The sequence below is a fragment of the Paenibacillus sp. P5_B5 genome (genome assembly GCF_056400365.1).
Genome location: NZ_JBFULK010000002.1, coordinates 1 through 57,671 on the forward strand (window position 1 = coordinate 1; position 57,671 = coordinate 57,671).

Here is a 57,671-nt window from a genome sequence, read left to right on the forward strand (position 1 = left end):
CTTGCTATAATTAGAGCTGATTGCTCAAAATTTCTTGCTAGCTTGTCTCAATCACTTACGCCGAAGCGCTCGTTCTCTCAACGTTTTGAGGTTAATAACCTCTTGTATTTCTTCACTCGTTGTTCAGTTTTCAAAGGACAATTTGTTTTGTTTTCGTTGCCGTTTCGTTCAGCGGCGACTTGATTAATATATCACATTTGACTAGTTGATTGCAAGTTTTATTTTTTACCAATTAATGACTGGTTCGTTATAAAGCTTGTTTTTCTCTGTGTCGAATGTTGCCGATTCAACGGCGGACACTTAATATAGCATGTATGGCTACACACTGTCAAACATTATTTGATTCGAAATATAATAAAGGAATACTAACAACATTTATACAGCTAAACCGATCTATCCTACTCATTATTTAGAGGGTTAGTTTGGAGTGAATGTTCCTGTTGCCGTGCCTTATAAGAGTTCTCTCCTAATAAAAACGCCCTTACCTGAGCCTATCGGCTCTGGTAAGGGCGCTACTTCTTTAGACGTATATTTAATCGACGAATTCTTCGTCTTCTAAATCTTCATCGGTTTCTTCACTTTTATTAACACGAGCTAAAGTTGATACTTCATCATCTTCTCTTGTGTTAATCAGTTTAACACCTTGTGTATTACGACCCATGATCGAAATACCAGCCATGCTTGTACGGATCAAGGTACCTGAAGTCGTGATGATCATTAAATCTTCGTCTTCACGAACAACTTTGAGTCCGACTACAAAACCATTCTTAGCTGTTACGTTAAGCGTCTTAATCCCTTTACCACCACGTGTCTGAATTCGGTATTCAGATACAGGCGTCCGTTTACCGAAGCCTTTGGAGGTAACAATTAAGACTGTCTCATCTTCATTGACAACGTCCATCGCAATTACGATATCCTCTTTGCCAAGCTGAATCCCCTTCACGCCAGTAGCGGTACGACCCATTGAGCGAACATCTGCTTCAGGGAAACGAATGGACAGGCCTTCCTTCGTTGCCATAATGAGTTCTTGTTTGCCGTCTGTCAGCTTCACATCAATTAACTCATCATCTTCACGAAGACCTAGAGCAATAAGCCCTACTTTACGAATGTTCTTGAAGTCACTCAGTGGCGTTTTCTTCACTACACCCTGACGTGTACCAAAGAACAAGTATTCCTCACTATCAAAGCCCTCAACCGGAACAATGGCGCTAATTTTCTCACCTTGTTCAATTTGGATCAGGTTGATAATTGGTGTTCCACGTGCAGTTCGGCCCAGTTCAGGAATTTCATAAGCTTTTAGCCTATAAACTTTACCCTTATCCGTGAAGAACAGTAAGTGATGATGTGAATTCGTTACGAATAGATGCTCAACAAAATCATCTACCTTCGTATCCATCCCTACCACACCACGACCACCACGTTTTTGTGAACGATAGGTCGTAACTGGAAGACGCTTGATATAACCCGTATGTGAAATTGTAATAACGACTTCTTCACGTGGAATTAAATCTTCATCTTCGATTGCTTCATGACCAATCGTTATTTCGCTGCGACGTGGATCATTGTACTTCTCTTTAATTTCTTCCAGTTCTTCGCTAATAATAGCAAGAACCTTCTGTTCATCAGCGAGAATAGATTTCAATTCTGCGATTAAGAGCATAAGCTCTGCATACTCAGCATCAATCTTTTCGCGTTCGAGGCCAGTTAAGTTACGGAGTCTCATATCAACAATAGCTTGCGCCTGTTCTGTTGATAGACCAAACCGTTCCATTAATCCTTCACGAGCTTCTTCTGTTGTACGAGAACGACGAACAATAGCGATAACTTCATCGATGTGATCAAGCGCAATACGTAAACCTTCTAGAATATGAGCACGCGTCTCAGCTTTCCTCAGTTCAAACTGTGTACGGCGTCGAATTACTTCTTCTTGGTGAAGTAAATAGTAATGCAATATATCACGAAGATTGAGTACCTTAGGCTCTCCGTTCACAAGTGCGATCATGATAATACCGAAATTAGACTGTAAAGCCGTATGCTTGTACAGGTTATTCAATACGACACTTGGATTTACATCGCGACGTAATTCAATCACGATTCGCATACCCACTCTGTCAGATTCATCACGTAAATCGGTAATACCTTCGATTCTTTTTTCACGAACAAGCTCTGCAATCTTCTCAACTAACCGAGCTTTGTTAACTTGATAAGGGATTTCCGTGACAATAATCCTAGCCTTACCGCCAACTTCTTCGATCTCAGCTCTTGCGCGCATTGTAACCGATCCACGACCAGTTGCATATGCTTGCTTAATGCCCTCACGACCTAGAATTAACCCACCCGTTGGGAAGTCAGGACCTTTGATCGCGCTCATTAACTCAAGCGAAGTCACATCAGGTTTACGAATAAGCAGCTGTATCCCATCGATTACTTCACCTAAGTTATGAGGTGGAATGTTGGTAGCCATACCAACCGCGATACCCGACACACCATTAACTAGTAAGTTAGGGAATCTGGATGGTAGAACCGCAGGCTCCTTCTCTTCACCGTCATAGTTGGGTATAAAATCAACGGTATCTTTATTCAAATCACGCAATAATTCCATTGCGATTTTGGATAGACGGGATTCTGTATAACGCATCGCTGCTGCAAAGTCTCCATCAATCGAACCGAAGTTACCGTGACCATCGACAAGCATATATCGAAGTGAGAAATCCTGTGCCATACGAACCATCGTTCCATATACGGACGAATCACCATGCGGATGGTACTTACCTAGAACTTCCCCTACAATTCTCGCTGATTTCTTATACGGTTTATCAGGAGACATACCAAGATCAGCCATTGCGTATAGAATACGACGGTGAACAGGCTTCAAACCATCCCGAACATCAGGTAATGCACGACTAACGATAATACTCATCGCATAGTCCATAAACGATGTGCGCATTTCATACCCGATATCTATTTCCTTGATTTGTGAATTCCTCTCCTCGGTCATCCTTTACCTCCTGCATAAAGAAACTAATTCCCCATCCTGTATAAGGGCGGATACGTTTCTCTAGGTTATATTTAGAATTTCATGAGTGTTGCAATATAAATTCTATATAACTAAATATTTCGTAGGAACCATTCTAGTTCTATCGATTTTTATCACAGAACCTAGACATCTAAATTTTTCACATATTTAGCGTGCTTCTGAATAAATTCGCGACGTGGTTCAACATTATCACCCATAAGTGTATCGAACATTTGGTCTGCAAACATGGCATCATCAATGGTTACTTGAAGCAATGTACGAGCCTCTGGGTCCATAGTTGTCTCCCAAAGCTGAGTCTTGTCCATCTCACCAAGTCCTTTGTAACGCTGCATGTTAACTTTCACATTTTCACCGAATTCAGCCAAAATCTCATCCTTCTGGCGATCATTATAAGCATAACGGATTACTTTATTACGCTCTAGCTTGAAAAGAGGTGGCTGTGCAATGTACACGTAGCCTGCTTCAATCAGCTTGCGCATGTAACGATAGAAGAACGTGAGCATCAAAGTACGAATATGCGCACCGTCGACATCGGCATCAGTCATGATAACAATTTTGTGGTAACGTGCTTTAGTTATATCAAAATCCTCGGATATCCCTGTTCCTAACGCTGTAATCATGGCACGAATCTCCGCATTGGATAGAATGCGATCTAGTCTAGCCTTCTCAACGTTAAGAATTTTACCCCGTAGTGGCAAAATAGCTTGGAAATGACGATCCCGTCCATTCTTAGCTGATCCACCGGCAGAGTCCCCTTCGACAATAAAGAGCTCAGAAATCGAAGCGTCCTTAGATGAGCAGTCTGCTAGCTTACCTGGTAGCGAGCTGACCTCGAGTGCACCTTTGCGGCGTGTAAGCTCACGTGCTTTACGTGCAGCTTCACGTGCTCTTGCTGCTTGTACACCCTTTTCAATAATTTTCTTAGCTGTTGCCGGATTTTCCTCAAGAAACATCTGTAATTTCTCTGCGAATAAGGATTCTACAATTCCACGCACTTCCGAGTTACCAAGCTTCGTCTTCGTTTGTCCCTCGAATTGTGGATCTGGAATTTTGACCGAAATAATGGCGGTCATCCCTTCACGGACATCATCTCCAGAAAGGTTAGAATCTGCATCTCTTAATGCATTAAACTTACGCGCATAGTCATTCAATATTCGGGTTAATGCGCTCTTAAACCCAGATTCATGCGTTCCACCTTCATGTGTATGAATGTTGTTCGCAAATGAATATATATTTTCGGTATAGGAATCGTTATATTGAATCGCAACTTCAACAGAAATGCCATCTTTCATACCCTCTGTGAAAATTGGAACTTCATTCACTGGAATACGATTACGGTTTAAATACTCCACGAACGAGATAATTCCACCCTCAAACATGAAGCTCTCTGATTGATCTGTACGTTCATCGGTTAAATTAATTTCAAGACCTTTATTCAAGAAGGCAAGTTCGCGAATACGCCCTTGCAAAGTCTCGTATTGATATTCCGTTGTTTCAGTGAAAATCTCGTGATCCGGCTTAAAACGAACCATTGTTCCTGTTTCGTTCTCTTCCGCTTCACCGATTTCTCTCAAGTCATACTGAGGTGCACCGCGATGGTATTCTTGTTGATACACTTTGCCATCACGCTTAACCGTTATAATCAATTGTTCAGACAGCGCATTAACAACAGACACACCGACACCATGTAAACCTCCTGATACCTTGTATCCATCGCCGCCAAATTTACCACCAGCATGCAGCACAGTAAGTACAACCTCAACCGTAGTCTTCTGCAACTTCTCGTTCAAGCCTACTGGAATCCCGCGGCCATTATCAATTACGGTAATCGAATTGTCTTTGTGTACAATGACATCGATTCTAGTACAGAAACCCGCGAGCGCCTCGTCAATCGAGTTGTCAACGACTTCCCACACTAAGTGATGAAGCCCCCTGGCGCTAGTCGAACCAATGTACATTCCCGGGCGTTTTCGAACCGCCTCTAGCCCTTCGAGAACCTGAATCTGACTTTCGTCATAACTGTTATGAGTTTCGGACACTTTGCGTTCACCTGCTTTTTCTATAGTCAATAAATAGCTAATCTATATATTGGGATCAACCCAGTAGAAATGTGAGTACAATTCCTACCAGGTTAGATGCAATTCTTGAGGTTGGTCAGATTTTCTGATCAACTAACAAATATCGAGCACGTTTCTTAAGTGTCGAGGTTGAGATTGGAGAATAATAAATTTTATTTAAGGTTACGATCAATGATTTACTTTCCTCTTCGCCAATGACTTCAATGCGATGTTCTTTGTTCGCATATGCAATGAACGCCTTTGATACTTTCGAGGTTTTCTCGATGGATAAATCAAATATAGCGATTAACTCAGAAGAACGAATCATTTTCTCGCCCCCCAAATGGATAAACAATTTATCAACTCCTTAACAATTTGGCCAAGAAAAACCGTTTAGCCGTCCTTTCGAGGGCGGATGCGTTTCTTAAGGTGATACTCAGAATTTATGAACTGAACGTTATAAATTCTATATCAACAAGAAAAAACGGATGTACCGTCTTTGTAGGATGAAGGCGTTTCTTAAAGTAATTACGAGAAAGTATAGACGTAATCTAGGTACTCACTTAAATTTACTGAAATTAATAATTTTACTTGGTTATACTACCGCTATTCACATGAAAAATCGAAGCGTTGTTTAGTTGATCCAGGTGCACGCTCTCAAGCCCTGTTGTCGTAATAAAAGTCTGAATTTTACTTTGAAAGGTTTGGATCAGCTTTGTTTGTCTATATTCATCCAGTTCAGACAACACATCATCAAGTAAAAGTATCGGATATTCTCCGACTTCCTCGTACATGAGTTCGAGTTCAGCTAGCTTTAACGACAGTGCAGTAGTTCGCTGCTGCCCTTGAGAACCGTACGTTTGTACTTCTTTGCCATTTATAAAAAAAAGTAAATCATCCCGATGCGGACCCAAAAGCGTAGCACCTCTACGCATTTCCTGATCCCTTATCTTAGATAACTTTACCATAAATTGCTCAAATACAACAGCTTCGTCTATTTCTTCAGAGTCCGTAAAAGATGGGCAATACGTTACTTTCAGCTGTTCACTGCCATTTGTGATGTCAGAATGTATCTGGGCTGCCCATTTTTGTAACTTTACTATAAAGTTTTGACGTTTTTTCATAATTTTAACACCGTAGGTGACTAACTGTTCATCCCAGACAGCTAACATATCGAGATCTAGCGGCGCTTTAAAGGCATTCTTGAGTATATTATTGCGCTGTTGCAAGGTTTTCTGATACTGAGATAGGTCATATAAATAGCTAGGATAGACTTGCCCAATCTCCATATCCATAAAGCGACGCCTTATGCCTGGACTACCTTTGACGATTTCTAAATCCTCTGGGGCAAACATAACAATATTCAATGCGCCAATAAATTGACTCAGTTTACGCTGCTCAAGCCCATTGATTTTGACCCTCTTGCCTTTGGTTGATAGCGATAACTCCAGCTTACAAGCACCATATTTCTTATCGATCTCGGCTGCAATATAAGCGGATTCGGCATTCCAACCAATTAATTCTTTATCTTGAAACGTACGATGTGATTTCGTCAGAGCAAGTACATAAATAGCTTCTAGTAAATTTGTTTTTCCCTGTGCATTGGATCCTAGAAATATATTTACGTTGCTATCCGTATTTAGTTCTAGCGTATCATAGTTACGATAATTGCGGACAGACAGTTTTTTGAGAAACAAAAGTCGACCTCCTGGTTTATGCCCGTTGTATAGAATTTATATCGCTAAACTCATAAATTCTAAGAACAACCTTAAGAAACACACCTGTCTCATAGACAGTGAAACCATTTCTTCTTGCTACTCTTCTTTGGCTATAACCTTAAATTCACCGCAACCCTCAACTACAATTAGGTCATCTACACGCAGCTTACGTCCACGTCGATTCTCATTTTCATTATTCACAAGCACTTCTGCTTCTTGCAAAAAGCTCTTAGCTTGACCGCCTGATTGAATGCAGTCTGATAGCTTAAGGAACTGTCCTAAGGTGATATATTCGGTTGAAATGGCAATGTTTTTCATTAGGTTCCAAGTCTCCTTATTGTGGTGTTCGATACGGCAATATCAATTGCAGAATCGCAGCGCCATCTTCGGGTTTGATAATAATTGGCTGCATAGCGCCAGTAAAGCCAATATAAATATAATCCGAATCGATGACTTTCAAGGCATCAAGCATATATTTAGAGTTAAACGAGATTCGTAATAAATCACCATTGATTGAATGAATCTCAATTTGCTCGGTTACTTTACCTAGCTCTGTCGAAGGCGATGATACTTCAATCGTCTTGTTCTCGTTAATAATCAAATTGACGATATTCGTTTTATCTTCACGTGATAATAAATAGGCACGGTCGATCGCATCCGCAAGCTCTTTCGTTTTGACGACAAGCTCTGTCTTGAAGGTTTGAGGAATTAGTTTCGTCGTATCTGGATATGTTCCATCCAAAATTCGTGAATAGAATAAAATCGAGTGAATCTTGAACAAGGCTTGATTATCCGAAATAACAATGTCAATCAAACTGTTCTGATCAGGCAAAATTTTGCTTAATTCATTCAGTGTTTTACCGCTGATTACGATTTGTGGAAGACGCTCAGTCATGCTCATATCAATACTTATTTCGCGGGAAGCTAATCGATGTCGATCACAACCAACGAATTTAAGTTTACTGTCTGCTAAGTTCCATAAAACACCCGTAAGAATAGGGGTTGATTCATTGGTTGAAACAGCGAATGAGGTTTGTTTAATCATCGTCTTAAGAATATCACTTGGTACCTGGAACATACGGCTTTCCTCGACTTGAGGAAGCATTGGAAATTCTTCAGGATCAAGTCCCATGATCTGTACTTCTGATGATCCAGATCGAACAGTTGTTTGGAATTGATTCTTAACTTCAATCTCAATTTGTTGAGAAGGGAGCTTACGAATTAACTCTGCAAAAAACTTTGCTGGTAATACAACACTTCCGGGAAGTTGTAATTCAACGATCGTCAGATCATTTGCTTGCGTAGGAATAAAGCTTTGAATAGAGATATCCGTATCGCTAGCAGTTAAAGTAACTCCACTGAAGTTTGCGTCTATTTTGATTCCTGTAAGAATAGGAATGGTTGTACGGCTAGAGATCGCTTTGCCAACATGTCCGATGGATTCGTTTAATTGATCTTTCAAAATCGTAAATTTCATAATTTCACTCCCGTGGTTCTGCATTCTTAAACTTAGGCATATAGCTCTATAATACATTGTTTTATTAAGTAATAGTAGTAGTAGGTGCACTGAATATGTGGATATGTGGATGAAGCTGGCGTTAAATAAGCCTATCCACATGTGAATAGATTGTGCATAGGCCTGTGTATTTTATGACGATGGATTTTTCGCTTTTTCGATTAAAGAGTGGATAACTTTATTGAGTTCCGGGTCGACTTTGAGGCACTCGGAAATTTTGTCATGAGCATGGATGACGGTCGTATGATCACGACCTCCAAAAGCTTCCCCAATCTTTGGTAAAGAGAAGTCGGTTAGTTCCCTTGCCAGATACATGGCTACTTGTCTAGGGAATGCGACAGCTTTAGTTCGTTTCCTCGCTTTAAAATCTTCTAATTTCAGACCGTAGAACTCTCCAACACGCTGTTGAATGTCCTGGATCGTAATGACTCTTGGACGAGAGGATGGAATGATATCCTTCAATGCTTCCGCAGCTAAATGTACGCTAATGTCTTGATTCGTCAGTGAAGAATAGGCAACAACACGGATTAGAGCTCCTTCAAGCTCACGAATGTTGGTGTCTATTTGGTTTGCGATATATCCCATAGCTTCATTCGGAATTTCAAGATTCTCAGCTTTAGCTTTCTTTCTCAGAATCGCAATTCTAGTCTCCAGATCAGGAGGCTGAATATCGGTTATTAAACCCCATTCAAATCTTGAACGAAGCCTGTCCTCTAAGGTCGGAATCTCTTTGGGCGGGCGGTCACTGGATATAATAATTTGCTTGCCTTCCTCATGTAGGGCATTGAACGTATGGAAGAATTCCTCTTGAATCCGTTCTTTTCCAGCAAGAAACTGAATATCATCAATAAGCAAGATATCGATACTGCGATATTTATTACGGAAGCCTTCACCTTTGTTGTCCCGAATCGCATTAATGAACTCATTTGTGAATTTTTCGGACGAGATATAGAGTACTTTAGCCGTTGGATCATGTTCTAACACAAAGTGTCCAATCGCATGCATTAAGTGAGTCTTACCAAGACCTACACCCCCATATAAAAACAAAGGGTTGTACGCTTTTGCTGGTGCTTCTGCTACTGCTAAAGAAGCAGCATGAGCGAATCGATTGCCTGCTCCTATAACGAATGTATCAAACGTATAGCGTGCGTTCATCATGTGGGGATAAGGTTCTTCTGCCGGGCTACGCGGCCCAGGTGTCTCTGAGGAAACAGGATTTAGAGATTTAGTTGTCTTGGACAATTCTTCTTGCTCGATCAAGAATTTCAATTCATATTCTTTGCCTGTGTATTCGACAATAGCTGCAGATATCAGTTTATTGTAGCGACTCTCAAGCCAATCTTTAGCAAAATTACTTGGTGTTAATATGATGGCTGAATTCGCGGTAAAATTTGCTTTTGTTGCTTTTAACCATGTTTCAAAGCTTGGCCGGCTTACTTTGGTTTGAATAATGGCCAATATGTGCTGCCATATATCATTTTCATGGCCTTCCACCTAATTCACCCCTTATGTCAAAAAAAAAAGCATTTTGTCAAATTGAAAGAAAACAAACGATTATTAAGAAGGTAATTTTATCTTATCTCAATTAAGTTATCCACATTATAAAGGTTGTTAATAATGAGTAATTCAACCAAAAGATGACTTGTCAACAATGTTATCCACAGATTGTTAGTAATTCGGAGAGAGATAGGAGTTAATACACAGTTGAAACATTATAATCTTAGCAGAATAAGTCGCTTTAATCAACGGAACATTTGTTTTATCCACAATTTCCATACCTTGTGTACAAGAATTGTCGACACCACAAGATATTGTGGATAAACTGTTAATTAGGTGGATAAATCGATTTTGGGGATAATTTTGTTATGCACAAGTTATTAGGTGGATAACATTTAAAGGACAAGCTTATCTTATCCACATGTATGTAACTATATGAGGGAGTCTTTCAAAGACTTCAATTTACAAAGGTTGACTTTTGCCTGTAAAAATGGTTTAATATTGAGAGAATTTTATGGATTGAAATGATCCTCACAGGGAGGTGCAACATAGATGCGTCCTACTTTCCAACCTAATACAAGAAAACGTAAAAAGAATCATGGCTTCCGTAAGAGAATGGCTACTGCTAATGGCCGTAAGGTGCTTAGCGCTCGTCGTCTAAAAGGAAGAAAAGTATTGAGTGCTTAAATTGTTGGACCACTGTTCGGTGGTCTTTTTTGTTGGTTAAGACAAAAAAACGTCTGTTTTCTATATAAGAGTTGCGATTAGTTTGTGAAACTGCTTCTTAGAATTGAAGTTAATTGTAGCGTATTGAATTACGTATGTGAAAACAGTCGTTTATATGATGAGGTTTATGTTAAGGATAGCTAATGGCGTATGCTTTCAATAGATAACTTTAGTGTTTCTTCCTATTAGATAGCTATGTAATTAGGGTTTCGTTTGGAGTGGGGTTTATGGAGAGAGAGTATCGTCTCGCCAAGCGAGAAGATTTCGGAAAAGTATACCGTACTGGTAAGTCAGTAGCTAATCACCAGTTCGTACTATATTATTACAAACGATCCAGCCAAGAAAATTTTCGATTAGGAATATCTGCTTCTAAGAAAATTGGTAATGCTGTCGTTCGTAATCGAATGCGTCGAATGATCAAAGAAATTGTACGTCTTAATAAAAGTAAATTAGTCGGAGGGTACGATTATATTTTAATTGTACGCAAACCTGCCGTCACTTTGTCGTATCAAGAGCTAGAGAAAAGCATTAAGCATGTGTTTCGCAAGGCTCCTTTTAATAAAAGTTCCAATATGATATAGTTTAACTGTTAGATTTGTCAAGCAGTGAACCGGTTACTAAAAGAAATATACAAGCTTTATTATTAAAGTTTAAGAAGTAGGAGGAGAATCCTTGACTCGACGTTTATTGCTTATGTTACCTGCTTCGTTGATGTTGCTTGTCCTATCGGGTTGCAGTTCATCTACGTTGACTCCATTAAATTATGAGGACGCTAGTTTTTTTACAAAGTGGTTTATTATCCCACTAGCTAACTTGCTTGATTGGTTTGCGGATCTCATGTTTAACCAATATGGACTAGCTATTCTCTTAATTACGGTGTTTATTCGATTACTCATTTTACCTTTGTCGATTAAACAATATCGCTCTTCTAAGAGAATGCAAGAACTTCAACCAGAGATGAAGAAGCTTCGTGAAGACTTTAAAGCGGATCCGAAGAAGATGCAAGAAGAGACAATGAAGCTTTATCAGAAGAATGGTGTTAACCCACTTGCTGGTTGTTTACCTGCACTTGTACAAATGCCAATCCTTATCTCGCTCTACCAAGCGATTATGCGGAATCCGAATATTGTTGGTCAAGGGCAACACTTCTTGTGGTTCGTACTTGATAAACCAGAGAAAATTTGGCTACCTATTATTGCTGCAATTACAACTTACATTCAGCAATTGTTCATGCAATCTCAGATGACTGCTCAAATGCGTATGATCATGTTTATTTTCCCAGTCATGATTTACGTAATGGCGCTTCAATTCCCTGCAGCATTGGCGTTGTACTGGATTTATGGTAATATTTTCACATCTATTCAATATTATTTTATGTACGGTGGTATTGGTAAGAAAACAGCCGTTCTAGAGCAATCTTCAAAAGGATCCAAAAAGTCGAATAAAAAAGCGTCCAAAAACAAAGGGTGACGTACTGATGAAGAATTTGATTGTGTCTGCAAAAACAATTGAAGAAGCTATCAAATCGGGACTTGCGCAATTGAATGTGACGGAAGACCGAGTAAAGGTGAACGTCTTGGAGCAACCGACCAAGGGCTTCTTAGGTTTGATCGGTTCTAAGAATGCGAAAGTGGAGCTCGAGCTTATTCCAGATCCAGTGGAGGAAGCAATTTTATTTTTACAGGATTTAATGAAAGCTATGCAGATTTCTGTGACGATCAAGAGATCTAAAGATAAGGATTACACACTACTAGAGCTTTCAGGGCCTGAACTCGGCATATTGATTGGCAAAAGAGGACAAACTTTAGATGCATTGCAATACTTAGTTGGTATTGTAGCTAATCGTTATTCGTCTTCATTCATTCGTATTATGCTTGATGCTGAGAATTTCCGCGAACGTCGTAGACAGACTCTTGAAGAGTTAGCTAATAAGCTAGCAAGCCGTGTTATTCGAACACGGAAGGATGTCGTACTCGAACCGATGAATTCTCAGGAGCGTAAGGTGATTCATAGCGCGCTACAGAATCATGCGAATGTCAAAACGTTCTCGAAAGGCGAAGAACCTAATCGTCGAATTGTCATTACACTGAGAGCTTAAGTGGACTTTCTGAGTTAACCATAAGAAGCGGGTCGTCTGATCTACCAAATAACCGTTTCTTCTAGAATGAAGACTAAGAACAGCAATGACACTTTTGTATGAAGCGTCATTGCTTTTTTCTTAGGTGTATCTATCTTATAGTTGATTGTGAGATGGATGTAGTTATATCGTATTTATTAGTATTGGCCAATAAGAGGTGGATTTACATGTTAAACGATACAATAGCGGCAATTTCAACGCCACTTGGTGAAGGTGGAATTGCAATTATTCGAGTTAGCGGCAGCGATGCTGTTGCAATAGTGGATGGTATATTTAAATCGAAAATAAAACTAACGGATGCGGCTACGCATACCGTTCATTATGGTTATATTATAGATAACATCACGGGTGATAAGCTGGAAGAAGTTCTTGTTACGGTGATGCTTGCACCGCGCTCCTTTACAATGGAGAATGTGGTCGAAGTTAGTTGTCATGGGGGGATCGTATCTGTACGAAAGGTACTTGATCTCTTATTATCGCAAGGTGCACGATTAGCTGAACCAGGAGAGTTTACCAAACGTGCTTTTCTTAACGGACGAATCGATCTTACACAAGCAGAAGCGGTAATTGATTTGATTCGAGCAAAATCAGACCGTGCTTTTAGCGTTGCCCTGAAACAGGTGGAGGGAAACCTATCGAAACGAATTAAAGAGCTTCGATATGAGCTTGTTGAGCTAATGGCACATATTGAAGTGAATATTGATTATCCAGAGCATGATGTAGAAGAAATGACGAATGCTTTTATTCAAACCAAATGCGATCATGTGAATGCGCAAATTGATACTTTATTACATACAGCTGAGCAGGGTAAAATATTAAGAGAAGGTATTGTGACAGCGATCGTGGGTAAACCGAATGTCGGCAAATCCTCTTTATTAAATGCACTAGCTCAAGATAACCGAGCGATTGTAACGGATATACCGGGGACAACACGAGATGTAATAGAGGAGTATGTGAACATTGGTGGTATTCCTCTGAAGTTACTTGATACTGCAGGAATTCGGGAGACAGAAGATATTGTTGAACAGATGGGTGTGGAACGTTCACGTTCTGCATTACTCGATGCTGATTTGATTCTCTTTATGGTGAGTCAAGCAGATCGTTTACAAGATGAAGATCTAGCCATGATTGAGCTTGTCAAAAACAAACAAGCAATTGTTATTCTGAATAAAATGGACCTTCCAGTTGCGTTGGATCGTTCTGTGATTGAATCTTATTTTGCCCCTGAGCGAATTGTTGAGTTATCTTTGATAGAAGATAAAGGTCTTGCTGATCTTGAGCGAGCAATTTCTCTGATGTTCTTTGAGGGTAGTATTGAAGGCAGCGATTTAACTTATGTGAGTAATGTGCGGCATATTCATTTGCTGAAGCAGGCTAAGCGATCCTTAGATGATGCACTGGTAGCGAATGAACAGTATGTACCGATTGATATGATTCAGATAGACATTCGAACAGCATGGGAACAGCTAGGAGAAGTGATTGGTGACTCGGTAGCAGAATCACTGATTGATCAGATTTTCTCGCAGTTCTGTTTGGGTAAATAAAAGCTAGATATTCTGTAGAATAGATGAACAAATTGAACTGAGATAGAGGGGGCTAGTAAGAGAATGAATTATGTAGCTGGTGAATATGATGTGATTGTAATTGGAGCTGGGCATGCTGGCTGCGAATCGGCACTAGCTGCTGCTCGTATGGGCTGCAACACATTGCTGCTTACGATTAATTTAGATATGGTTGCCTTTATGCCATGTAATCCATCCATTGGAGGGCCAGCTAAAGGACATGTTGTACGTGAAATTGATGCACTAGGTGGAGAGATGGGACGTAACATCGATAAAACCTATATCCAGATGAGAATGCTCAATACAGGTAAAGGCCCTGCAGTTCACGCACTACGTGCACAAGCAGATAAGTTCATGTATCAACATGCTATGAAAGAAACTATTGAGAGAACACCTAATCTAACGCTTCGTCAAGGTATGGTGGATGAGCTTGTTGTTGAAGAGGGCGTCTGCACAGGTGTCATCACGATGACAGGTGCTCAGTTTAATGCCAAAGCAGTTGTACTTACTACAGGCACGTACTTGCGTGGTAAGGTGATCATGGGCGAATTATTGTATGAGAGTGGTCCTAACAACCAACAGCCTTCCATTAAATTATCTGAGAGTTTAAAAAAGCTTGGATTTGATCTCGTTCGTTTTAAAACGGGGACTCCACCACGTGTGCATAAGGATACGATTGATTTTGATAAAACGACAATTCAACCAGGTGATGATGAACCTAAGTTCTTCTCTTATGAAACGACTACGGGTACGAAGGATCAGTTGCCATGCTGGTTAACCTATACGTCTGAAGATACACATCAAGTAATTACAGAGAACCTACACCGCGCGCCTATGTTTACTGGTGTAATTGAAGGTACAGGACCGAGATATTGCCCTTCAATTGAAGATAAAATTATCCGTTTCGCAGATAAGCCTAAGCATCAGATATTCCTTGAGCCTGAGGGACGTAACACATCTGAATATTATGTTCAGGGACTATCAACTTCGATGCCTGAGGAGGTTCAGCTTCGAATTCTACGAACGATTCCTGGCTTAGAGAAAGTCGATATGATGAGAACAGGGTATGCAATCGAATATGATGCAGTTGTTCCTACACAGCTGAAACCTACTTTAGAAACCAAGCTGATTTCTGGTTTGTTCACAGCTGGTCAGATTAATGGAACTTCAGGCTATGAAGAAGCTGCTGGTCAAGGTGTTATGGCTGGGATCAATGCTGCATGTAAGGTGCTGGGCAAAGAATCTGTTATATTAGATCGCTCTGAAGGCTATATTGGGGTGTTAATCGATGATCTAGTAACGAAAGGTACGAATGAGCCTTACCGCTTATTAACGTCTCGTGCAGAATACCGCTTATTACTACGTCACGACAATGCTGACATGCGCTTAACGCCAATTGGACACAAGATCGGATTAATTACTGAAGAGCGTTATCAAGCATTTTTGAACAAAAAAGAACTTGTTGAGCAAGAAATCATTCGTTTACAAACGACGAAAGCTCGCCCTGATGAGAAGCTTGTAAGCTTACTCGAGGAGCTAAATTCTGCTCCTTTAAATAATGCAATTGATTTAATTGCTTTGCTTCGTAGACCCGAAATTCTCTACAGTCATATTGAGCAAATCTCACCTTCACCGGTTGAGCTAAGTAGCGATATGAAGGAGCAGGTTGAAATTCAAACGAAATATGCGGGTTATATTGATAAGCAATTAATTCAGGTTAACAAGCTTCGGAAGATGGAGCTGAAGAAGATCCCTGAGGATATTAGATATGAAGATATTTATAGTATTGCAACGGAAGCTAAACAAAAACTTGCCAAAATCCGACCTGTTTCGATCGGTCAAGCAACTCGTATTGCTGGTGTAACACCTGCCGATATTGCGATTTTGCTTGTTTATCTAGAGCATTACAATCGTGTAACTGCAGCAAGAGCACAAGATGAGGGAAGAGAACAGCATGGATGAATTAATACAACTATTTACGGATGAGCTTAAGAAGCATGGCATTACATTATCTGATCGCCAATTAGAGCAATTTGAAATTTATTATAAAGAGCTAGTGGAGTGGAATGAGAAGATCAATCTAACTGCGATCACGGAACGAGCAGAGGTTTATTGGAAGCATTTTTACGACTCTATATCGCTTGCTTTTCATATTGATATGAATCAGATTCGAACAATGGCTGACATTGGTTCTGGAGCGGGATTCCCAGGTATTCCACTTAAGATTATATTCCCAGACTTGCAACTGACCATTGTCGATTCATTGAATAAGCGTATTATTTTCCTTAAACACTTAACGGACGCGCTAGGACTAGAAAATGTACAGTGTGTTCATGGTAGGGCAGAGGATATAGCTCGTCTTCCGGAGCACCGCGATCAATATGATCTAGCTACTGCACGTGCTGTGGCTAGGCTAAGCGCGCTTAATGAATTCTGTTTACCATTTACTAAGCCAGGTGGTATGTTCGTTGCTATGAAGGGTTCAGAGGTCGCTGATGAGATCGATGAATCTAATTATAGCTTGAAGGAGCTTAGAGCGAAGCGAATTGGAACTGACCGGATGGAGCTGCCTGTAGTTGAGGGAGTAAGACATTTTGTGCGTATTGCTAAACTTGCGCCTACTCCGTATAAGTATCCACGTAAAGCAGGGACACCTTTAAAGCAGCCGCTAATTAAGTAAGAATTATGATGTAAGTGGAACAGTAGATAATACTGATTATGATTCTGACCACCATCTGGATTTAAAAAAAGTTCATCTTGTAGAGTTGTGGTTAGAGTTAGTGATTAGATATCACTTGATTTACTTATTATGTTATTAATGTAAAATTAAGTAAAAAAATAGCTGAATTTAATTATACTTATACCTATTTACATCAAATCATTATCTGAGTCAATTTCATAACTGATCTAAATGGATAAATTGAAACTATATATAGACAAATTAAACCGTTTTGATCTATATATACTCCCGATTGAAGCAGCTAAAGGTATTATGAAATTGATTCTTCTGTAGCTATTTTTAAAATTACCTTTTCTAAATCACATTTCAACATTGTATTATAATGTTCCACGTGAAACAATCATTATCATTATACTCATGCCCCTCAATGATGAGCGGGCAGGAGTTTTGCTCATTTATGGCGAATATATAGCTATCTAGCATCTAAGATATTATTATAGATTTACTAACCAAGTATGGTATCCTATTATTAAGGTTTTCTTATGAGCTATCTAAGACTTTCTTCAGTGATATAGAATTAATATTTTTCAGATCATAAATTCTAATTATCGCTTTAAGAAACCCATTCGTCTTTTGAAGACGGTGAAACAGTTTCTTCTAGTATTAATTTATTATTTTATACATATACCGAACTCATAGGTTGTTATCTCTAGGTTCATGCGCAAAATTTTCGTGGGGAAGTAGGGTGGTTTTATAAAATGAAAGAACAATTCTCTAAGCTTTTTGGTTTAACGGAGAAAGAACCAACAGATGAAGTTAAGAATATATCAGTTAATGATATTATTCCTAGTCCATATCAACCTAGAACGATTTTTAGTGATGATCGATTAGAAGAACTATGTCGTACGATTCGTACGCATGGTGTAATACAACCCATTGTTGTTCGGATAAGAAATAATCAATATGAGCTTATTGCTGGTGAAAGACGTCTAAGAGCAGTAAAGAAACTAGGATTAGAAACTATACCTGCGATCATACGTGAATTTAATGATTCACAGTCTGCTTCGATCGCATTAATTGAAAACTTACAACGTGAGAATCTAACCGCAATAGAAGAGGCAGTAGCCTATCAACAGCTTATTGAGATTCAAAACTTAACGCAGGAAAGTCTTGCACAGCGATTAGGTAAGAGTCAATCAACAATCGCTAATAAAATTCGTTTACTACAATTATCTGAACCTATTAAGACTGCATTACTAGAACGCAAGATTACTGAGCGACATGCAAGGGCTTTATTGGTACTCGATACGGAAGAACTCCAGTTGAAGGTGTTAGATGAAATCATTACGAAGGAATTAAATGTGAAACAAACTGAGATTCGCATTCAGTTCCTTAAAGAGCTATCCAATAAGAAGAAAAAATCAAAGCGTGTATCCTATACGAAGGATGTCCGCCTAGCTCTTAATACGATTCGACAATCCGTTCAAATGGTTTCTAGTTCTGGGTTGAATATTAATACATCTGAAGAAGATTTTGATGATCATTATCAGATTGTGATTAAAATTCCTAAGAGATAAGTACAATTGATTCAGTTCAAAAAAAATATTAAATATTTGACTTCAATTCGTCATGAATTGAGGTCTTTTTTATATCTTTATAGGAAATTAAGATTGAAATATGTTAGAATAGAATTATCGTCTTAAAAAAGCATTAACTGGTTTTAGAATTTCTATTTCACTAGATTTTCTTCATTTTTTTTGTATGTAAATCAAGTATAGCTAAGAATTCCTCTCTTTCAGTTAAATATTTCCTATCCATTATGCATAGATATCAATCTAGCATAGCAAGAGTATTGTTATGAATAAGCAAGATTTTTCTCGATCAATCAGTATTTATTGAATTGTTTAAAATAAGCTGGTTTGTATTGAGGCAGTAAGATTGAGTGAATTATATCTGAATTGGTAAATTGGATATTTAAAAATTGTAGAGTAAATAGATTGAGGTGAGTGAATTTTGGCTAAAATTTTAGCAATTACGAATCAAAAGGGTGGTGTAGGTAAAACTACAACATCTGTTAACTTAGGTGCTTCATTGGCTTCTTTGGGTAAAAGAGTATTGCTAGTTGATATCGATCCACAAGGCAATACAACAAGTGGAGTGGGCATCAATAAAGCTGATGTAGAATATTGTATTTATGATGTTATTATTAATGATATTCATCCAAATGATGCTACAGTTGAGACAAATGTGCCGAATTTGAAAATTATTCCTGCTACAATTCAGTTAGCTGGTGCTGAAATAGAACTTGTTCCCACTATTTCTCGGGAAGTTAGATTGAAGAAATCTCTTAATCTATTACGTCATTTATATGATTATATTCTAATAGATTGCCCACCATCATTAGGGATTCTTACTGTGAATTCATTAACTGCTGCAGATGCGGTTATCATCCCAATTCAATGTGAGTACTATGCGTTAGAAGGATTATCCCAGTTGTTAAATACAGTGAGACTTGTACAAAAACATTTGAATACTAGCCTTCAAATTGAAGGTGTATTGTTAACGATGTTTGATGCTCGTACTAATTTAGGTATACAGGTTATTGAAGAAGTTAAGAAGTATTTTCAACAAAAGGTATATGAAACGGTAATTCCAAGAAATGTTCGCTTGAGCGAAGCACCGAGTCATGGTCAGTCAATTATCACATACGATCCTAGATCTAAGGGTGCTGAGGTATACCTTGAACTTGCAAAGGAAGTGATTTCACATGAGCAAGCGGTTAGGTAAAGGGCTTGATGCGCTAATTGATACACTGCATATTAACGATGATGATAAGGTAGTACAAATACCGCTGAGTCAATTGAGAGCAAATCCATATCAACCGAGAAAGAACTTTGATGATGATAATATTCAAGAACTAGCAGCATCTATTAAAGAACATGGTGTTATTCAGCCGATTATTGTTCGTAATGTTGTTAAAGGGTTTGAAATTATCGCAGGTGAGAGAAGATATAGAGCAAGTCAAATAGCTGGGATCGCAACAATACCTGCTGTAATTAAGAAGCTGTCAGATCAACAGGTAATGGAAATCGCCTTGATCGAGAATGTGCAGCGGGAAGATCTAAATGCAATGGAGATTGCTGTAGCTTACCAGAATTTAATTGAAGCATTTTCGTTAACCCAAGAAGAGCTATCAATAAAGGTTGGTAAAAGCCGTTCTCATATTGCTAACTTCTTACGTTTATTGCAATTGCCCGATGTTGTCAAAGAATATGTTTCACGTGGAACATTATCGATGGGACATGCTCGTGCACTTGCGGGTGTTAAGGACACCAAACAGTTAAAAGAATTAGCAGAAAAATGTGTTTCTGAGCAATGGAGTGTTCGTCAAATTGAAGAACAATTGAAATTGCTTGAAGAAGCTAAGAATGAGAATATACCGACACCAACTAAACCTAAAGAAAAGAAGAAAGATCCCTATATACGTCAAGCGGAAGATAACTTACGCGAAAAATTCCAAACGACAGTTAACATCCATAACATGGACAATAAAGGGAAAATAGAATTGAAGTTCTATTCAAGTGATGATTTAGAGCGTTTACTAGAATTGCTTTAGACAAAAATAATCTAAAGTGAATCAATTTCATAACTCATCTAAATGGTTATATTGAAACTATATTATAGACAAATTAAAGCGTTTTGATCTATATATAGTCCCGATTGAAGCAGCTAAAGGTAATATGAAATTGATTCAAGTTATTAAAGTGTTAACCTCAATATTATGTGGCATACCCATTGTTTTCTTTCGAGAAACGCAGAAGACTTCTGAGTCATAAGCGTTCCTTTAGTTGAAAGATAAAACTTAGGTATGCCATCTTTTTCTCAATATAGTTATACATTAGAATTATAGTGATCGAGAGGAGGCGTATGATGGAGATCAGGTACTTCGATAATGCAGCTTCATCATGGCCCAAGCCACCGACTGTAATTGATGCGATGTCACGAAGCTTAGCCGACAGCGCGGCAGGTCCAGGCAGAGGAAGCCATACGATGGCGGTTAGAGCAAGTCGCGTACTATTTGAGGCGCGGGTAAATGCGGCAAAGCTGTTCGGCATTCGGAATCCGAATGACATTGCTTTTGCCTTGAACACAACCGCGGCGTTGAATTTAGCCATCAAAGGCTTTGTTAGAGCCGGAGATCATGTGGTTTGTACGATGATTGAGCATAACTCGGTGCGAAGACCGCTCGAATATCTGAAACGTACACGTAACGTTTCAGTGACTTATGTTCCCGCTGATGTACGCGGGAACGTTAAGGTAGCGGATGTGGCTTCAGCCATCCGCCCAGAGACTACGCTGTGTGTGGTGGCACACAGCTCGAATCTTCTCGGCACGATTATTCCCGTGCCGGAGATAGGCGCCCTATGCCGCAGCAAGGGCGTGCGGTTGCTTGTGGATGCTGCGCAGAGCGCCGGCATTCTGCCTATACGGGTCGATGAGATGAACATCGACATGCTCGCTTTTCCCGGCCACAAGGGCTTGCTGGGGCCGCAGGGGACAGGGGGGCTGTACATACACCCTGAGATAGAACTTGATCCGCTATTACATGGCGGAACTGGAAGTCAATCAGAGGAAGTGGATCAACCGAGTGTAAGACCGGACCGATATGAAGCAGGAACGCAGAATACGGTAGGGATCGCGGGACTTAATGCGGGTATAAAATATGTGTTAGAACAAACAATTGAGAAGATCCATGCGAAAGAGTGGACGCTAACACAGCGCCTAATGGAAGGTCTATTACAAATTGATGGAATTCAGCTTTTTGGCCCTGAATTGGGACAAAATAAGACAGGCATTGTTGCGTTTAATGTAAAGGGTGCAGCGTCTTCAGAGATTGCATTTATATTAGATCAATCATTCGGCATCGCAGTAAGAGCTGGATATCATTGTACACCGCTCGCTCATCAATCAGTAGGTACACTTGAACAAGGTGCTGTACGAGCATCAGTAGGTTATTTTACAACAGATTCAGAAGTGGATTATTTTATTGAAGCAGTTAAAGAAATTGCGCAAGCTTATTGAACTTTAATGAAATGAATTGTAATTAGTTCTTAAACAATAGATAAGAAGAAAAGGCTACAATTTAGCATATAGCTCGTTAATTTAAATCAATTAAGTTGTCGGATTGAAAGGATGTAGGACTTAAAATGGGACAATTGGAAGAATGGGTGTTACCAGGATTGGCTGTGGTTGTAGGAGTTGTTATTATCCTTCTTATTTTAGTTATTGTGTTATTTGCTAAGTTATCGAAGATGAAGAAATCTTATAAATCCCTTATGAATGGGACTTCTGGTGTTAATATAGAACAATTGCTGATTGGGATACAAGATCAACTGAATTCACAAGGCGATTTAGGTAATAAGCTAGATCTGCAAGTAAAGCAAATCCAGGAAGCAATAAAAACAATGAAAACGAAGGTAAGCATTCACCGATATAGTGCATTTGGGGATGTGGGAAATAATGATTTAAGCTTCACTATAGCGATATTAGATGACTTGGGTGATGGAATTGTTCTGACAAGTATTTATAGCAGAGACCAAAATTATATGTATGCCAAGCCAATCCAAAAGGGTGCATCTACGTATAATTTATCACCTGAAGAGAAAGAAGCTATTCTACTTACCAAATAAACTGAATTGCCTTGAGCCATATAGATCAGAGCTCTGAGATCAAAAAAGACAACTCAAAGAGCGTACTAGTTGATATAAATTAATGCTCATGACCTGCAGCTGTATTAGAACGAACGATATATAAGCTTTGTAGTGAATGATAAATGGAATCTGCGATCACTTCAGCCATGTTCATAACAATACTAAGCCGAGTATTCTGTAAGACGAAGTACTCCATAAAGCCTGATACATTAACAATACCAGTGATATGAATATTCCCAACAGGTTGCAATTCTTTATTAACTCCACTACCTGGTTTAAGAGGACCATCACCTATCTGAATGTGACCGATAGAACTCATTTGGCCAAGTGAAGCATCTACTGCAATTATATAGGGATTATGAAACTGATTGTGAATTTCAGTGATTTTATCGTTTAAGTTCATGGCATGAACAGGATCGTTGAGTGTTCCATAAACGCTAAATTCTGTAGTGTTGTATTTGGATAAACGACTACCGACTAGTGGGCCTAATGAATCACCAGTAGAACGATCGGTGCCGACACAACAAATGACAACGGGGCGTGTACCTACCTGATTTAAAAGGTTAAGTAAATAGCTTGAAAGCTTGCTTGCGGTATTAATATCTGTGTATAGGAGCTTAATAGGCGAAGAAGCAAACATGGGGATCCCTCCGAATGTTAGATTGATAAACTATACTAGACTAACAATTTTTACTAGTATACGGAATAAAGTGAGAGAATATACGTAGTGGAGGATTATGTTTGTGGAAATGATGCTAATTGCATTTGATTCGACTCAACAAGCGTTGAGAGCCGAAATGTTACTGGAATATGCGGAAATTGAAATTGACATTTGTCCGACACCTAAATCAATAACAGCAGGGTGTGCCTTATCAATTGAGTTCTCAGGCACAGACATCGAGATAGTTAAGCAAATTATTATAAATGAAAATGTTGAAATTAGAGGGATTTATGTTAAGAAGAATGAAGGTTATAAAGAGTATAGTTAATACATGATAAAGTTTAGTGTATGAATACTATATGATACTAAATGATGTTAGTTTAATGATGTGGTTTTGTCGTTAACTAGTAGGGGGTTTCAACTCAGAATGAACTTACTCGAAAAATATTGGATGAATTTTTTAGAATATATAGGTGATTTGCAGATTATCCCTCATTTGATACGTATAATACTCATATATGTGATAGCCAGAATAACTGTTAAAATTGCAGATAAAGCAATTGATAAAATAATGGCCGTTAGACATCATGCGCCCTTAAAGTTTGATTCGAGACGGGGAAACACAATTAGTAAATTAATACATAATTGTATTTCTTATGCAGTTAATTTCATTGCTTTATTGTTGATTCTAGGTCAGTTTGGTATTAATTTAGGGCCACTAATCGCGGGTGCGGGAGTCGTTGGTCTGGCAATCGGTTTTGGAGCTCAGAACTTAGTGCGTGATGTAATAACAGGATTTTTTATCATTTTTGAAGATCAATTTGCAGTAGGTGACGTTATTCAGGTAGGGGTGTTTAAAGGCACAGTTGAACAAATTGGTATACGGGTTACACGAATTAAAAGTTGGACAGGGGAAGTACAAATCATTCCCAATGGTAGTATAACTCAGGTAACTAATTTCTCTATACATAACTCCATTGCTGTAATAGATGTAGCGATTGCATATGAGGCTGATACTGATTTAGCACTTCAAGTTCTTAAGAAGATAGCTGCTCGGATGTACACTGGAAGTGATCTGATCGTAGCAGAACCGAAAGTACTCGGTATTCAGATGCTAGGTAATTCAGAGGTGGTTATGCGTATTACAGCAGAGTGCATACCTAATACGCATACGGACGTGTCTAGAGCGATGTATGCAGATATCAAAAAAGAATTTGATCTAAACGGAATCGAAATCCCGTATCCAAAAACAGTAACTTATATGAAAACGGAAAAGGAGGCAAATTAAATGGAGCGTAAGCAATATGGCCTTGGTGATATTGTACAAATGAAGAAGCCTCATCCCTGCGGAACGAATGAGATGGAGATCATTCGTATGGGGATGGATATTCGGATTAAATGTGTAGGCTGTAAGCATTCTGTGCTTGTCCCAAGAGCTAAGTTTGAGAGTAAACTAAAGAAGGTACTTCAACCAGCTATAAGAAGTGAACAGGAATATAATGAGGACTAGATAATACGGATAAGTGAATCTAATTTTTTGTAAAATCTGATTCAAACAGGTTGATGGGGCAATAGTTCGGTACTTAATACGTCATTCACAAATTGTGTATAATTGTAAAAATTGTTTTGAAAAAATTGCATTACTCATGTAAACTTAACCATAGTTAAATAAAATGGAAGATTTGAGGAGATGTCTAATGGATCCGAATAATAATAATTATCAAGGCAATTATCAAGGTAATTATCAAGGAATGCCACCTATGCAACCACCTGCGCAGGCTAGAACCAATGGTAAATCAATAGCTGCACTCGTTCTAGGGATTCTGAGCTTAATTGTTCCATATGCAGGATTTGTAATTGGTATTATAGCCATTGTGTTTGCTAAGCTCGCTAGTGACGAAATTAAAAGAACAGGTGAAGCTGGTAAAGGTATGGCGACCGCTGGAATGGTCACAGGCATTATTGCGACAGCTTTATATGGCATTTTCATTATTATATTAGTGATTGGGATTATTGCTCTAATGAACGATCCATTCTTAGCGTTAGGCCTGGTATAAGTCTTATTGAATTATTGATTATAGGTTGTCATGATAATTTATTTATGATAAAATAATCCTTGTTCCGCGGAGAGGTACCCAAGAGGCCCAAGGGGGCTGACTCGAAATCAGCTAGGCGGTGTATGCCGTGCGTGGGTTCGAATCCCACCTTCTCCGCCACTAACAAGAAAATGTGAACGACCCTATTCTAGGGTCGTTTTTTTGTGTTAACACGATATAGCCATGCCAGGTACAACTAACCGGTGGAAAGATCCTAATTCTCAAAAAATACGTCTAGTTACTAAAAATGGAAAGCGATCCCTCGTTTGAGGGGTCGCTTTTTTGAGTGAACTTACCTTCAATCAGTCTTATGGGATGGTCTTGTTGCATGATTCATGATTACTGATTATATAATCGTTTCCATTTACGATTGTGGTTCTTGTTTTCTGGAAATTGATCACCTTGCTTGAGGTTAATGATTAAAGGATCGTTAATACCCATATGGAAGGCACGTTCGCCAATTTCAATGTATCTTCCGTCGTTTGGTGCTGTGTCGCCAGGTTCAAATTGTGTTTTTTCACCCATTGTAGAGTCGCTCCTTCGCATGAAGTGGTCTGTGGTATAAGTATTGCCGCTATGTAAGTTAATCATGTGATTAGCATTGTTCCAGCTTTGTCCAAAATGACTTCTTGAAAACAGATATTCAAATCGGTTTTGATAGTTATCATATAAGCAGCAATGCAAATGATTTGGCAAAGCCTATTCAATATGGAAGTTCTCCAATGTTAATCAATGGGAAAACATACGTTCCTGCACAGTTATTTAATCTCCTGTTCAGTAATCCGGAAACTATTACTATTGATAACGGTGTAATGAGCATTGTAACGAAATAATTTTTTTAATATCCACGTCAATACAGTACACTATACAATACCAAGAAGAACCTCTTGTAAACAGACGTGATATTTGGTATAGTATTTGGGTGCGAGTTTACTTAAGAACACTCGCTCCTTGCTCCTATATAGGAGCCGTTTAGTCCAAAAGGAGGTGAAATACATGCGCAAATACGAAGTGATGTACATCATTCGTACAGATATTGAGCAAGAAGTTGTTCAATCTACTGTAGAGAAGTTCCAAGGCATCATCACGAACAATGGTGGCGAAATTACAAAGCATGATGTAATGGGTAAGCGCCGTCTAGCGTATGAGATTAACAAGTTCCGTGACGGACATTATGTCCTTGTCAACTTCACTGCAACTCCAGAAGTTGTTGTTGAATTGGATCGTGTAATGAAGATTTCTGACGAAATCATTCGTTATCTCATCACTAAAGATGTAGCTTAATCGTGAAACATGTAAGTAAGAAATCGTCAGGAGGGGTGCAAGATGCTTAATCGTGTCGTTCTAATCGGCAGGCTAACAAGAGATCCTGAACTTCGGTATACACCAGCAGGTGTTGCTGTTACTCAGTTTACTCTAGCTGTAGATCGTCCATTCACAAACCAACAAACGCGCGAACGCGAAGCGGATTTCATTCCGGTCGTAACGTGGCGGCAGCTTGCAGAGACTTGTGCCAATTACTTGCGCAAAGGTCGTCTGACAGCAGTAGAAGGCCGTATTCAAGTACGTAGTTACGATAATAATGAAGGTCGCAAAGTATATGTGACAGAAGTTATTGCGGACAACGTTCGATTCCTAGAATCATCGAATTCGGGCAACCGTGAAGAATCTTATTCTGGCGGTGGCAATAGTGGTGGCGGATATAGTGGCGGTTCCACGGGTAATTCCGGCGGACAAGCAAGCGGAGGCAATCGCTCAGGCGGTAGCCGCGATACACAGCAGCAAGACCCATTCTTCGATGACGGAAAACCTATTGATATTTCCGATGATGATTTGCCATTCTAGAGTAGAAAGGACTGAAACCACATGGCTTTTGAAAAAAGAGGTAATAATGGTGGCGAAGATCGCGGCGAGCGCAAATTTGCTCCACGTCGTGGCGGTAAAGGCAAGCGCCGTAAAGTTTGTTACTTTACTGTTAACAAGATCAAGCACATCGATTACAAAGATATCGAAACGCTTAAAAAGTTCATTTCCGAGCGCGGCAAAATTTTGCCACGTCGTGTAACTGGAACTTCCGCTAAATACCAACGTGCGTTGACTACCGCTATCAAGCGTTCACGTCAAGTAGCATTGCTTCCGTACACTACGGAGTAGGATATAGCATATATAAGAAGACAGCAGAGCCTTGTGCCTTGTTGTCTTTTTTGTATATAAGAAACTTTAATAAAGCATTATATAAAAAATCTACCCAGCGATAGAGAAGAATATGGTTAAGTTATAATTATTATCGCTATAGGTTTGGGATATTGTAGTAGATCCTATTGGGTGTTTCATTAATGTGGATAAGTCTATTCTATTTCAGCTGATTAAGTTATCAACATGTTGATAAGATTTTTTAGTGGTAACTTATCGCTATGTGTATAACTAAATATCGGCATTTTACTTGTATTTGAACGTATTCTATGGACAAGTGCTACAGCACCAAACAATTAGCAGTAAGCAAACTTATGCAATAAAAGCTTGTGCTATAGCAACTTATGGGAGGATAATCTTACCGGCGGTAGCTTGAACCGGATACGATAGGGCTACGGGACTTTTGTAAGAAACTTCTACTTTTGACCTGTGTAATAGAACCCGTAATGTCTATAGCGTGACTAGCTGGCTTGTTGTTATTCCAATTGATAGCCCATAGTAAGGCAATGAGTATTAGGAGGATGGGTATTCCAGAAATAATAAGTCTTCTTGTGCGTAAATTGCTTTTATCCTAAATTTCAGTTATAAAGAATTTAGATGACACGGACTAATTCAGGGGAGATGAATGCAAATGTTGCTTGATGTGTATGGTGAGCGAATTCGCAAGGTCAATCAATTAATGGAACAAAATGCATGTGATGCATTGATCGTAACGGCAACGCCTAATGTATTTTATTTTACAGGAAAATGGATCGATCCTCATGAGCGCTTAATGGCTGTTCTAATTAGACTTGGAAAAGAGCCGGTTGTGTTTGCTCCTTCTTTGCATGTAGGTGATTTCGATTCGAGTAAGACCGAATGTGTATTCTTGAATGATGGTGAGGATAACATCGGTATTCTCGCACAATATTTAGAAGATACAGGTACGGTATCTATAGATAATACATGGCAAAGCGCTAATTTATTAGCACTAATGAGTAAGAAACCAGGCCTTCAGTTCGTTGCAAGTGATCAAGTGCTTGTTCCGCTTCGGATGATTAAGGACAGTCAAGAAATAGATATTATTCGTAAGTCAGGCTATGCGGCTAATCGGGTGATGGAAGCGATAATTCCATTTGTACGTCCTGGGGTTACCGAGCTGGAAATTGTAGAAGAATTAAAGTCTCTGTGGAAAAAAGAAGACGTATTCCAGCTTTCATTTGACCCGGGAATAGGCAGAGGTCCGAATGGAGCAAGCCCTCATCATTCACCAAATAACTCTCAGGTAGTTCATGGCGATATGGTCATTATTGATATGGGCGGCATAGTTAACCACTACTGCTCCGATATGACAAGGACTATTGCAGTAGGTGAAGCGTCAGCTAAGCAGAGAGAAGTGTATGAACTGGTGAAGGCAGCGAATGAAGCTGCACAGAAGGCAATTAAGCCAGGGGTAAGACTAGCAGATATTGATTTGGCAGCACGTAATGTCATCGAAGCTGGTGGATATGGTCCTTTGTTCACGCATCGCACCGGACATGGCCTTGGGATTGAGATTCATGAAGCACCATACGTTCATAAAGCTAATGATCAGTTGATCGTGCCAGGTATGGTGTTTAGTGTGGAGCCGGGTATTTATATACCAGGGGAGTTCGGCGTTAGAATTGAGGATATTGTTATTGCGACTGAAGATGGATGCGAATCCGTTAACTTAGTAACCAAGGACTTAATTATTGTTTAATTAAAGGTTTAATAAATGGACAAAGGCGGCTATTAAGCCGCCTTTATTATGCTAAACAATTTATATCGGTTAGATCCTCAATGCGCACCGATTATAGCTCATATATTGAAATGGTCTCTAAATGGTTACGTATTGTTTTAGCTAAATTCGAGAAGCTCGATCACGTTGCCAAAAGGATCTCTAATTGCACTATAGCTACCTGGTGGACAAGGCTGTGGCGTATCATGAATGACTTCAATGCCTTTGGACTTATATTCCACAATGGTCTGAATGAGATCATCTGTTTGAAGGCCTATAACAACCTGAGCCTCTTCTGGGTATTGTACGGTTGTATTACGATCCACTTTATTTAGAATAAGGGGAGTTCCAGCATGCTCCAACTGCACAATAGAATCGGAATATGTTTCTGAAACTTCAAATCCTAGCTTCCCACAATAAAATTCCTTCGCTACTTCCATATCCGTTATATTAATCGATATTACGCAAATTTGTGGCAACAAAATACACCTCCATTTTATGTACAGCAGAGTACCCCAACGCAACGCCTCAAGCGAAACCTCTATAATCGTTAATCGTTATGTGAATGGGTTCTCCTTTCACAATAAACTATGTATTGTGATAATTTGATTGTAGCATAGATAAAAAGCCAAAAATTCTCCTACTTTGCTTTCTTTTTTTCAAAGAGTAGAAGAGGTAAATTAACGACAATAGGTGGATCGTAGGGGAGCGGGTCTCGTAAGGTAATGGTCAGATTTAGGTCAGTGGTTTCATCGACCTCGATAGCTGATTCATGCATACCACGCAAGGATTTATCCAGTATAAAATAATCTCGCGGATTCATGCTCCAGGCAATACCAGCGGCTAGAAGATAGTATGTACCGCAAGGTATTTGTGAGAATTCACAGCTTCGATTATTCAGTGTTAATGCTGTGCCTACAATAGGCTTCTGATCAGGAATAGGCCGTGGGAATAAACCGATGAATATAATCCCGCGAAATGACTCAGGCGCTTCTACTTGGCAACTGATCTTGGGAGGGCGACTTTCTTTGGATGAAGCGAAAGATAATCTCTTATGCTCCCATTCCTTCATATGGCTGACTAATTGATTTGAAGTGGTTCGAAATTGTTTAGGAGATAAGCCAACAAATTGTTTGAATCGTGTATTAAACGAGCCAAGACTAGTAAAACCAATGGATAATAATATTTTTACAAGTAATGAAGGCTTTTGGAGTAAGTTTATTTTGCCTGATTCTATGCGTAATGCTGATAAATATTGCCTGGGTGATATTCCTGTAACTCGTTTGAATACTCTTATAAAATGGTATGGGCTATAGTTAACGAGCGCAGCAAGCTGATCAGATGTAATGTCCTCATCTAAATGGTCTCTCATATATTGGATGGCCTCTTCAGTTGCTTTAACGTGATTAGGATTCATAGTTTTCACCTAGAAATGTTTGACATTATCATCCGAAAAGGACGGGCCGAGCTTATTCTTCATATTAAGTTTAAAATAGAATGGATATTATTACAAATATTGGGCGAGCGATTCAGGTTGCATAACACTTAACTTGCAATTTTGTGATATAATCGAAGGCAAATCCTTTTAAGGATGGCCAAGCCGGCTATTCTTGCTGAGTGGGGGGAACAAGTTGTCACATAACGAGAAAGACTTGGATTTAGCCAAGCGGGTGAAGGTCATTGAATGGCTGAAAACAGAAGTCATTGACCAAGCAGCTCACTTGCTAAAAGGCATATGGGAAGGTAGCCAAGCAAAGACAATTGATGCACTAGCCAGCCTGATTTCGAGTGCCTATATACTCGGGAGGCGACTTGGTGTGTCCTATCGAAGTTTAGATGAAGCAGTTTTGGAAAAAATGAAACAACATAGAGTGGATGGTCACCAGCTGGAAGAATGGTACGGGGACATTTCTGCACTTGAAGACCATATTTCTAAGAGGTGAACCCCTTGCGTAATCGAAGCATATTATCATTAATATGGACTGTAGCCTATATTCTTTTACTATTGTCTACAACCACGGCCTTGGTGCCAATCACGATTTGTTTACTTATGGTTCCGCTGATGGCACTTGCAGTTGCTGAGACGCCTATAAGGCTAGCTCTCCATGTGATACCTGCAATTGCTATTGCTTACTTGCTATCAGGAGGCCTCGGACCAGTTATTTTAATCTTTGCCTTATTTTTCTTACCAACTGGAATTGTTATGGGTATGTTACACCGGAGGCACAAGCCTGCTCGAACGGTAATCACGATCGGTTCCGTAACACTACTTGGAGAAATGTTGTTATGCCTTGTAATTGTTACGCTCAGTGGATATGATCTGGTCGGAACTTTCCATAATATGGCTAAGAGCTACTTGGATACGATTCAACCTCTTATAGAAGGCGTTGTGTCACCCGAGTCCGAAAAATTGTTCCTCGATATGATGATCGGGATGATTCCAACCTTGCTAATTATATCGGCCGTTTTCTGGGCCTTTGTGACGCATGGAATCGGTCGTGTCCTGATGAGTCTAACTGGAACAGAAGTTTCTAGACTGAGTCCTCTACGTGAGTGGATGCTACCGAAGAGCTTCGTATGGATCTATCTTGTGGTTCTAGTCTTTAATATGTTTGCTAATCCACAGAGTAAATCGGTCCTAGTAACATTAGGGATGAATTTGTATCCGTTGCTACTGTTTGCATTTGGCATACAAGCATTATCTTTCTTTTTCTATATTACCTACATCAACAACAAAGGTCGCTTATTTCCTATCTTAAGCATTGTGCTGCTTGTGTTCTTACCTCCAGCAATCTTTGTATATAGCTTTATTGGTTTGTTTGATGTTGCTTTTAAATTGCGAGATCGTTTCCGCAAACAAAATTAAGATGGGGAGCTAGAAAAATGCCGAAGTTCCTTGCTAAACGGTGGTACGGACAGCACATGACATGGGCTTATGCAGTTCTATTGCTAGCGACAATCGCCCTATTCGCGTATAACTGGTTACTCGGTCTGCTGTTTGTTATACTCGATGTTTTGCTTGTTCTGATGGTGATACGTGCGGAAAGAACTTTTCACAAAGATTTGAACCGCTATATTGCAACTATCTCACAGCGTGTGCGCAAAGCCGGTAGTGCTGCTCTTCAACAAATACCTATTGGTATCGTCATTTATAATGAAGACCGCAAAATAGAGTGGCATAATCCATTCTTAGCCCAAATGTTATGTCGAGATTCAGTAATTGGTGAAGTGCTGCTTGATTTGTTTCCAGAAATGAAGGGCCATAAGGAAAAGGAAGAATTCCATATGGAGATGACCCTATGTGAACGGGTCTATGATGTATGGATTAAGCCTGATGAACGGGTAATGTATTTCCAAGATATCACCGATCATACTCAGCTTCAGTATAAGTACGAGGAAGAGAAACCGACGATTGGACTCCTCATGATGGATAACTGGGATGAGTTAACACAGGGAATGGACGATCAGTCCCGAAGCTTACTTCTAGCTAAAGTAATGGGTGTCATTACGGACTGGGCACTGAAGAATGATATTTATTTGCGCAGAATGTCGTCTGATCGGTATCTGATGATACTTAATCGGCAGACACTCCGTAATTTAGAAGCAACTCGATTTGATGTTCTCGATGATGTACGTGATTTAACGGAAGAACACAAAATACCAATGACAATTAGTATGGGGCTTGCAACAGATGCCGATCGACTGATTGAACTTGGTCGGATGGCGCAGGCGAGTCTCGATATGGCACTTGGTCGCGGTGGTGATCAGGTTGCTGTTAAAATCGGACAGAAGCTATCCTTCTACGGTGGACGTTCGAATGCAGTAGAGAAGCGAACACGGGTTAGAGCCAGAGTTATTTCACATGCCCTGCGTGATTTAATTAAGGAAAGTGATAAGGTTATTATAATGGGCCACCGGGTCCCGGATATGGATGCCATAGGCGCGGCCATCGGTGTGCTGAAGGCTGTTCAGACCGTTGGCAAAGAAGGATATATTGTGCTTGAGGGTATCAATCCATCGATCGAGAAGCTGATGGAGATGATTCATGAAGACGCGAAATTAGCGCCGCGATTTATTACACCCGATCAAGCAATGCAGATGATTACACTGCGTACGCTTGCTGTTGTCGTTGACACACATAAAGCGTCCATGCTTGCTGAGCCTAAACTGCTCTCCTTGACTCCACGGATTGTTGTTGTCGATCATCATCGCCGCAGTGAGGATTTCTTAGCAGAAGCGACGCTGGTTTACATGGAGCCTTATGCTTCATCGACCTGTGAGCTTGTTACCGAGCTATTGCAGTATATTCATGATAAGCTAAAAATGGAGTCACTCGAATCAACGGTGCTGCTCGCTGGAATTGTTGTCGATACGAAAAGTTTTACTCAGCATACGGGTGCCAGGACATTTGAGGCTGCTTCGTTCCTTCGTCGTAATGGTGCTGACTCTGGAATTATTCAAATGATGATGAAAGAGGATTTGGAATCCTACATCGATAAGGCTCAAATCATTAAGCATACCGAAGTGATCTATGATCATATAGCGCTTGCGGTTGCTGAACCGAATCGAACCTATTCTCAGCTCATGATTGCACAGGTTGCAGATACGCTGCTTGAAATGACACATATCAGAGCTTCATTCGTAGCGGCTAAGCGGCCAGATGGCTTAATCGGTATATCCGCGAGGTCGATGGGGGATATGAACGTACAGGTCGTGATGGAGCGGCTTGGCGGCGGGGGGCATTTAACCAATGCAGCTACTCAGATCGAAGGCTCACTCAGCGAAGCAGTGAACAAATTAAGAATTGTACTAGATGAAATTGATCAGGAAGAGGGGTTATTCGAATGAAGGTTGTATTCTTACAAGATGTTAAAGGCCAAGGTAAAAAAGGTGACATTAAGGACATATCTGAAGGATATGCCACTAATTTTCTATTCCCACGTAAGCTAGCAACACCAGCTACACAAGGTTCGATTAATACAATTGAGCAGCACAAGCAATCTGAATTAAAACGTAAAGCGCAAGAGCTAGCAGACGCTCAAGCACTAGGTGAGAAGATTACTGCGCTTACGGTTCAGGTACTTGCAAAGTCAGGTGAAGGCGGCAAGCTATTCGGAGCTATTTCGACTAAGCAAATTGCTGAAGAGCTTGAGAAACAACACAAGCTAAAGCTTGATAAGCGTAAAATGTTACTAGACAATCCGATTCGTACGCTTGGCGTAACGAAAATTCCTGTTAAATTACATCATGATGTAACTGCAACATTGAGTGTACATGTAATTGAAGAGAAGAAATAACAATAGCATTATGCAAGGGATTCATGTAATTAAATGAGAGTTAACTATATGAGTTGAGCTTATAGGGGGTGAGGTTATGAACGAGGAAATGCTATCGGACCGGGTGCTGCCACAGAATGTCGAGGCAGAGCAAGCGGTACTAGGTGCGGTCCTTCGAGATAGCGAAGCGATGATTACGGCAATGGAGCGGCTGACGCATGAAGATTTCTATCGGCCGATTCACCAACGGATCTTTGAAGCGATGATTGATCTGGCGAATGAAGAAGAGCCGATCGATCTGATTACATTAACGTCTAAGCTGAAGGATAAAGGTCAATTGGAGGAGCTTGGAGGGGTAACATACCTATCTGAGCTTGCCAGTGCTGTTCCTACAGCTGCCAATATCGATTATTACGCGGCTATCGTCGAAGAGAAGTCGATTCTACGTCGACTCATCCGCGCCGCTACAGGCATTGTTTCTAGCGGCTTCGCAAGCGCAGATGATGTCAGTATGCTGCTTAGCGATGCTGAGCAGCGCATATTCGAAATTTCGCAGCGTCGCAGCGCGAATGGGTTTATATCCATCCGCGATGTGCTGATGGATGTATTCGAGAAAATCGAGTTTCTCTATTCGCATAAGGGTGGCACTTCGGGAATCCCGTCTGGATTTCCCGATCTGGACAAGATGACGGCCGGCTTTCAGCGTTCGGACCTCATCATCGTTGCGGCCCGCCCTTCGGTCGGTAAGACCGCGTTCGCGCTAAACATTGCGCAGAACGTCGGCGTGCGGGCCAAAGAAACGGTAGCCATCTTCTCACTGGAGATGGGTGCATCACAGCTAGTTCAGCGTATGATCTGCGCGGAAGCGAATGTAGACGCCAGCAGGCTGCGTACCGGTCACCTCGAGAGCGAGGACTGGGAGAAGCTGACGATGGCGATCGGTTCGTTATCCGAATCGCAGATTTATATCGATGATTCGGCTGCGATTACCGTTGCGGATATCCGCGCTAAGTGTCGGCGTTTGAAGCAGGAGCATGGTCTTGGAATGATCCTGATCGATTACTTGCAGCTCATCGCAGGCCGAGGCAAAGGCGATAGCCGTCAGCAAGAGGTATCCGAAATCTCTCGTACACTTAAGCAGATTGCCCGGGAACTGAACGTTCCGGTCATCGCACTATCACAGTTAAGTCGTGGCGTTGAGCAGCGGCAGGACAAGCGTCCGATGCTATCTGACTTACGGGAATCCGGTTCAATTGAGCAAGATGCCGATATCGTTGCGTTCTTGTATCGTGACGACTACTACGACAAAGAGTCAGAGAAGAAGAATATCATCGAGATTATTATTGCTAAGCAGCGTAATGGTCCTGTTGGCACCGTCGAGCTAGCCTTTATGAAGAATTACAATAAATTCGTACCACTCAGTCGTACGCAGGAAATGGGCGCACCGCCTATGGCTGCCGCAGGAATGCCTTATTAAATAACGATTGAAGCAGCTAAAGGTATTATGAAATTGATTCGAGTAGCAAGAAATAGAGGGTTATCAGAAACCTATTTAAAAGGTTACCGCTAAGTGAGCTGTAATCGAGTAAATAAGTGTCTGTGAACCCTCTTTTTATTTAAATTAGGAGCCACTAATACAAAACGCAATAAGAGTGCAAAATAGGAAGAAAAGTCATGGCAAGTCTAAATCACGCCAAGTTATATATGCGAAAGGACGACTATCAAATATTTTACAATTTCCGAACAATTATTTGAATAGGACAAGTATCGTTCGTTTCTATTGACTTTAAAACTTCAGATTGCTAAACTAATAATGCACAAAAAGCCAAAAGGCAAATAAGAGGTGGATTCACCTAACGGAGGTTACGCGATGTCAACAGTTGTTGTAGTTGGAACACAATGGGGCGACGAAGGTAAAGGGAAAATCACGGATTACTTAGCGGAAACTGCAGAAGTAGTTTCACGTTACCAAGGTGGTAACAATGCAGGTCATACGATTTTAATTGATAATAAAAAATACAAGCTACAAATGATTCCTTCAGGTGTGTTCTATGAAGAGAAGGTTTGTGTCATTGGGAACGGTATGGTAATTAATCCTCAAGCGTTAATTGAGGAGATTGAATATGTTCGCAGCAACGGTTTCTCTGCCAAAAATTTGCGAATCAGTGATCGCGCACATGTCATTATGCCTTATCATTTATTACTAGATGGACTGGAAGAAGACAGCAAAGGCGCGAACAAAATTGGTACAACACGCAAGGGAATTGGTCCTTGCTACATGGATAAAGCAGCACGTAACGGTATTCGGATTGCTGATCTAATGGACGCTGAAGAGTTCGAACAGAAAATGCGTCTACTAGTAGCAGATAAGAACCGTGTAATTGAACAAATGTACGGTGGTCAAGGCTTAGATGCAAACTCCATTTTGAAAGAGTACTTGGAATATGCAGAAATTCTTCGCCCGTATGTGACGGATACATCCGTTGTTCTGAATGATGCGATTGACCAAGGTAAGCGTGTTTTATTTGAAGGTGCACAAGGGGTTATGCTTGATATTGATCAAGGAACTTACCCGTATGTGACTTCATCGAATCCGACTGCTGGTGGTGTATGTAACGGCGCTGGAGTTGGTCCAACGAAGATTCATCAAATCATTGGCGTAGCCAAAGCTTACACAACACGTGTTGGTGATGGTCCATTCCCAACGGAGCAAAATAATGAAGTTGGCGATTTGATTCGTGAAAAAGGCTTCGAATATGGCACAGTAACAGGACGTGCGCGTCGTGTTGGTTGGTTTGATTCGGTTGTTGTTCGTCACGCTCGTCGTGTCAGTGGTCTAACTGGCTTATCACTTAACTCCATTGACGTACTAACAGGACTTGAAACAGTGAAAATCTGTACAGGTTACATGTATCGCGGAGAGTTAATTGAGCATTACCCAGCATCACTCAAAATGCTAGGCGAGTGCACAGCGGTATACGAAGAGCTGCCAGGCTGGAGTGAAGACGTTACAGGTGCTCGTTCACTGAGCGATCTACCAGATAATGCTCGCCATTACGTAGAGCGTGTGTCTCAGTTAACAGGCATTCCGATTGCGATCTTCTCTGTTGGACGTAACCGTGAACAGACGAATCTTGTTCGTCCGATTTACGCTTAATAAATCAGAAGATCACTATTTAACCCTCTCACAATAATATGCGGGAGGGTTTTTTTGGTAGAAATCGTTTCAATCAGGGTATATTCGTCAATACTTAGAAAGGGGAGAGGCAACTATACATCAGAGGTGATTAAATATGTCATGGTTAAAATGGCTTGCCAAAGTAGCGGGCAGTGCAATCGTAGTCTCTCTTATTACATTAGTAATGACTTGGTATGTCGTAAGCTTAGTTGTGACGAACATATTTCAACAGTTACAGCTCCCAGCTAATTTAATTCCGCAAATTCAGTTTACAGACGTGATTGCTGGCGTATTTAATAAGCCGGAGGCGGATAAGTCGAAAACAACTGAATTAACCCCTCTACAAAGTGAGAAACCGAGGGAAGATAGAACGATTCCCAAAGGATCCATTGAGGTTTCAACTTCTCCGCCACCTGGTAGTGGTGAAGCTACAGAGGTATGGAAACAGGATCAGGATGTTGTCATGAGTAGAGATGCTTTCACGAAATTAAAAGATAATATTTCAGTAGAAGATAAAATTAAAATATTCAATATTATTTCTACAAAGCTACCAGAAGAAGATGTTCAGAAAATATCAAAACTATTGGAGAATGGCATAACTAGCGATGGTCTAGAGCAAATTCAGACCATTCTACAGAATCGCTTAAACGGCCAGGAATACCAAGAATTGTTAACCATTTTGACAAATAACGGAGGCTAAACGGGACGTTATTTGACCCTTAAATGGGTACTTTGTTGAATTGATGAGAAGGAGTGTGGTAAACTTAGAATTACGTGAAACCTATTCATATAGGAAAGAGTAATGAAAGAAGCCATATTATGACCATCTTTTAAAGACGGTTAAACCGTTTCTTCTTGGAGATGGATGATCTCATAATCTACTTTTTACATGCTTTTTAATACCTTAGGGAATGTATTCGTCCTTTAGAGGGTGAGTAAGCATTTCCTATTTAGTGGGTTCATTAAGTATGTAGTGTTTATACTTCTTGTACTCACCTTAAGAAACGGATCCGTTCTTTGAACGGTATACTGTTGCTTCTGGGGTCTCGTAAATCTAGCGAAACAAAGGGAGAAGAGCATGACAGATTTCAGGGGAATGGATTGGGCTAAGAAGCTCTGGGGTAAAGCGAAAGCACTTACTTCTGATAAAGCTCAACTGCAAAGCTTGACTGGCAAACTCAAGAACGGCAAGGACACCGTACAAGCCCTTATGATACATAATAAGAAGAATATCATTATGGGAGCTAGCGTATGGGTGCTTGTAGGTACAATCGTTTTTACAGGCTATTCCTATGTGAAGGCCAATTCGATAGATGTCTATCGAGTACAAGTTGCAGGAGAAGATGTTGGGCTCATTAGTGATCCAGCAGTCTACGATACATATAAGATTGATAGAGAAAAGAAACTAGCAGTGGAATTTCCTAATGTGCATAAGATAATGCCAGAACGGGACTCGACTGTCATTCAGTTTGCCGCAGAGAAACGATTTAAACCAGAAGTGAATGATAAAGAGCTACTTGCTATATTAGATGACAAAATTCAGCCTGACACCATTGGAGCCGAGCTTCGTGTTGATGGTGTGATGGTTGGTTACGTGAAGGATAAAGAAACGGTAGACGTTATACTAACGAATCTCAAAGAGGACTTCACGGAGAAGAAGGAATCACAGGTTGTTGCCTTATCAGCTGAGCCCAAAGGTAGAGCTGCAGTTCCAGCAACTGGTTCACACGTGAATGCAACACCTGAATCGGTCAGTGTAGATCAGGTAGAGATTGTTGAAGATATTGATGTTGCGCTTAAGAAAATCGAGCCACAGGACGTTCTAAGTCCAGAAGAAATGCTTGAAATTCTCCGCAATGGAAATGTGGCACCCTTTATCTATAAAGTAGTTGATGGAGACACAGTTGGGCAGCTTGCAGAGAAATTCCATGTGTCACCAGAATTGATATATGAGCGGAATCCGTGGATCGTTGATGATATCATTAAAGCAGGCGATGAGCTTGATCTTACACAATCACATCCAACCGTTAATGTTCGGACAGAAGAAACCTTAGTTGAGAACGAAGAGATCGCTTACGAAACAGAGACAATTACAGATAACACACTTCTTGCAGGCGTTAAGAACACAATGCAGGAAGGTAAATCTGGACTTAAGAAAATGCAGTTCCATTTAGTGAAAGTTAATGGACAAGTGATTAGTGAGGAACTTGTTTCTGAGGAAGTCATCAAAGAGCCAGTTAATGAAATCATCAAAAAAGGTACACTTGTGATCAAAGGTGAGGGTTCTGGTAAATTCGCATGGCCTATCTATTCTCCAAGAATTACGAGTACTTTCGGTAAACGCTGGGGCAAGCTTCACAAGGGTCTAGATATGACAGGGAATTCGTCGATTATGGCTGCTGATCACGCTGTAGTTGAAACCGCTGGAAAGCATAAAGATTACGGAAATTATATCATTTTAAATCATAAGAATGGTTACAAAACGGTATACATGCACATGAGCAAATTACTTGTTAAAAAAGGCGACATCGTGCAAAAAGGTGATAAAATTGGTGTTATGGGAAATACGGGTCAATCGTATGGAACGCATTTGCATTTTGAAGTGCATAAGAATGGTACCCCGGTAAATCCATCCCAATTCTTGAATAAAAAATAATCGAGAGACATGTTTCTTCATTAGGAGGGACATGTCTCTTTCTATTTATATATACACTTCATGTAATCTTTAGAAACAGGTCTGTCCTCAAAAGTTCACGAAACTGTTTCTTCTTATTCATAGTATGCTAAAATAACGGTAATGACTGATTACGGCGAATAAGGAAGTGATTTGGATGTATGGAAAAATTCTGGTTGTTGATGATGAACGGCCGATTGCTGATATATTGAAGTTTAACCTAGAGAAGGAAGGGTACGAGGTTATCTGTGCATATGATGGCGGGAAAGCGGTGGAGCTTGCTTATTCTGAGAATCCGGATTTGATTCTACTCGACTGGATGCTACCTGTCAAAGATGGTATGGATGTGTGCCGGGAGGTTCGAGCGAAGCTGAACATGCCGATTATTATGTTGACGGCTAAGGATACAGAGATCGATAAGGTGCTAGGACTCGAAATGGGAGCAGATGATTATGTAACTAAGCCATTTGGTACACGGGAGCTACTCGCAAGGGTGAAGGCACATCTTCGTAGACAGGTCAACCAGGTGAAGATTTCACAGCTTGAGCAGGAGACCCAGGAGGTAGAAGAGGCTGAGGAGCAGCAGGGAATTAAGCTTCATGGACTCTTTATCGATACGGACATGTATGTGGTGTACAAGGATGGCGAGCCACTCGATTTGACGCATCGTGAGTTCGAATTGATTCTCTATTTAGTCAAGAACCCGGGTAAAGTAATGACACGTGAGCATTTACTTCAGGCTGTATGGGGATTTGAGTATTTTGGGGATGTAAGGACAGTCGATGTAACAATTCGGAGGCTGCGGGAGAAGCTAGAAACGGATCCAAGTAAGCCAGATTATATTATGACTAGACGTGGCCTTGGCTACATGATGCGGAGCACGAAATCCGGAGGTTTTTAGATGAAGATTGCTAGGTTCTTTCAATCGATCCAAAGCAAGCTAATTATCATCTACGTATTGCTAATTCTAATTGCGATGCAGATGATCGCAGTTTATTTTTATAATACGCTTGAGACTTATTTCAAAGATGACTTCGTTAAATCTTATAATAGTCGGGTTAATTTACTTGCACAGTATGTAGAGCCTTATTTGAAGGAGGATCAGGAAGGTATTGGGCAAGAAGGTGGTGAAGCCAACTCCAATAATCTTAAGAATGTTGTGAATGATCTGTTTGCAAGCCCGGATATGGAAATTCAGATTATTAATAGCAGTGGTGTTGTATTGGAGTCTTCTATTCAGTCAGACGGGACTCTGGTCGGGAATAAAAATACAATCCCAGAGGTTACACGCGCTTTGCAGGGGATTAAAGTGAATGAACGGATTTTTACGGATACCGATGGTTCGCGTAAAATGATTTTCACGAGTCCTGTAGGCAATGGTGTGCGACCATATGGGGCTGTCTATATTGCTGCGTCTATGCAACAGATGTATGAAAAAATGAACTCCATTAACCAGATTTTTATCACAGGGACGATTATTGCGCTTAGTCTGACAGCCGTGCTAGGTGTTATTCTATCTGCAACAATTACGAAGCCGATTAAAGAACTCATTAAAGGGGCAACATCTGTTGCTGCAGGGAATTTTACACACTCGGTCAAGGTATATGGCAAGGATGAAATTTCGCAGCTAGGGCATACCTTTAACTATATGATGACGTCGCTTAGAGATGCACTAGCGAGTAATGAAGAAGAACGAGACAAGCTTGCTTCCATCCTAACGAATATGAATGATGGTGTTATTGCCTCTGACTGGGCGGGTCAGATCATGCTCATGAATAGTCGAGCACAGCTTATCCTTGGGCTACCGGAGGAGGCACTACTTGAACCCATAAGTATGACCGACGTATTGCCAATTTCAGTGGATGAAATTAAATCTTATGTCAAAGGCAATCGGAATACCTTGCTGATTGAGCTTGATACGCCAGATGAAGATGAGCAGATCAGCGTGCGTCTGACCTTTACGAAAATTTCTAGAAGCAGTGACGATACAGGGATCATTGTTGTTTTACAGGATGTGACTGATCAAGAGAAGCTTGAGCTAGCTCGGCGTGAGTTTGTAGCGAATGTATCACATGAATTACGTACACCGCTGACTACAATTAAGAGCTATTTAGAGGCGCTCGATGATGGTGCACTGGAAGATCCTGCGTTAGCGAAGCGGTTTATCGGAGTTACACGCAATGAGACTGAGCGAATGATTCGATTAGTGACGGATTTATTGCATTTATCTAGACTTGATTCTGAACAAGCGATATTAATGAAAACAAGCACGAATATTGAAGACATGCTGGAAGAAGTAACGGATCGCTTCTCTTTMCAGATGCATCAACGGCATATTGAAATGGTGATCGAAGTAGGAACGGATATAGAGCATGTATTTATTGACCGTGATAAAATCGATCAGGTACTTGATAACTTGATTTCGAATTCGATTAAATATACAGGTGAGAATGGAACCATTAGCTTGGAAGCTCATCAAGTAGATCGTAATTGGCTAGCAGTGTCCGTGATAGATACAGGAATTGGGATACCGCGAAAGCATATATCTCGTATTTTTGATCGGTTCTATCGAGTGGATAAAGCAAGGTCACGTAATGTCGGGGGGACTGGCCTAGGGCTGTCCATTGCCCGGGAAATTGTTAAAGCACATGGAGGTACGATTTTACTGGATTCGGAAACCAATCAAGGTACCAAAGTAACCTTCACGCTCCCCATACACCATAAGGAGAGTGAGCTGGTATGATCGACAGAATGAAAACATTGGTGCTGGTTGTTCTAATTCTCGGCTCTTTATTCCAGACTTACTTGCTCATGTATGGTTCACCGAAATATGAACCTATTGCAATAAGTGGAGATTATGTTAAACCAGAGAAGCTTGGCAAGCGAGTAGAGATTGAGGATCTCGTATTTCCGGATTATATGGTGTTTCATCTTGGTAATAGTAAGCACACGATGTTATACAAGAACATGGGACACTACAACCTGATCATGGAGAGTGTCAAACAGCGTTCATTTGAAGGCTTCCGAAAAGTGAACCCGGTTCTGCTTGATGTGAATTGGGAAGATATTCGCAATAAGCGTAAGGGGATTGAGCTACATTTTCGTGAAGGTATTTCACTTCAGATTCTTCAGAAGATATTTCAGATTAAGGATGTCTCAGGTGTTGAAAATGATAAAATCACGAACATGTGGATCTTTATGTCAGATGAGCAAGATGAGGTTCGTGTCTATTTCTTCACGGATGTTCGGACGGAAGGTTATGAACTAATCCGAACTGATTTTACAGTTAAGGATATCAATAAATACATTGGGTGGGGAGAATTCGCCGATCCTTATATTACACAGAATGGCGAGTACTATGTACCTCTTAAACCAGTCAATATACCAACATATCAATTTAAATATACGGTAATGACGGATGATCAGTTAAAACGCGTTCTTTTCGTTGATCCAGGGATTGTACGATCACTGAAAGATACGGAACTCGGTGACTCTCAGATCTATACAGATGGTAAGAAAGGTTTGCTGCTTAAACGAGGTCTTAAATGGGTCAAATATACAGATCCTATAGCTCCTGTAGAAAGTACGGATAACGTATGGGAGAACTTCAGTGCCGGCGTGCAGTTCATTAACCAGCATGGTGGTTGGAATGGTTCGTATTATGGACTTAGCGAATCTCCTCATCGTCAAACAGGTAATGCGGCACTAAATCCCAAGTTTGTATTCCGCCAGTATTACGGCTCGCATCCGATTATTCAACCATCTGGTGAAGGCTTTGGGCTTATGAATCTTGTCGTCCAAAAAGGTATGGTTACAAGTTACGAGCGATCGATTATCAATCCAGATGAAGAGGTTGAACAGAGTAGCTCAACCTTACCTGGTGGAGAAGAGCTTGAAGCCATGCTGCTGAATGTCCCGAATCGCTATAATATTGTCTCGGTCTTTCCAGCCTATCGCCCTGTAGTAACGGATAAACAAATTAGGTTAGAGCCGCAATGGGTTATTAAATATCGTGATGGTAAATATGAATTTTTGGATAAATAGGTTCAATTAATTAGGAGGGTACCCGAATGGATTGGAGTAGGGCTAAAACGATTCTTGTTCTTTCGTTTTTGTTTTTGAATTTGATCTTAGGGTATCAGCTAGTGGTACGTGAAATGAAGCAGTCAGAGCTCGCGCTCGACGTAGAGGAAATTGCCAAAGAAACGAATCGGTTACTAATGGAGAAGAATATTTCGGTTCCTAATGGCATCCCGAAGGAAGCGCCAAAGCTCAAGGAAATCACGATGAAGTTAAACAGCGATTACAAATCGGATCAGACCATTATGTTGAAATCGCCTGTTCATGTGAGTTCATTTATGAAGAAAATTATACCAAGAGAGCTTTCGGTCAAAATGGACATTCCGCGGCTAGAGGAGTATCAATTTGATTCGATTGTCAGTAAACCGGGCACCTATGTGATGAATCAGATGTATGGGGATTTACCATTATTCGACGTTACGATCCAGTTACTTGAGCATGATGGCCAAATTACAAGCTATCGTCAGGCTTATGCGGAAGTCGATCTTGGCAATGAGCAGAAAGACATCGTGGAGCAGAAGGTGATCTCTCCTTATATTGCGATCCGCAGTCTTGCAGAGAAGGAGAATTTGTTGACGAATGGGACAACGATTATGGATATTAAGCTCGGTTATCATGGTCAGCAATTCGATTCACCTATACTCTATTTAATGCCTTATTGGCGGGTCACAACGATTATGGATGGCGTATATAAAATTTATTATATTCATGCTTTTAATGGTGGAATTGAAGCACCACAGGAAGATACAAATAAGACAGATTCTAATCGATAAATATGGCCGAGTCGTATATAATGGAAGAAGGTGTTTGAGTTTATAAACAAGCCTTCTTCCATTTTTGTTTTTGTGAATGAATCAATTTATGTAAGTATTGTGTTTTAATGGTAATCGTATAGATAGAATAGAAGTTTGGAATAGGTAGTAGAGGGAGTTAGTAGAGATGGGTTTACGATTTTCGGTATTAGCAAGTGGTTCCTCGGGGAATTCGATGGTTGTTGCTGCAGGTGATAAGAAGATACTTGTTGATGTCGGGCTTAGTGCTAAGAGAATAGATGGTTTACTGCAAGAGCAAGGGGTTAGTGGCAGCGAGATTGATGCTATTTACGTAACTCATGAGCATTCGGATCATATTAAAGGATTAGGAGTGTTCTCCCGTAAGTATAATCTACCGATCTATGCTAACGAAAAGACATGGGAACAGATCGATAAGCATGCAGGTAATATCGCAGAATGTAATCGCATCATTATGGAGACTGATTCAATCGTTGATCTTGGTGATTTACAAATTGAATCGTATGGCATTTCGCATGACGCAGCTGAGCCCGTTGGTTATTGCTTCTACCATCACAACCAGAAGCTTACTCTAGCGACAGACCTTGGCTATATGAGCTCCAAAGTCAAAGAGAAGCTATCGGATTCAGATGCGATTGTACTTGAAACCAATCATGATGTAGATTTACTACGGATGGGTCATTATCCTTGGAATATTAAGCGCAGAATTCTAGGAGATCTTGGTCACTTATCCAATGAAGCAGCAGCTGATGGCTTATGCGACGTGTTGTCTAATCGAACAAAGGTCGTTTATATGGCACATCTAAGCAGGGATCATAATATGCTCGACTTAGCCAGACTAACGCTCCATAATGTGGCACAAGATCGCGGTATGGATCTTCAAGAAAGACGCGTTCGGTTAATGGATACCTATCATGATCGATCTACGAAATGGGAAGTTTTGGATCAGATATAAACACATGGTCTAGTAGCGTCACCTTAGTCTGTAGTTCAGCAGGAGTAATAAGCTGCTTCTCAATCAGTAGCTCAATTAACGCAGTTAAGGCCAGCGAATCGTGGTAATTCCTCACTTTGAGATCGGCTAGTTGTGCGACCATATGAACCTCTTTCATAGGGGAATGCGAATGGCGTGAATCACGGGAATAATCCATAATAGACAGCTCCTTTATATTTAATAGAGTGAGAGATTTGAGTTAGAAGGCTATGTAAATCTCTTAATACTAGTTTAGGTAGAATGATTGAAAAATATGCCTATACTTTATTGAAATAAAGGATTAAAATAGTGAGCGAATGTTACACCGACAAGGACGGGAAGAAAGGGGAGAGGGACGGCATGAGTTTTTTTGACGATGATGATTTTTATTCAGTTAAGAGACCTTCACGCTCATGGAAAGAACGTGATGTGATGAAGACGCGGCCGTTCACAGGCGGGCGGAGCAGTAGAGACACACGCAGTATCGTTGTATTCACTTCAGCATTTGGTGGTGCAATGGTGATGCTAATACTTGTACTGCTAGTTGTTTCTTTACGAACGGATGGTGGGAATGCAGCTATTCAAGTTTCCTCACCTGTTACAGGTAACCCAATCGTTGCCTCAGCTAAAAAAATGAATGCCTCGGTCGTCTCTGTCCTCTCATTGAGAAAGAATGAAAAAGGCGATTTGCAGCAGTATGGTATGGGTTCAGGAGTTGTTTTTCAGAAAAAAGGTAATCGCGTATTTGTCGTAACGAATAATCACGTTGTAGAAGAAGGCGATGCTTTCGAGATTGGGATGCATAACGGCGGGCGTAAGAAAGCTGAATTGATTGGTTCTGATCGAATATCAGATCTGGCAGTCCTTGAAATGGATGCATCCGGGGTTGATGCGGTAGCTGAATTTGGTGATTCGAATGATCTCAAAACAGGTGAATCCGTTATTGCCATTGGTAGCCCACTTGGTCTTGGTACTTCAGTAACATCAGGTATTGTGTCATCTCCCAAGCAGACTATTCCGGTATCAACATCAGGTGATGGGGATGTCGACTGGGAAATGGATATGATTCAGACGGATGCCGCCATCAATGAAGGTAACAGCGGCGGGGCACTTGTTAATATGGCAGGTCAGATTATTGGTATTAACACCCTTAAAATTGCTAATTTATCAGTTGAGGGCATGGGTTTTGCAATACCATCCAATGATGTCGTTCCTATTCTTAAAGATTTAATTGATCATCAGAAGGTAAGAAGACCTCTTATTGGCGTTACCATGCAGAATCTGCAGTCCTTTCAAGGGACAGATGTATTAAAATTACCTACTGAAGTGAAAACTGGAGTTATCGTATTAGAAGCATCGGGCCCAGCAAAAGAGGCTGGAATAGTGTCACAAGACGTTATTACAGAAATCGATGGCAAGAAAGTTAGCGGTATTCTACAGCTTCGTAAGTATTTATATAAGGAAAAAAAGGCTGGCGACTCATTATCGATTACATTCTACCGAGAAGGTAAGAAGCAATCAGTGAATGTAGTCTTGGTGGAGTCGTAGACGTTTCTAGCAGACTAGATGATTGTAACTACAACAAAATGAGGAAACGGGGTAGCTTCTATGTATGTCGTATGTAAAGAGCATTTAGAACTGGCGATTGATGAATTTGTGGATGAGTATGAAGACGCACCAGATATCGTCGATCTTCGTGAAGTGAAATTTCGCGATTGGCATCCGCCAGCACATTGCGAACACTGCGATGAAGGCGAAGCGCGTTTCTTAGTTGTATAAAAATACGGAAGGGACCTGATGAGGGTCTCTTTTTTTAAATATAAGAAAGTATAAAATTGGACTTATAGGGGAGAAGGAACATGGCGTCAAATTAAACATGGTGATCTTGTTCTACAGTGGGAGTATGGAGGAGTCGATTACACATTGCGAGCGAATAAGCTTGGGTTGGAAGAGCAAGAAAACAAAGGGACTTGAGGGTAAAAAGCAATACGTCCTCAAGTCCTTTGCTTATAATTTCAGTTCTGACAGCTGATCGCTAGAACTACTGTGTACGCTTCAATTTGAAGCGAAGCACCAATGACTGCAGTTCTTCGGCGATGCCGGCAAGATGCGCAGCGGAGGAGGCAATTTCCTCCATCGAAGCGTTCTGTTCTTCACTGGCAGCAGCGACGAGGTCGACTTTTTGTGCTGCGGCCTGGGTCATGGCGCTCGATTCATCGAAGGCCGCAATCATCGCTTCGTTCGACTGCATCAACTGTTCGCTGACGACGGCTACTTGACCGAGCTGCGTATCGATGCGACCAATTGCCTCATACATCTCCGTGAACCGATGCTCCACCGATTGCGTTAGATCGCTTCCGATTGCGGCAGATTCAACGCCTTCCTCCATGCTTCCAACCATGTGGTGGGCACGCTCCTGTATCTCCCCGATTAAGGTGGCAATCTTCTCAGCGGCAGATCCTGTCTGATCAGCGAGCTTGCGTACCTCTAGGGCGACTACGGCGAACCCGCGACCATCCTGACCGGCTCGTGCAGCTTCAATGGAGGCATTCAGCGCTAGCAAATTCGTCTGCGCTGCAATTCCCTGTATGAAGTTAGTTACCCCGCTAATTTCCTCAGCAACCCGGTTTAGCTTCTCTGTCTCGTTTTTAGAACGTTTGGAATGTTCGACAATTGTATCCATCTGTTGTCTTGCAGCACCAAGAGTCTCCTCGCCTTTATTCGCCAGGATATTGACCAACTGCGACAGTTTGGTGCTTTCATGTATAATGCGAATCGTTTCGTCGAGTTCCTGCTGGGCAAGCTCCGCTGTCCGTTTAACGGCGTTCATGCTTAGATTCATATCGGACGATACGGACGATATTTCTTGCATGGAGGAGGCAACTTGCTCAAGCGTTACGACGTTCTGCTCCGAATTAGCGGACAATTGCTGCGAAGAAGCAGATACTTGCTCGGAATGATCGGTAATTTGCAGCAGTACATCGGATAACGATTGCGACATTGTATTGAAGTTGGCTTGCAGTTGCCCAATCTCATCTATTCTTCCGCTCTCGATCAACGGGACGGTTAAATCTCCATGAGCGATGGAGTCAGTTAGTTGCTTCAATTGCAGTACAGGTCGCACCGTCCGTTTCATAAATATCCAAATAAACAAGGAAATGAGAGCAAGCAGTAGTAGGATGAACAGTAAAGATACTCGCAACAGCGGTCCGGTCTTTTGATTAATTTCGCTCCTATCAATGACAGATACAATGTTTAAGCCGAGCGCATTTTCATTGTTAAAATAGTAATATTCCTCACGATCTGTATCTGCAAGCATGAATGAGCCTTCAGCTTGATTGCGCATTATTTCGAACCTCTCGTCTTGAAGCGGCTCGCCTTCTTGGAATCGTGGATGCGATAATGTTACGTTGTTACGGTCGAATAAGCTGACATATCCGTGTTCTCCGATTTTGTATGTGCTTACCATCTCTTTTAAGTGATCGATGGCAACATCGATTCCTGCTACGCCCGAACCGTCGGAGAGTGTCTTGGCAAAGGTAATGACATAGCTTCCAGTTACGGTGTCAATATATGGAGGCGTCATAATGACTTGCCCCTTATTCTGAATAGCTTGCTTGTACCATTCGCGAGTAGTTGGGTCAAAATCCGGGTTTTCCTTTTCTTTAGAGTTGTAGTATCGATTGTCATGGAACATGAACGCAGCCAACACATTATGGATATCTGCCTCAATATGATGGATGCGGTCTTTGATATGCGCTCCTGGTTTTTCCCCTGGAGGGACATGGAGATCGGTAAAGCTGTCAATTGTGACGGTATAATCACGGTACGAATCATTGAATACATTAGTAATCATCGTTGTAACCCCTTCGACTTGAGACAACAATTCGCGCTCCAGTTGGTTACGTGCAAGTTGTGTCAAGGAAAGGCTAAGAACAACGGTGGGAACAGCGATAAGCACGACAAGGAAAAGCAGCATCTGCTTGGATAAGGATGCTTTATAGCTGGCAAACATTTTTTGAATCATCTGTGATGACTCCTCTCTAAGATGTAAGTTAACTAGTTGTAAGGGTGACAATACAACACTCAATACTTATCGGTTATTTAAAATTAAATTAAAACTGCTATAAAAATTTTTATCAAAAAATGGAGATTACGGAAAAATTATTAATAACCTTTGTCAGAAAAGTGATCGAACCGCTCTTTTGTCGAATGACGACAGGGCGTTTTTTTGTTGTGATTATTTGAAGGGGCGTAGGGGGAGGGTGCTTGACGAAGAATGGTATTATGGTGATACTAGCTAATAAATATAAGGAAGATAATGAAAAAAATTATTGACTGAATCGAGGGTTAATCTTGAATATACAAATTATTACCGTAGGGAAATTAAAAGAACGCTATCTGGTCGATGGGATAGCGGAATATGTGAAGCGCCTTGGGCCTTATGCCAAGGTGAGCATGGTCGAGGTGCCTGATGAGAAGGCACCTGAGAACATGAGCGCAGCGGAAGAGGATCAAGTTCGTCGTCGTGAAGGCGAACGAATCCTCTCCTCGCTGCGTGAGGATGCTTACGCCATCGCGCTTGCGATTGATGGCGAACAGTTGGCGAGCGAGCAGTTGGCCGCTCGCTTGCAAGATTTGGCCACCTATGGGCGGAGCCAGGTGGCCTTCATCATCGGCGGCAGCCTCGGGCTGAGCCCCGAGGTGCTGCGCCGCGCTGACATGCGGCTGTCCTTCGGCCGCATGACTTTGCCGCACCAGCTGATGCGGCTGGTGCTGGTGGAGCAGATTTATCGAGCGTTTAAGATAAATCGGAGGGAACCTTACCACAAGTAACGGCGAAAAATTGGGGTGTAAGAGGGCCTGAGCCCTGTAAGATCGATGATTTATAAGAAATTCTAGCCCTTAAATTGACTTAGGGGCTTTTTTTATATATGAAAGAAACGACAATGATTTCCATCTTGTGGTATGATTTCACTAGTAGCAAATATGTTCCATTAAGAATGATAAGGAACAAAAACATACTAGGAGAGTGACAAAGGCTATACAACCATACAAACTTCTATCTGAACTCCTATCCCGAATAGAAGAAAATGTTTCTGGTACGAGCGAGACAGAATATCTGAACGATCTCCCGGTCTCCACGGTTCATTTGCGTCGGCTTTTTAAGTTCGCTTTCGGCGTGCCGCTACAAAGCTATATCCGCTCTCGAAAGCTGGCCGTCAGCTTAGAGAATTTGATGCAAACCGATAAGCGGATCCTCGATATTGCCATCGAATGCGGTTATGAACATGAGCAAACCTATATACGCGCGTTTAAACGTGAGTATGGGCTTACGCCTGGTGAATGCAGGGAATCCGGCAAAAACATTCAAGTAACACCTCCTCTTCATCTATTTCCAAAGAACGATGTTTGCGGAAATATGGTATACGGGCCGAATATGGTCATGATTCCATCCTTTCATTTAATCGGGTGCATCCATCGAATTGAGATCGCTGAAGCACCGACAGAAGCGCCCGAAGCTGCCAAACAGTTTTGGTGGAACAAGCGGCATAATGTGCTTAATCCAGTAGAACCCAATATCTATTACGGTCTAACGAGGACGCCTGATCCATCGCATAGTTGGACGTACTATCTACCGTCTATGCGAGTACGGAATTTGAACGATATTCCTGACGGCTGTGCAGGCGATACCGTCCCTGCTTCTATGTGTGTCGGCTTTCGCTATATTGGGAACCATCATTACGAGGAGATTAGCGAACTACGTGCAGAGGCGCTGTATACTGCCATCGATAGGCTTGCCAAGGAGCACAACGGGAGATATGAGCTTCTGGATAGCAAATTCTTCTTCGAAAAAATCGATACGGATGCATATGATGGGCAATATTGTCAAATGGAATGGTTTGCGCCCATCAGAGTGAAATGCACTTAAAAATGATCAAAAAAGTCCATTGAGCATGCCGCTATTGTGGTATGTTCTTTTTGTAAGTCATCATAAATAGATGTTTGTACGAAAAGGAGAGATAGTTATAAATTATAACGAAGTTGTTGCAATCGGAGATACCTATTTACTTACAGTCGTATCAGAGATGTTCGGATTAGAAGGCTATGAAATCCAGCGGATTCCGGCACATGATGGAGGGCGAAATGTCGTTTATACCTGTGAAAAAGAGGGCGAGGGCGCTAAAATACTCAGAATCGCTTTCTTACCAGACAGGAGCCGAGAAGATTTCCTAGGCGAAGTGGAATTTGTTCGGTATCTATTTGAGCACGGAGGCAGTGTCTCAAATGTAATCAGCTCCCGAAAGGGGAATCTGCTGGAGGAGATCATCCACAATAACCACATCTTTTTTGTCTGCCTGTTTAAAAAGGCTAAGGGAAAAATGCTTGTAGAAAATAATTATCGGTACCGAGAAGGGGTTCCAATTACCGAATATTATTATAATTGCGGCAAAACCCTAGGGAAACTACACCATATATCGAAAGGATATACGCCTGTCCATCGCCGGTATAGCTTTTTTGACAAATACAATGCCGAATATATCGATAAACTGATACCGGGTTCCTTATCTCTGCTTAAGGAGAAGATGGTGGAGCTCCTTGATACCTTACAAGGATTGGATAGGGACCAGGAGACTTTTGGTATGATCCATTTTGATTACAACGATGGGAATTATTCTATAGATTTTGATACCGGACAAATAACTGTATATGATTTCGATAATTCACGTTACTGTTGGTATATGTTTGACCTAGCGGGTCTCTGGATACAAGGAGTGGGTTGGATACAATTTGAACCAGACGCCGGAAAACGTAAAAAATTTATGGGTGATTATTATAAAACAGTACTTGAAGGATACAGATCCGAGACCGGAATCGAAAATTCGATGTTGGATAAGCTGCCGTTGTTTATCCAAGTAAGCCTCATGGAAAATATTATAGATGCATTCGAGGTCATGCGAAACAACGGCGAAGAACCGGAGTGTGACGAGGAACTGTCGTATCTCATAAAATGTTTGGAAGACGATATTCCATACCAGGGATTTTTCCATGAAATTTACTCTTGTGAAGAACCCTTTCAGTATGAGGAACGAAATATTTAGTATTTTTGTTGCGGTCTTACCCTTTCACCTTATAACCCAGATCTGAATCCCATAGAGCAGTTATGGTCAAAACTGAAGGCATATCTGCGCGTTGTTAAGGTTCGTTCAGCCATCGCTTTTCGCTTCGCTATGTATATCAAGCGTATCCGTAGATTCGCAATAGTATTTTCTAGCCCTTAAAGCCCATGTGAGTTTTGCCTCGCAGGGGCCTTTTTCATGCGATTGTATGCCAATAGCACCGCAGTCGCATTAGGGTAGCAAAATGCAAGTTACTTGAAGGTGCAGCAATACGGCCCACGGCACACTTAGAACGATTTTTCGCCGATAGACCCGTTAAGCTGAACCGTACCATAAGTGACGGCGAAAAATTGGGGTGTGGGGGAAGGTTCAGAGGTTTGTAGTTGAGACAATGTTTTCCATATTTTTTTCCATCTTTATAGTATAATTATGTTTAGGGCTGCGGTCTGTTACGGTGATTTGTTATGGGAAATGGAGAGGTACAGGGAGTCTGGACGTTGGCTTTCGCTTGCCATTGACCGCATTCGAACACTGAAAGGAGTAACATATGTCGATACAACCAGGTGATGTATTCGGATTCTGGAATCCGCAATTGAACGCTTATGTCGCATGTCAGATTACGCATATTGTGCCAGCAGACAAACCGAACGAAAAAGACAGCTATGCTGCATTGATGCTACATTGGACCGGGAGAGAGCTTCCTTCCATTGATCAGCTGAGGCAGGTAAAGCCGCTTGTGATCAATTTTTATTTTTGGAGTGATCATCTGGATCATCTCATTAGTGCGGGTCCGATTCCTCCGGAGTATACCTATATTGCAAATTTTGAGGTCCTTGTGGAAGAGCAGCCGAGAAGCTACGGAGACTGGAATCGCGGGAGCAAGCTGTATTGTCAGCTGCAGTGGGAGCGCATTCCGGAGGACAAACGACATAACTTCAAAGCTGCCAGCAAGGCAGACAGCAGTGAGCAGGTGGAAATTGCCGGAGTAATGGTGCGATGGGGCACCCGATCGCTTTCTCTGGACCGGATCCCGGGCCTAATCGACTACACGGAATTGGATCGTCTGCCTTGTCTGACATCCTTGACTGTTTTCGATTGGAGCTCTGCACTGGAGAACTATGTAAGAACGCATGATTTTATCTACAAGCTGGAGCTGGAACTCAAGACAGCCGTGGAACGGATTGATTTGCAGCACACACTCATCACAGAAATCACAATGAAGCCGCAAAACATCCATGAGCTGATTGCTCCTAAGGACATGGATCGGATGACGTTTGAAGGAAGTTTGCAGCATGATGTTTATATCAAGCATGAGCGGGAAGGTCGCGGTATCACGCTTCGATTGAATGGCGAGGCGGTGAAGTCCTATCGTTTCTTGAGGGGTCTCAAGCATTTGTCTGTGCTGGAGCTGTACTCTGCCGATGACATCGATCTGGGAGACGTCATCGATCGGTTTCCTTCGCTACAGAGCTTACGTATGTGGGGCAAGCCAGGCTACATCCGTGGTATGGAGCAGCTGTACAAGCTCGAACAGCTTCAAATGTTCACGACGGTGGACATGTTTGGCTTCTCAGGCGAGCAGTTTCCACATCCGCATCAGTTGCCTCAGCTGCACACGTTGTGGTTGACCAGCTTGCCGGATGATGCTGCCAAGACGATCAAGCAAGCCTACAAACAAGCAGCGAAGCAAGGTCTGGATTTATCCATTCGCCAACCGCGCAAGCCGGAATGGCTAGCCGATAATCTCGACAACCCATTTCGGGCGTGGGACGGTCGAGAAGGAATTACACCTGCACAAGCGCAAAAGGCTGCCTCGCTGTATAAACAGATACGCGGGCAACTGCGGGAGTTTGCGGCTCAGGCGCAAACAGGTGATATGTCCTCCCAGGACGTGCAGCTACAGCTCGAACACACCTTTTCCACCTATATCGAAGGGTTCAATAAACTAGACAAGCGCAAGGTATTTATTTTTACTGAGGAACGAGAGGAGATTTTGGGTGCCATAACTCCGCTTATATCCGGGCTTGTTAAGGAACTGCAGGCGATTCAGATCGAAATTGATGAACATGCGCTGTGGGAATATACTGACCAACTCCGCGATTTTTGATCCGAACAAAGAGTGCTGTCCGTATTGGAGAAAAAATGAGACGGATTAAATTAACAACAACCTCTCTCTCTTTGAATTGAATTGATCATAGTACTAAGGAGCTGGCCGCGACAGCTCCTTTTCGCATTTTTCGCCGATAGACCCGTTAAGCTGAACCGTACCACAAATGACGCAAGTTTTATTTGTACAAGGGTTCGATGCGGATTCGGGACGCGATCTGATTTCGAATTCATACATCCAAACCGGTCATGTTATCAAAGGGATTTATCTTATCCAAAACGTGAACGGTTATCATGAATCATTTTTGGTATAATATTTGGTAGAATAACTTGAAGAATGGCTTAGTTTTAGTGAAATATGAATTTCTAATGTTAGGAAAAAAAGAGAAAACGAGGGATGGAAAATGTCGTATATCGTTGATTTTAAAAATGTGTCTACGGTTGGTTTTGAGTCTTCACCTGTAGTAGATGCGCTTGCTGGTTTACGTGCTAATGAAGCCCGTTACTTTATGAACAAATACGAGCATGAATTTACGGTTGTACCAGCTAGCGAAAGTCAGGAGAACCTTGATTATGTGAACCGAATTTTGAAAGAAGAACGTGATATTGAGTTTGCGGCTAAACCTTTAGAAACGTCGCGTTTTCAAGTGGAAAATATTCAATTTGCCTACGTCTTTTATGAGGATGGTCTTGCGCTCAATGTCATGTACACGGTTGATGATCCTAAGAAGCGGGCCGTTGGTTTTAAGCTTTCTGAGGGGATGGAGGTACCAAAGGAGTTAGAAGGGAAGTTTAAGTTTGCTAGGCAGAAGTCTAAACTAGCTGGAACAATTCGGGGCTCGTTTTTTGTAATTAAAGGAGAATATTAAAGTAATCTTCAGGCTGACAATGTTAACGCGTCTGGCTGGTGCTCTCATGACTGGAGAGCTATTTGGAAATAGTTCAATTTGCAGGACTTGTTGAGTCATTTGTTACTCGCTTCTTTTGAGTGTGAAAAATATAAGCCTCTATTCCGAGTGGCGGAATAGAGGCTTATATTTTTGCTTGCTCCGCAAGCCAAGCTTCGAGATTTCCATATTTCAATGATCTTCTCCGAGAGAGCATTGCTATTCTTGATAATGATCGACCGTCTTAGCATTATCCAATTGTTGCTTCCGATTGCTATAAAAATTCGCGGTTGCAGTGATACGATGAACCGTATCACAAGTAGGGCTAAATTTCTCGCTAACAACGAAGCAGCACATCATCATTGTGTTAGCTTTATTTATTGATTTTTTGGGAGTCTTATCAGGAACAAGGTTTCTACATGGGGAGTACTCATCAACTGAATATGGCCTTGATGTGATTCAACGATTTCCTTGACAATCGAAAGTCCGATACCGAGCCCCTCGCCTTTTCTTCCCTCGTCAACACGATAGAACCGTTCAAAGATGAGTTTGTGATCCTCAGGAGCAACTCCTCTGCCTTTGTCCTTAACGGTTATGCACACAACATCGTCTTCTTCAACGAGCCCTATTCCAAGGAAATGCCCTTCTTTTCCATAGCGAATCGCGTTGTCCATTAAGTTGCGTATAGCACGTTCAACAAGAGGCGCATCGATAACCGCCTGAATATCCCTATCGGGGATATCCACTTCAATCGCAAAGCTTTGCCCATCTAAAAATAACATATAGTCGGCGGCAATTTTTCGCATTATTTCAGACAAGTTATACGGAGCAAGATGTATCTCATGTGAATCCCCATCCAGCCGTGAGATGTCTAACAATTGATCCAGCAGTTTGTCCATATAACGAGATCGTTGCAAAATGATTTTCGAGTTGGTCCGCAGCTCGTTTTCGTCATTATATAAGCCAGTATGAATGGTTTCGGCGTAACCCAGGATCATCGTTAGCGGTGTTCGCAAATCGTGAGATAGATTAGAAAGCAGCACCCTGCGCCCGGTTTCGAATTGATCGATTTCATCAGCCTGTCTCCGAATCCGCTGCACCATCGAATTGTAGTGACGGGTAAGTTGACCGATTTCGTCCTTCGACTTATCCTCGAGCACGATCACATCGCTTCGGATATTGACCTGATTGAGGGCTTGGTTAAGCTTGCCGATCCGTCGATTGACCGAGGAGAAAAGCCACAGGGCCAGAAAATA

Annotated in this window: 55 protein-coding genes and 1 tRNA gene (1 of these 56 running past the window's edge); 42 read left to right on the forward strand and 14 right to left on the reverse strand. The window is 41.2% G+C overall.

Translation table 11 applies throughout. The annotated features are described in order from the left end of the window. Positions 1–532: 532 nt before the first annotated feature. The 7 genes from gyrA to dnaA form a co-directional block, all read right to left on the reverse strand. On the reverse strand, positions 533–2,998 hold the full coding sequence (gyrA, locus tag AC1DOK_RS02635) for a DNA gyrase subunit A (RefSeq protein WP_477552684.1): 2,466 nt from the start codon (positions 2,996–2,998) through the stop codon (positions 533–535). A 161-nt stretch (positions 2,999–3,159) separates the two neighbouring features. Next, complete coding sequence (gene gyrB / locus AC1DOK_RS02640) at positions 3,160–5,076, reverse strand: DNA topoisomerase (ATP-hydrolyzing) subunit B (protein WP_477553085.1); 1,917 nt, start codon at positions 5,074–5,076, stop codon at positions 3,160–3,162. 115 nt (positions 5,077–5,191) lie between these two features. Beyond that, a complete protein-coding gene (remB, locus tag AC1DOK_RS02645; RefSeq protein ID WP_477552685.1) occupies positions 5,192–5,449 on the reverse strand; it encodes an extracellular matrix regulator RemB in 258 nt (85 codons plus the stop codon). Between the two features lie 232 nt (positions 5,450–5,681). Further along, positions 5,682–6,791, reverse strand: a complete 1,110-nt coding sequence (gene recF, locus AC1DOK_RS02650) for a DNA replication/repair protein RecF (protein ID WP_477552686.1) — start codon at positions 6,789–6,791, stop codon at positions 5,682–5,684. A 117-nt stretch (positions 6,792–6,908) separates the two neighbouring features. Then, positions 6,909–7,130 (reverse strand): S4 domain-containing protein YaaA, encoded by a 222-nt coding sequence (gene yaaA, locus AC1DOK_RS02655; protein ID WP_477552687.1) that lies wholly within the window; start codon positions 7,128–7,130, stop codon positions 6,909–6,911. 16 nt (positions 7,131–7,146) lie between these two features. Further along, complete coding sequence (gene dnaN / locus AC1DOK_RS02660; RefSeq protein WP_477552688.1) at positions 7,147–8,289, reverse strand: DNA polymerase III subunit beta; 1,143 nt, start codon at positions 8,287–8,289, stop codon at positions 7,147–7,149. Between the two features lie 171 nt (positions 8,290–8,460). After that, complete coding sequence (gene dnaA / locus AC1DOK_RS02665) at positions 8,461–9,822, reverse strand: chromosomal replication initiator protein DnaA (RefSeq protein WP_477552689.1); 1,362 nt, start codon at positions 9,820–9,822, stop codon at positions 8,461–8,463. 555 nt (positions 9,823–10,377) lie between these two features. Between dnaA and rpmH the strand changes: the two genes are divergently transcribed. The 12 genes from rpmH (at position 10,378) to AC1DOK_RS02725 (ending at position 22,620) form a co-directional block, all read left to right on the forward strand. Beyond that, entirely contained in the window at positions 10,378–10,512 is a 135-nt protein-coding gene (gene rpmH, locus AC1DOK_RS02670) for a 50S ribosomal protein L34 (protein ID WP_477552690.1), read from the forward strand. Positions 10,513–10,778: 266 nt separating this feature from the next. After that, on the forward strand, positions 10,779–11,132 hold the full coding sequence (rnpA, locus tag AC1DOK_RS02675; protein ID WP_477552691.1) for a ribonuclease P protein component: 354 nt from the start codon (positions 10,779–10,781) through the stop codon (positions 11,130–11,132). 91 nt (positions 11,133–11,223) lie between these two features. Beyond that, entirely contained in the window at positions 11,224–12,021 is a 798-nt protein-coding gene (locus AC1DOK_RS02680) for a YidC/Oxa1 family membrane protein insertase (protein ID WP_477552692.1), read from the forward strand. Positions 12,022–12,028: 7 nt separating this feature from the next. Next, positions 12,029–12,649, forward strand: coding sequence for an RNA-binding cell elongation regulator Jag/EloR (gene jag, locus AC1DOK_RS02685; RefSeq protein WP_477552693.1), 621 nt, complete (start codon positions 12,029–12,031; stop codon positions 12,647–12,649). Between the two features lie 206 nt (positions 12,650–12,855). After that, positions 12,856–14,232 carry a tRNA uridine-5-carboxymethylaminomethyl(34) synthesis GTPase MnmE gene (mnmE, locus tag AC1DOK_RS02690; RefSeq protein WP_477552694.1) on the forward strand — a complete coding sequence of 459 codons (1,377 nt, stop codon included), beginning with the start codon at positions 12,856–12,858 and terminating at the stop codon, positions 14,230–14,232. A gap of 63 nt (positions 14,233–14,295) precedes the next feature. Then, positions 14,296–16,212, forward strand: coding sequence for a tRNA uridine-5-carboxymethylaminomethyl(34) synthesis enzyme MnmG (gene mnmG / locus AC1DOK_RS02695; protein WP_477552695.1), 1,917 nt, complete (start codon positions 14,296–14,298; stop codon positions 16,210–16,212). Next, positions 16,205–16,930 (forward strand): 16S rRNA (guanine(527)-N(7))-methyltransferase RsmG, encoded by a 726-nt coding sequence (gene rsmG, locus AC1DOK_RS02700; protein WP_477552696.1) that lies wholly within the window; start codon positions 16,205–16,207, stop codon positions 16,928–16,930. Before mnmG ends, rsmG begins: the two co-directional genes overlap by 8 nt. 758 nt (positions 16,931–17,688) lie before the next feature. Then, positions 17,689–18,507, forward strand: coding sequence for a nucleoid occlusion protein (gene noc, locus AC1DOK_RS02705; RefSeq protein WP_477552697.1), 819 nt, complete (start codon positions 17,689–17,691; stop codon positions 18,505–18,507). A 436-nt stretch (positions 18,508–18,943) separates the two neighbouring features. Further along, complete coding sequence (locus tag AC1DOK_RS02710) at positions 18,944–19,717, forward strand: ParA family protein (RefSeq protein ID WP_477552698.1); 774 nt, start codon at positions 18,944–18,946, stop codon at positions 19,715–19,717. Beyond that, on the forward strand, positions 19,698–20,546 hold the full coding sequence (locus AC1DOK_RS02715; protein WP_477552699.1) for a ParB/RepB/Spo0J family partition protein: 849 nt from the start codon (positions 19,698–19,700) through the stop codon (positions 20,544–20,546). The genes AC1DOK_RS02710 and AC1DOK_RS02715 overlap by 20 nt, the downstream gene beginning before the upstream one ends. Before the next feature lie 314 nt (positions 20,547–20,860). Next, positions 20,861–22,012: an aminotransferase class V-fold PLP-dependent enzyme gene (locus tag AC1DOK_RS02720; protein ID WP_477552700.1), complete on the forward strand. Its 1,152-nt coding sequence runs from the start codon at positions 20,861–20,863 to the stop codon at positions 22,010–22,012. A 125-nt stretch (positions 22,013–22,137) separates the two neighbouring features. Continuing rightward, a complete protein-coding gene (locus AC1DOK_RS02725; protein WP_477552701.1) occupies positions 22,138–22,620 on the forward strand; it encodes a DUF4446 family protein in 483 nt (160 codons plus the stop codon). 79 nt (positions 22,621–22,699) lie between these two features. Here the strand turns inward: AC1DOK_RS02725 and yyaC are convergent, their stop codons facing one another. After that, on the reverse strand, positions 22,700–23,281 hold the full coding sequence (gene yyaC, locus AC1DOK_RS02730; RefSeq protein ID WP_477552702.1) for a spore protease YyaC: 582 nt from the start codon (positions 23,279–23,281) through the stop codon (positions 22,700–22,702). 112 nt (positions 23,282–23,393) lie between these two features. On the opposite strand from yyaC, the gene AC1DOK_RS02735 reads away from it, so the two are divergent. The 5 genes from AC1DOK_RS02735 to AC1DOK_RS02755 all read left to right on the forward strand — a co-directional run bounded on the left by AC1DOK_RS02735 (position 23,394) and on the right by AC1DOK_RS02755 (position 25,518). Beyond that, entirely contained in the window at positions 23,394–23,630 is a 237-nt protein-coding gene (locus tag AC1DOK_RS02735; RefSeq protein WP_477553086.1) for a putative Se/S carrier protein, read from the forward strand. 99 nt (positions 23,631–23,729) lie between these two features. After that, positions 23,730–24,590, forward strand: a complete 861-nt coding sequence (locus AC1DOK_RS02740) for a mechanosensitive ion channel family protein (RefSeq protein ID WP_477552703.1) — start codon at positions 23,730–23,732, stop codon at positions 24,588–24,590. Continuing rightward, the gene (locus AC1DOK_RS02745) at positions 24,591–24,812 is read left to right on the forward strand and encodes a DUF951 domain-containing protein (protein ID WP_477552704.1); all 222 of its coding nucleotides are present in this window, start codon (positions 24,591–24,593) and stop codon (positions 24,810–24,812) included. 187 nt (positions 24,813–24,999) lie between these two features. Beyond that, on the forward strand, positions 25,000–25,359 hold the full coding sequence (locus AC1DOK_RS02750) for a DUF4190 domain-containing protein (protein ID WP_477552705.1): 360 nt from the start codon (positions 25,000–25,002) through the stop codon (positions 25,357–25,359). A 68-nt stretch (positions 25,360–25,427) separates the two neighbouring features. Next, positions 25,428–25,518 (forward strand) — tRNA-Ser (locus AC1DOK_RS02755). Positions 25,519–25,737: 219 nt separating this feature from the next. Here AC1DOK_RS02755 and AC1DOK_RS02760 read toward each other — a convergent pair. Beyond that, entirely contained in the window at positions 25,738–25,923 is a 186-nt protein-coding gene (locus AC1DOK_RS02760; protein ID WP_477552706.1) for a YjzC family protein, read from the reverse strand. Positions 25,924–26,027: 104 nt separating this feature from the next. On the opposite strand from AC1DOK_RS02760, the gene AC1DOK_RS02765 reads away from it, so the two are divergent. The 5 genes from AC1DOK_RS02765 (at position 26,028) to AC1DOK_RS02785 (ending at position 29,311) form a co-directional block, all read left to right on the forward strand. Next, the gene (locus tag AC1DOK_RS02765; RefSeq protein WP_477552707.1) at positions 26,028–26,231 is read left to right on the forward strand and encodes a hypothetical protein; all 204 of its coding nucleotides are present in this window, start codon (positions 26,028–26,030) and stop codon (positions 26,229–26,231) included. A gap of 163 nt (positions 26,232–26,394) precedes the next feature. Further along, complete coding sequence (gene rpsF, locus AC1DOK_RS02770; RefSeq protein ID WP_477552708.1) at positions 26,395–26,682, forward strand: 30S ribosomal protein S6; 288 nt, start codon at positions 26,395–26,397, stop codon at positions 26,680–26,682. 42 nt (positions 26,683–26,724) lie between these two features. Continuing rightward, on the forward strand, positions 26,725–27,243 hold the full coding sequence (ssb, locus tag AC1DOK_RS02775) for a single-stranded DNA-binding protein (RefSeq protein WP_477552709.1): 519 nt from the start codon (positions 26,725–26,727) through the stop codon (positions 27,241–27,243). Between the two features lie 21 nt (positions 27,244–27,264). Continuing rightward, positions 27,265–27,552, forward strand: coding sequence for a 30S ribosomal protein S18 (gene rpsR, locus AC1DOK_RS02780; RefSeq protein ID WP_477552710.1), 288 nt, complete (start codon positions 27,265–27,267; stop codon positions 27,550–27,552). A 670-nt stretch (positions 27,553–28,222) separates the two neighbouring features. Continuing rightward, positions 28,223–29,311 (forward strand): M24 family metallopeptidase, encoded by a 1,089-nt coding sequence (locus tag AC1DOK_RS02785; RefSeq protein WP_477552711.1) that lies wholly within the window; start codon positions 28,223–28,225, stop codon positions 29,309–29,311. Between the two features lie 137 nt (positions 29,312–29,448). Here AC1DOK_RS02785 and AC1DOK_RS02790 read toward each other — a convergent pair whose 3' ends face one another. Together AC1DOK_RS02790 and AC1DOK_RS02795 are read right to left on the reverse strand one after the other, a co-directional pair. Next, positions 29,449–29,811, reverse strand: coding sequence for a VOC family protein (locus AC1DOK_RS02790; protein WP_477552712.1), 363 nt, complete (start codon positions 29,809–29,811; stop codon positions 29,449–29,451). 158 nt (positions 29,812–29,969) lie between these two features. Further along, positions 29,970–30,746 carry an AraC family transcriptional regulator gene (locus AC1DOK_RS02795; RefSeq protein ID WP_477552713.1) on the reverse strand — a complete coding sequence of 259 codons (777 nt, stop codon included), beginning with the start codon at positions 30,744–30,746 and terminating at the stop codon, positions 29,970–29,972. Between the two features lie 214 nt (positions 30,747–30,960). Between AC1DOK_RS02795 and AC1DOK_RS02800 the strand changes: the two genes are divergently transcribed. The 13 genes from AC1DOK_RS02800 (at position 30,961) to AC1DOK_RS02860 (ending at position 46,283) form a co-directional block, all read left to right on the forward strand. Continuing rightward, positions 30,961–31,272, forward strand: coding sequence for a MazG-like family protein (locus AC1DOK_RS02800; RefSeq protein WP_477552714.1), 312 nt, complete (start codon positions 30,961–30,963; stop codon positions 31,270–31,272). 5 nt (positions 31,273–31,277) lie between these two features. Further along, a complete protein-coding gene (locus AC1DOK_RS02805) occupies positions 31,278–32,195 on the forward strand; it encodes a DUF2232 domain-containing protein (protein WP_477552715.1) in 918 nt (305 codons plus the stop codon). A 17-nt stretch (positions 32,196–32,212) separates the two neighbouring features. Continuing rightward, positions 32,213–34,177 (forward strand): DHH family phosphoesterase, encoded by a 1,965-nt coding sequence (locus tag AC1DOK_RS02810; protein ID WP_477552716.1) that lies wholly within the window; start codon positions 32,213–32,215, stop codon positions 34,175–34,177. Further along, positions 34,174–34,626 (forward strand): 50S ribosomal protein L9, encoded by a 453-nt coding sequence (gene rplI / locus AC1DOK_RS02815; protein WP_477552717.1) that lies wholly within the window; start codon positions 34,174–34,176, stop codon positions 34,624–34,626. Before AC1DOK_RS02810 ends, rplI begins: the two co-directional genes overlap by 4 nt. A gap of 76 nt (positions 34,627–34,702) precedes the next feature. Continuing rightward, the gene (dnaB, locus tag AC1DOK_RS02820; RefSeq protein WP_477552718.1) at positions 34,703–36,082 is read left to right on the forward strand and encodes a replicative DNA helicase; all 1,380 of its coding nucleotides are present in this window, start codon (positions 34,703–34,705) and stop codon (positions 36,080–36,082) included. Between the two features lie 393 nt (positions 36,083–36,475). Continuing rightward, the gene (locus AC1DOK_RS02825) at positions 36,476–37,762 is read left to right on the forward strand and encodes an adenylosuccinate synthase (RefSeq protein WP_477552719.1); all 1,287 of its coding nucleotides are present in this window, start codon (positions 36,476–36,478) and stop codon (positions 37,760–37,762) included. Positions 37,763–37,898: 136 nt separating this feature from the next. After that, on the forward strand, positions 37,899–38,483 hold the full coding sequence (locus AC1DOK_RS02830) for a hypothetical protein (protein ID WP_477552720.1): 585 nt from the start codon (positions 37,899–37,901) through the stop codon (positions 38,481–38,483). 378 nt (positions 38,484–38,861) lie between these two features. Then, entirely contained in the window at positions 38,862–40,439 is a 1,578-nt protein-coding gene (locus tag AC1DOK_RS02835) for a peptidoglycan DD-metalloendopeptidase family protein (protein ID WP_477552721.1), read from the forward strand. 175 nt (positions 40,440–40,614) lie between these two features. Then, on the forward strand, positions 40,615–41,358 hold the full coding sequence (yycF, locus tag AC1DOK_RS02840; RefSeq protein ID WP_477552722.1) for a response regulator YycF: 744 nt from the start codon (positions 40,615–40,617) through the stop codon (positions 41,356–41,358). Beyond that, complete coding sequence (locus tag AC1DOK_RS02845; protein WP_477552723.1) at positions 41,359–43,200, forward strand: ATP-binding protein; 1,842 nt, start codon at positions 41,359–41,361, stop codon at positions 43,198–43,200. Further along, the gene (locus AC1DOK_RS02850; RefSeq protein ID WP_477552724.1) at positions 43,197–44,501 is read left to right on the forward strand and encodes a YycH family regulatory protein; all 1,305 of its coding nucleotides are present in this window, start codon (positions 43,197–43,199) and stop codon (positions 44,499–44,501) included. The genes AC1DOK_RS02845 and AC1DOK_RS02850 overlap by 4 nt, the downstream gene beginning before the upstream one ends. 26 nt (positions 44,502–44,527) lie before the next feature. Next, positions 44,528–45,310 carry a two-component system regulatory protein YycI gene (yycI, locus tag AC1DOK_RS02855; RefSeq protein WP_477552725.1) on the forward strand — a complete coding sequence of 261 codons (783 nt, stop codon included), beginning with the start codon at positions 44,528–44,530 and terminating at the stop codon, positions 45,308–45,310. Between the two features lie 166 nt (positions 45,311–45,476). Beyond that, positions 45,477–46,283: an MBL fold metallo-hydrolase gene (locus AC1DOK_RS02860; RefSeq protein WP_477552726.1), complete on the forward strand. Its 807-nt coding sequence runs from the start codon at positions 45,477–45,479 to the stop codon at positions 46,281–46,283. On the opposite strand, the gene AC1DOK_RS02865 is transcribed toward AC1DOK_RS02860, so the two are convergent. After that, a complete protein-coding gene (locus tag AC1DOK_RS02865; protein ID WP_477552727.1) occupies positions 46,252–46,479 on the reverse strand; it encodes a hypothetical protein in 228 nt (75 codons plus the stop codon). The two genes, AC1DOK_RS02860 and AC1DOK_RS02865, sit on opposite strands and share 32 nt — an antisense overlap. 182 nt (positions 46,480–46,661) lie before the next feature. Between AC1DOK_RS02865 and AC1DOK_RS02870 the strand changes: the two genes are divergently transcribed. Beyond that, positions 46,662–47,849, forward strand: a complete 1,188-nt coding sequence (locus AC1DOK_RS02870; RefSeq protein ID WP_477552728.1) for a S1C family serine protease — start codon at positions 46,662–46,664, stop codon at positions 47,847–47,849. Between the two features lie 60 nt (positions 47,850–47,909). Continuing rightward, positions 47,910–48,080, forward strand: a complete 171-nt coding sequence (locus AC1DOK_RS02875) for a CxxH/CxxC protein (RefSeq protein WP_477552729.1) — start codon at positions 47,910–47,912, stop codon at positions 48,078–48,080. A gap of 262 nt (positions 48,081–48,342) precedes the next feature. On the opposite strand, the gene AC1DOK_RS02880 is transcribed toward AC1DOK_RS02875, so the two are convergent. Then, a complete protein-coding gene (locus AC1DOK_RS02880; RefSeq protein ID WP_477552730.1) occupies positions 48,343–50,328 on the reverse strand; it encodes a methyl-accepting chemotaxis protein in 1,986 nt (661 codons plus the stop codon). A gap of 329 nt (positions 50,329–50,657) precedes the next feature. Between AC1DOK_RS02880 and rlmH the strand changes: the two genes are divergently transcribed. From rlmH to AC1DOK_RS02905, 5 genes are all read left to right on the forward strand, one after another. Further along, on the forward strand, positions 50,658–51,137 hold the full coding sequence (gene rlmH, locus AC1DOK_RS02885; protein ID WP_477552731.1) for a 23S rRNA (pseudouridine(1915)-N(3))-methyltransferase RlmH: 480 nt from the start codon (positions 50,658–50,660) through the stop codon (positions 51,135–51,137). 196 nt (positions 51,138–51,333) lie between these two features. Further along, positions 51,334–52,233 (forward strand): helix-turn-helix domain-containing protein, encoded by a 900-nt coding sequence (locus AC1DOK_RS02890; RefSeq protein ID WP_477552732.1) that lies wholly within the window; start codon positions 51,334–51,336, stop codon positions 52,231–52,233. Between the two features lie 70 nt (positions 52,234–52,303). Beyond that, positions 52,304–53,404, forward strand: a complete 1,101-nt coding sequence (locus AC1DOK_RS02895; protein ID WP_477552733.1) for a phosphotransferase enzyme family protein — start codon at positions 52,304–52,306, stop codon at positions 53,402–53,404. 565 nt (positions 53,405–53,969) lie between these two features. Continuing rightward, entirely contained in the window at positions 53,970–55,529 is a 1,560-nt protein-coding gene (locus AC1DOK_RS02900; protein ID WP_477552734.1) for a hypothetical protein, read from the forward strand. Between the two features lie 403 nt (positions 55,530–55,932). Then, positions 55,933–56,397 (forward strand): phage tail protein, encoded by a 465-nt coding sequence (locus tag AC1DOK_RS02905; protein ID WP_477552735.1) that lies wholly within the window; start codon positions 55,933–55,935, stop codon positions 56,395–56,397. Between the two features lie 395 nt (positions 56,398–56,792). Here AC1DOK_RS02905 and AC1DOK_RS02910 read toward each other — a convergent pair whose 3' ends face one another. After that, a protein-coding gene (locus tag AC1DOK_RS02910; protein WP_477552736.1) for a sensor histidine kinase crosses the window boundary here: on the reverse strand, positions 56,793–57,671 show its 3' portion. The gene runs 498 nt beyond the window's last position; only the last 879 of its 1,377 coding nucleotides appear in the window; its start codon lies beyond the right edge, outside the window; it ends in the stop codon at positions 56,793–56,795.

What these genes read in the sequence shown, in the direction of transcription:
- gyrA (WP_477552684.1), bottom strand. Translation starts at nt 2,998, where the DNA reads ATGACCGAGGAGAGGAATTCACAAATCAAGGAAATAGATATCGGGTAT.
- yaaA (WP_477552687.1), bottom strand. Translation starts at nt 7,130, where the DNA reads ATGAAAAACATTGCCATTTCAACCGAATATATCACCTTAGGACAGTTC.
- dnaN (WP_477552688.1), bottom strand. Translation starts at nt 8,289, where the DNA reads ATGAAATTTACGATTTTGAAAGATCAATTAAACGAATCCATCGGACAT.
- rpmH (WP_477552690.1), top strand. Translation starts at nt 10,378, where the DNA reads ATGCGTCCTACTTTCCAACCTAATACAAGAAAACGTAAAAAGAATCAT.
- rnpA (WP_477552691.1), top strand. Translation starts at nt 10,779, where the DNA reads ATGGAGAGAGAGTATCGTCTCGCCAAGCGAGAAGATTTCGGAAAAGTA.
- jag (WP_477552693.1), top strand. Translation starts at nt 12,029, where the DNA reads ATGAAGAATTTGATTGTGTCTGCAAAAACAATTGAAGAAGCTATCAAA.
- mnmE (WP_477552694.1), top strand. Translation starts at nt 12,856, where the DNA reads ATGTTAAACGATACAATAGCGGCAATTTCAACGCCACTTGGTGAAGGT.
- mnmG (WP_477552695.1), top strand. Translation starts at nt 14,296, where the DNA reads ATGAATTATGTAGCTGGTGAATATGATGTGATTGTAATTGGAGCTGGG.
- rsmG (WP_477552696.1), top strand. Translation starts at nt 16,205, where the DNA reads ATGGATGAATTAATACAACTATTTACGGATGAGCTTAAGAAGCATGGC.
- noc (WP_477552697.1), top strand. Translation starts at nt 17,689, where the DNA reads ATGAAAGAACAATTCTCTAAGCTTTTTGGTTTAACGGAGAAAGAACCA.
- AC1DOK_RS02715 (WP_477552699.1), top strand. Translation starts at nt 19,698, where the DNA reads ATGAGCAAGCGGTTAGGTAAAGGGCTTGATGCGCTAATTGATACACTG.
- AC1DOK_RS02720 (WP_477552700.1), top strand. Translation starts at nt 20,861, where the DNA reads ATGGAGATCAGGTACTTCGATAATGCAGCTTCATCATGGCCCAAGCCA.
- AC1DOK_RS02725 (WP_477552701.1), top strand. Translation starts at nt 22,138, where the DNA reads ATGGGACAATTGGAAGAATGGGTGTTACCAGGATTGGCTGTGGTTGTA.
- yyaC (WP_477552702.1), bottom strand. Translation starts at nt 23,281, where the DNA reads ATGTTTGCTTCTTCGCCTATTAAGCTCCTATACACAGATATTAATACC.
- AC1DOK_RS02735 (WP_477553086.1), top strand. Translation starts at nt 23,394, where the DNA reads ATGCTAATTGCATTTGATTCGACTCAACAAGCGTTGAGAGCCGAAATG.
- AC1DOK_RS02740 (WP_477552703.1), top strand. Translation starts at nt 23,730, where the DNA reads ATGAACTTACTCGAAAAATATTGGATGAATTTTTTAGAATATATAGGT.
- AC1DOK_RS02745 (WP_477552704.1), top strand. Translation starts at nt 24,591, where the DNA reads ATGGAGCGTAAGCAATATGGCCTTGGTGATATTGTACAAATGAAGAAG.
- AC1DOK_RS02750 (WP_477552705.1), top strand. Translation starts at nt 25,000, where the DNA reads ATGGATCCGAATAATAATAATTATCAAGGCAATTATCAAGGTAATTAT.
- AC1DOK_RS02760 (WP_477552706.1), bottom strand. Translation starts at nt 25,923, where the DNA reads ATGGGTGAAAAAACACAATTTGAACCTGGCGACACAGCACCAAACGAC.
- rpsF (WP_477552708.1), top strand. Translation starts at nt 26,395, where the DNA reads ATGCGCAAATACGAAGTGATGTACATCATTCGTACAGATATTGAGCAA.
- ssb (WP_477552709.1), top strand. Translation starts at nt 26,725, where the DNA reads ATGCTTAATCGTGTCGTTCTAATCGGCAGGCTAACAAGAGATCCTGAA.
- rpsR (WP_477552710.1), top strand. Translation starts at nt 27,265, where the DNA reads ATGGCTTTTGAAAAAAGAGGTAATAATGGTGGCGAAGATCGCGGCGAG.
- AC1DOK_RS02785 (WP_477552711.1), top strand. Translation starts at nt 28,223, where the DNA reads ATGTTGCTTGATGTGTATGGTGAGCGAATTCGCAAGGTCAATCAATTA.
- AC1DOK_RS02795 (WP_477552713.1), bottom strand. Translation starts at nt 30,746, where the DNA reads ATGAATCCTAATCACGTTAAAGCAACTGAAGAGGCCATCCAATATATG.
- AC1DOK_RS02810 (WP_477552716.1), top strand. Translation starts at nt 32,213, where the DNA reads ATGCCGAAGTTCCTTGCTAAACGGTGGTACGGACAGCACATGACATGG.
- rplI (WP_477552717.1), top strand. Translation starts at nt 34,174, where the DNA reads ATGAAGGTTGTATTCTTACAAGATGTTAAAGGCCAAGGTAAAAAAGGT.
- dnaB (WP_477552718.1), top strand. Translation starts at nt 34,703, where the DNA reads ATGAACGAGGAAATGCTATCGGACCGGGTGCTGCCACAGAATGTCGAG.
- AC1DOK_RS02825 (WP_477552719.1), top strand. Translation starts at nt 36,476, where the DNA reads ATGTCAACAGTTGTTGTAGTTGGAACACAATGGGGCGACGAAGGTAAA.
- AC1DOK_RS02830 (WP_477552720.1), top strand. Translation starts at nt 37,899, where the DNA reads ATGTCATGGTTAAAATGGCTTGCCAAAGTAGCGGGCAGTGCAATCGTA.
- AC1DOK_RS02835 (WP_477552721.1), top strand. Translation starts at nt 38,862, where the DNA reads ATGACAGATTTCAGGGGAATGGATTGGGCTAAGAAGCTCTGGGGTAAA.
- yycF (WP_477552722.1), top strand. Translation starts at nt 40,615, where the DNA reads ATGTATGGAAAAATTCTGGTTGTTGATGATGAACGGCCGATTGCTGAT.
- AC1DOK_RS02850 (WP_477552724.1), top strand. Translation starts at nt 43,197, where the DNA reads ATGATCGACAGAATGAAAACATTGGTGCTGGTTGTTCTAATTCTCGGC.
- yycI (WP_477552725.1), top strand. Translation starts at nt 44,528, where the DNA reads ATGGATTGGAGTAGGGCTAAAACGATTCTTGTTCTTTCGTTTTTGTTT.
- AC1DOK_RS02860 (WP_477552726.1), top strand. Translation starts at nt 45,477, where the DNA reads ATGGGTTTACGATTTTCGGTATTAGCAAGTGGTTCCTCGGGGAATTCG.
- AC1DOK_RS02865 (WP_477552727.1), bottom strand. Translation starts at nt 46,479, where the DNA reads ATGGATTATTCCCGTGATTCACGCCATTCGCATTCCCCTATGAAAGAG.
- AC1DOK_RS02870 (WP_477552728.1), top strand. Translation starts at nt 46,662, where the DNA reads ATGAGTTTTTTTGACGATGATGATTTTTATTCAGTTAAGAGACCTTCA.
- AC1DOK_RS02875 (WP_477552729.1), top strand. Translation starts at nt 47,910, where the DNA reads ATGTATGTCGTATGTAAAGAGCATTTAGAACTGGCGATTGATGAATTT.
- AC1DOK_RS02880 (WP_477552730.1), bottom strand. Translation starts at nt 50,328, where the DNA reads ATGATTCAAAAAATGTTTGCCAGCTATAAAGCATCCTTATCCAAGCAG.
- AC1DOK_RS02895 (WP_477552733.1), top strand. Translation starts at nt 52,304, where the DNA reads ATGTTTGTACGAAAAGGAGAGATAGTTATAAATTATAACGAAGTTGTT.
- AC1DOK_RS02900 (WP_477552734.1), top strand. Translation starts at nt 53,970, where the DNA reads ATGTCGATACAACCAGGTGATGTATTCGGATTCTGGAATCCGCAATTG.
- AC1DOK_RS02905 (WP_477552735.1), top strand. Translation starts at nt 55,933, where the DNA reads ATGTCGTATATCGTTGATTTTAAAAATGTGTCTACGGTTGGTTTTGAG.